The sequence below is a fragment of the Variovorax sp. OK212 genome (assembly GCF_900112425.1).
Taxonomy (GTDB): Bacteria; Pseudomonadota; Gammaproteobacteria; order Burkholderiales; family Burkholderiaceae_C; genus Variovorax.
In genome coordinates this window covers 672,552-728,248 of the sequence record NZ_FOLP01000001.1, presented here as the reverse complement: position 1 = coordinate 728,248, position 55,697 = coordinate 672,552, and the positions used below count along the sequence as shown (strand labels likewise).

The following is a 55,697-nucleotide window of genomic DNA, read 5'->3' as shown; positions in this document are numbered from 1 at the left end:
GTGCGGCCCGTGGGCCGCTCGGCGGCGAAGAAGAGCCCGAAGAAGAAGCCCTGAGCAGGTGCCGAAGGAGAACGCGATGCCGGTCTTCCAATCCGCGTACAGGGGCACGAGCGAGCCGCGGCGCGCACGAGGCGCCACGGGTTCGGTCGCGCGCGCCGCGCAGCCTTCTTCATCTGCCTCGTCGTCTTCTCCATCGTCATGCGCATGCGGCGGCACCTGCCCGCGCTGCGCCGCCAGGCAGCAAAGCGGCGAGCGCCGCAACGGCGTGGTGCACGGCCCCGCGGGCTCGGCCAACACCTTCACCGACTGCCCCGCCAACTGGAGGCCCGCCGCCAACGCGGCGCGCACCCTGGGCGCCAGCTGGCTCGCCAACGTGGTGACGGGACTGGGCATGCTGCCCAGCCCGATACCGGCGCCGGTCGCCACGCTGCTCACGCGGCACTTCCACACCACCTACAGCAAGGACATCGCGACGATCCTGGCGCGCTACCGCAAGCTCGACGGCGCGATCCGCCAGGCCATCGACTTCCAGTGCGAAACCTCGTGTGACAAGGACGTGCTGGCTTACGTGTATACCGTGTGGAGCGACCTGCATGTGTGCCCGTACTGGTTCAACTCGGCACCCGACCTGCAGGCCAGCACGGTGATCCACGAGCTGGCGCACGACGTGGTCGGCGCCGACGACAACGCTTACGAATGGGAGACCGCCAAGTACGCCGGCATGTCCGTCGGCGATGCGATGGACAACGCCGATTCCTACGCGCATTTCGCGTGGGACGCGTCCAAACCCTGAGGCTTTCGCCATGGCAGACCTTCAAGCAGCCACGAAGAAATCCAGCGCCGGCACGCCGCGCCGCACGGCGGCGGCCATGCACGCGCCCACCCGCACGCAGCGCCGCGAGTGGCACATTCCGGGCGCGAGCCGGCCGGCGCCGCAGCGCGCGCCCGCGGCGTGTTCGTGCGGCGGCGGATGCCCGCGCTGCAAGGCCAGGCCGGAGAAGTCTGCGAACACCGCGCACGGCCCGGCGGTGAGCCAGCCCGGCGACTTTCACGAGCGCGAGGCCGACGCCGTCGCCGCGCGCATCGTCGCGGGCGGCCGGGCGCCGGGGGCTTCGTCGCGCGGCGTGGGGCTGCAACGCGCGGCGCGATCCGACGGGCCGGCGCGCGCACCCCACGGGCTCGACAGCGGCGGCCTGCGCTCCACCGCCCGGCCGCTCGACGCGGCCACGCGCAGCTTCATGGAGTCGGGCTTCGGTGCCGACTTCGGCGCGGTGCGCGTGCACACCGGCAGCGAAGCGGCCCGCAGTGCGGCGGGCGTCAGCGCGCGGGCCTACACGGTGGGCCACGACATCGTGTTCGGCCCCGGCGAATATGCGCCCGCCAGCAGCAGCGGCAAGCGCCTGCTCGCGCACGAACTCGCGCACGTGGTGCAGCAATCGCGCGGCGAAGGCCTCTTCTCGCTGCAGCGCGCGCCCACCGTCCAGGTGCTGCCCGCCGACTTCATCGGCCCGCCCTCGCCCACGCAGCGCCGCGCGGCGGTGTCGTGCCCCGTCTCGTGCTGCTTCCAGCACGTGGGCACGCTGCATGCCATGCCGCTGGCGTACACCGACGTGCGCCGCGGCCCGGCGGCGGCCGGCAGCGCGCTGGCCTCGGGCATCGCGGCCGAGCTGCACTTCATGGCCGACGCGCACCAGCCCGCGGCCGGCAACGGCTGCCACTGCGATGCGTTCCACATGATCCAGATCATCAACAGCACGCATCCGTACGACGCGCGCGGCCGCTCCGACTTCGTCGACAACGACCCCAACAGCGCGCAGCCCTTCTACGGCACGCCCTCGGGGCCGTACCTGGCGGGCCAGGGCGAGCACCAGATTCCCACCGGCTTTCCGTTGCCCGACGCGGGCGAGCGCATCACCAGCACCGAGTCGATCTACGACATTCCGTACCGCACCCCCGGCATGCTGGGTGCCACCAGCCTGAGCTGGATGGCCGAGACCTGCGTGTCGTGCGTGAAGAACAACGCGCCCGACCGCGTGCTCGGCTGCGTCACCTACGGCTTCACGCGCAACTACAACGGCACCACGCATGCGTTCGACCCGATGGTGGCGGTGTCGCCCGACTGCCGGTCGTTCCCATCGCAGGCCTTCGCGACAACGCTGCGCACCGACCGCACCACCACCGGCTACGACTTCGAGGCCGGGCCCGACTTTCCCGAGTGCCCGGTGGGCGATTTCCCCACGCCCAGCGGCGACACCCGCGTGGCCTGAGCGAGCACACGCCATGACCGCCGCCACCTTTCCGTTCGAAGCCATCGAGGGCCACGGCTTCGTGCATCCGCCCGCCGCGCACCTGGCGATCGATCTGCTGGCGCTGTTGCGGCCCGCCTCGGGCGCGCACGAGATCCGCGTGCGCGTGGTGCCCGGCGCGCAGCTTGCCGCGACCCTGGCCGGCGGCAGCTTCATCGGGCTCACGCCCTCGGTGCCGGTGTCGGCCGCGTCGCTGCACGGCGGCTGGCTGGTGGGGCGCGTGCCGGGCCGCTTCTTCACCACCGACACGGCCACGCCGGTGCGGCTCGACGCGGGCGGCACGGCCTGGTCGATCGACTTCAACATCTCGCACACCGAAAACCCGAACGGCATCGCGGCCCCTTGCGACCTGTGGGTGCTGCTGGGCCTGCACGCGGGCGAGCCCACGCCGCACACGCTGCGCATGCACTTTCCGCAGCGCTGGGTGGGCCCGGACGGACAGGAGACGGCGCACGGCGATGACGCGCCCGGCTCGATGGCGGCGGAGAGCTTCCAGCTTGAATTCCGCTAGCGGGCGCGCAGGCCGCGCAAGCCGCCACGGCGGCACAGGCCCTTCACCGGCATCGAAGCGGCAGGCCGTGGCGGCACCGCCGCGCCCGCGGGATGCGGGCATGGCCGCCTCGAACACCGCTGCAGATCCGCCACGCACCGCCGGCGCCTGTGCCTGCGGCGGCTCGTGCCCGCGCTGCGCGGCGGCGCGGCAAGGCACGCCCTTGCCGGCTGCGCTTCGCACGCCGCTCGAACGCGGGCTGGGCCTGCCGCTGGACACGGTGCGCGTGCATGCCGGCGACGCAGCGGCGCGGCGCGCGGGCGCTCGCGCGTTCGCCTCGGACGAGGCCGTGATGCTCGGCGGCACCATGCCTTCCGCCGAGCGCATCGGCGGCCGCTTCCTGCTGGCGCATGAACTGGCGCACGTCGCGCAACTTCGCAACAGGGGCCCGCGTGAAAGCAAGGGCACGGCACACGACGCCGGCGCGGAGCGCGAAGCCGATCACGCCGCCGCGCGCTTCGCCTTCGGCCTGAACCCCCAGCCCATCAAGCACCGCCCCGCGGCCGACGCGTTGCTCGCGAGCCCGCTGTCCGACAGCGTCGATGCGATCTGGCTCTCGGCCGCCGACAAGGGCGGCGTGTTCGACGCGCTGCGCGCGCAGTCGCCGGTGGCCGATGCGGACCTCGACCGGCTGCTGGAGCGCATCTTCGCGGCCGGCTCCGACGACCTGTGGCTGGCGCGGGCCATCGTGCGCAACGGCCCCGAGCCGCTGTGGCCCACGGCCGACCTCGACGAGCGCCGGCGGCGCCAGCGCGACCACGGCTGGGCCGAGGAGCGCGGCGGCATCCGCGCGTCGCTGCTCACCACGGCGGGCGGGCGCTCGGTCGATGCCTTCTTCTTTCCGGGCACCAGCGACGAGCGCGCGCTGGTCATCGCGGGCGTGCACGGCTCGGAGCAAGGCGGCATCGAGGTGGCTCGGATGCTGATCCAGACGCTGCACAACGCGCTGCTGCGGCCGTACTACACGGTCATCGTCGTGCCCACGCTCTTCCCCGACAACGCGGCCACGCGCACGCGTGAAGGCAGCACCCCCACCAACCGCAACTTTCCGAGCCCCGGCCAGGGCCTCGACGCGGCCACGCCCGCGAGCGGCACGCCGGTGGACGCGGGCTCGCCGGTGGACGCGGGCACGCCGGTGGACGCGGGCTCGCCGGCACGGGCGATCCTGCCGGAGAACATCGCGCTGATGCGGCTCGTCGAGCGCTTCCGCCCGAGCCGCATCGCGAGCGTGCACGGCTCGAGCACGCGCAGCGCGGCCGGCATCTTCAGCGACGCGCACACGGTGTCGGCCGCGGCGCGCACGCGGGCCGGCAGCACGGCCGGCGTGGCGCTGCTGGAAACGCTGGCGGCCGCGCGCACCGCGAGCGACCAGGCGCTCGCGCTGGCGATGGCGGGCGACATGGCCCGTCGCGGCTTCGGCCGCGGCGTGCGGGGCAACCACCTGGGCGGCACGCCGACCACCGGCTGGAGCGGCGCGACGCCGGGCGGCACCTCGCTGGGCGGCTGGGGACCGCAGGACATCACCGAAGGCCGCGCCACCGACCGGCCGTCGATGAGCGTCATCACGGTCGAGGTGGCGACCAACACGCGCAGCACCGACCTGCGCGGCACCGCGGCCACGGCGCGCGCGGCCGAACTGGCGAGCTACCGCGACGTGATCCAGGACATCTTCCTGGGACCGCCCTGAAGGCAACCGAAGGCAGGCAGCGGCGCTAGCCGGCCTCGGCCACGCCGTGGCGGTCGATGCCGTACTTCTTCAGCAGCTTGCCGAACGCGCGCCGCTCCTTGCCCGCGATGCGCGCGGCCTGCGTGACGTTGCCGCCGGACTGGCGCAGCACGTTGACCACGTAGTCGCGCTCGAACATGCGCACCGCCTCGGCCTTGGCGTCCTGGAAGTTGGCGGGGCCACTGGTGTGCCAGCGCATCGGGTCGTCGCCCAGCGCCGGATGCGCTGGATGCACCGGATGCGACGCGTGCCCCACCGTGTTGCCGTCGGCCATCAGCAGTTCGCGGTGCACCCAGTTCTCGAGCTCGCGCACGTTGCCGGGCCACGGCTGGCGGCGCAGCCACTCGAGCGTGACCTCGTCGAAGCGGCGCCCTGGCAGGCCGTACTTGGCGCAGAAGGCCTCCAGGAAATGGTGTGCGAGCAGCTCCGCGTCGCCGGGCCGTTCGCGCAGCGCGGGCAGGCGCACGTGGAGGATCTTCAGCCGGTACATAAGGTCGGCGCGAAAGCAGCCGCCTTCCACCGCCATGTCGAGCGGCTGGTTGGTGGCGGTGACCAGGCGCACGTCGGTGCGCAGCTCGCGCGCGCTGCCCAGCGGCCGGTAGCGCTGGTCCTGCGCGAAACGCAGCAGCACCACCTGCGCCTTGGCGCTCAGCGCATCGACCTCGTCAAGGAACAGCGTGCCGCCGTTGGCCTCGGCCACGAGGCCGCGGCGCGAGGCCTTGGCATCGGTGAAGGCGCCGCGCTCGTGGCCGAAGAGTTCGGCCTCGAGCAGGTGGTCGGGCAGCGCGCCGCAGTTGACGGGCACGAACGGCCCCTTGCTGCGCTGGCCCCATGCATGCACCGCGCGTGCCGCGAGCTCCTTGCCGCAACCGGTCTCGCCTTCGACGAGCACCGGCGCATCGCTGGCCGCCACGCGGCGCAACTGGCCGAGCATGCCGACGAAGCGGGGCGACGCCCCGACGAGAGGCTGGCCCGACACATCGACGCCATGGCCGGTGTGCAGCTCGCTCGGCAAGGGCGATAGAAAGCAGGCTTGGAACACGCAATGACCCGGGTGGTGGATGACGCGGTGGTAATCGACTGGCGGGCCATCGTGTGCCGAGGGTCCCTCCCCGGTCAATATTCCATTAGTGAAGGCACACCTTCCGTACTACCGATTTCCGTAGGAAGTTAAGCGTAAAGGCCTCTTCCGGGGGCATGAAGATGTTTCACAACGAAACCTGCATCGGCTTGAACACGCGCAGCCACTTGGGCGCGGGCAGGTTCCAGCGCGTCTGTATCGTCTGTGCGCGCTCGGCCAGCAGCTCGCGCTTGGGCCGGCTCGCGGTGCGCTGCGCGAGCACCACGGTGTTGCCTTCACGCGTCGGCTTGAAGGCCCACACGGCATTGGCACCGAAGGCACCGGCAATTTTCTCGAGGCTGCGTTCGTAGCTCGACGAGCGGCCGAAGAGGTTGACGGTCATGCAGCCGTCCTCGGTGAGCAGCGCGCGGCAGTCGGCGTAGAACTCTTCGCTGTCGAGCACGGGTGCGGCGGCCTCGTGGTCGTACAGGTCGACCTGCAGCGCGTCGACCGTGCCGTGCCACTCGGGCTTGCGGATCTCCGCGGCCGCATCGGCGATCACCACGCGCAGCTTCGGGTCGTCGGGCGGCAGCTTGAACCAGCCGCGGCACGCCGACACCACCTGCGGGTTGAGCTCGACCGCGGTGGTGCGCATGCGCAGGATCTTGCGGCTGAACTTGGTGAGCGTGGCCGCGCCCAGGCCGAGCTGCATCGCATGGCGGCTGGCCACGGTCTTGCCGTCGGCGAACAGCAGCCAGGCCATCATGCGTTGCACGTACTCGAGTTCGATCTCGAAGGGCGCGTCGAGCTTCATCGAGCCCTGGACCCATTCGGTGCCCAGGTGGAGGTAGCGGATGTCGCCCCAGTCGGAGAAATTGACTTCGGGGAGGACGGGAGGTTTGGCGGTTGTTTTGCTCGATGCCATCAGAGAAGGTGGTGGGCGACTAGAACCTCGCGCCAGGCCGCGAGCTTGCGCTCGAAGCTCCACGACGCGTTGGCGGGGCTGGTGGATGGCAGCGAATGGACCGGCACCCCGAGGGTGCGCGTGTGGCGTGCGTGCTTGAAGCTCTCGCCACCGTTGTGCGCAATGGCGGCGAGCTTCGGCAGGTGCAGGCCCGCGATGTCGTTCACCACGGGCGAACGGATCGCCGAGTCGAGGCTGCCCTCGCGCTCGCAGGCGCCGTAGACGTCCCACACGCCCAGGCCGCGGTCGAGCAGCCATTGGCAGCGCGCTGCGTAGCTGTCGGCGCCCGAAGGCTGGGGAATGTCGGGCCACACGGCTTGCAGGATCTTCCAGAACTGGTTTTGGGGGTGTGCATAGTACTGCTGCCGTTCGAGCGACTTGACCCCGGGGAAGCTGCCGAGCACGAGCACCGAGGTGTTCGGCGAGACGATGGGTGCGAGGCCGGTGAGCACGGCACCAGGCGCGGCGGAAGAATTCATGGACGGCATCGTGCCACTTTCGCGGCCCATGAAAAAACCCGCCGAAGCGGGTTCTTTCGAGGCACCGGTACAGGCCCAGGAGGCCTGTGCGGGCTTACTTCTTGGCGGCTTCGTTCTCGGCCGTGCCGGGAATCTTCTCGCCGATGGCGGCGCCGGTGCTGCGCATGCCGTCGGCTGCCTTGTGGCCGGTGTTCTCGACCGCTTCACCGGTCTTGCTGGCCGCGTTCTTGGTGGCGTTGGTGGCCTTCTTGGTGGTGCGCTTGGTGGCGTCCCATGCCTTTTCGGTGCCGTTTTCGGTGGCGTTCACGGCCTTCTTGGTCGTGCGCTTGGTGGCGTTCCAGGCCTTCTTGCTGCCGTTTTCGGTGGCGTTGACGGCCTTCTTGGTGGTGCGCTTGGTCGCGTCGACAGCGTCGGAGCCGGCTTCCTTCACCTTCTCGGTGGTGGTGGGCTCGGCGGTGGCGGGGGCAGCGGTCTGAGCCACGGCCGACACGCCGATGGAGGCGAGCGCCAGCGCGAGGACGACGGGCATGGTGCGAATGAAAGACGTGGTCATGTAAAGGCTCCTTGTTGGATGAAGTTTTGAAGTGACTGACTTGCCACTGGTCTAAGCAACGAACTTCCGAACCTCAAGGATGACAGCAAATCCACGGCATCTGCACACTTGGTTGCAGGTCGGGACATTGGCCTACGCCGGGTGCGGCGGGCGTTCCGACAAGCGCATCAGACTTTCGAGCCGTGGCAGCGTTTCGAGCGCATTCCGGGTAGTGGCTTCGGCCAGTTCCTCGATGCCGATGCCCCGCAGCCCGGCCACCACCTGCGCGATGCGCGGCAGCTCGCCGGGGTCGTTGCGGCCCTGCGCCTCGCCCGCGTCGCGCTGGGCCTGCGTGCGGTAGAGCCAGTGCGGCTGGATGTCGGGCGCATCGGTCTCCATGACGATCGACGCGAGCGGCAGGTTCGCGGCCAGCCTGCGCAATTGCAAGGCACGCTCGAAGGTCGCCGCACCGCCGAAACCCAGCCTCAGACCGAGGTCGATGCAGGCCTGCGCCTGCTGCTCGCTGCCGTTGAATGCATGCGCGATGCCCAGCCACGGGCGCCCGCCCGCCGTCTGGCGCAAATGCTTGAGCACCTTGTCGACCGAACGCCGCACATGGATCAGCACGGGTAACCCGTGCTTGCGTGCCAGTTGCAACTGAGTGTGAAAAAAACGCTCCTGTTTCGGGCCGTCGAGGCCTTCGACGAAATAGTCGAGCCCGATCTCGCCGACCGCCACCAGCCGCGGGTCGTCGCGCCGTGCGCTCAGTTCGGCGTCGAGCGTGTCGAGGTCTTCGTCCTTCGCATCGCCGGTGCACAGCGGGTGGATGCCCAGCGCGTAGCTGTCGCCTTGCGCATGCGCCAGCTCGCGCACGGTGGCGAAATTGAAGACCGCCACCGCGGGAATGACGCACATCGCCACCCCCTGTTCGGCGGCGCGCGCGCGGATCTCGGGCATCTCCGCACCGAATTCGGGCGCGTCCAGATGGCAGTGGGTATCGACGAAGGTAGCCATCGCACGATGATGCCCGAAGGGATGCACAGCCGCGGAAAGCGTGCTACTGTGAACTCCTTCACGCGATATTTTTGCCGGAGGTGCCCCGATGCGCAGGCCAGCTTTCTACAGCCGTTCGCCCCGCACGCCGCCACCGGCCGCAGACCAGGCGGCCGATCAGGCGGGCGGGCTCGCATCGTCCGAAGCGGGCGCAACGGCGGTTGCCGCGGCGTCCCGCCAACCGCCCATTTCTCGCATTTCTCCCATCCCCTCCGTTTCGAAGACCGGCTGGCAACCCGGGCGCAAGAGCTTCGCGCTGCTCTTCGTCCTGTCGGCCGCGCTGGTCACCGGCGCCGCGCTGTGGGCGCCTCGCCCGGGCGCCAAGGCCCTCACCCAGAAAGACATCGACGCGGCCGTGCTGCGCACGCTGCAGACCAACACCCTCCCCTCGCCCGCGGCCAAGGCGGCCGACATCATCCGGCCTTCGGTGGTGCGGGTGGTGAGCTACGGCGAAGAGAAGCACACGCCCGAGGCCAGGACGCAGAAGCGCGGGCGCAACGTGGCCAAGGGCAAGCCGCCCGAAGCGCCCAACGACGGCGGGCCGAGCGACGAAGTCGAGCGCGGCGTGGGCACGGGCGTGGTGATCGTCGACAAGGGCGTGATCCTGACCAACCTGCACGTGGTCGCGGGCTCCGACAAGATCAAGGTCACCTTCTACGACGGGCTGGAAGCCGTGGCCACCATCACCGGCGTGCAACCCGAGAACGACCTCGCGGTGCTGCAGGCACAGAAGATTCCCGACGACCTGATTCCCGCCACCATGCGTTCCACCGCCGACCTGCGCCCCGGCGACCAGGTGGCCGCGGTGGGCTTTCCGTTCGGCATCGGGCCTTCGGTGTCGGCCGGCGTGGTGTCGGGCCTGAAGCGTTCGTTCCGCTCGCCCGAGGGCAAGCAGGAACTCGGCAACCTGATCCAGTTCGACGCGGCCGCCAACCCCGGCAACTCGGGCGGCCCGCTCATCAACATGGACGGCGAGGTGCTGGGCATCGTCACCGCCATCCTGAACCCGACGCAGCAGCGCACCTTCATCGGCATCGGCTTCGCGGTGCCCATCGAGAACGCCGCCTCCGCCGCGGGTTCGCCGCCGTTCTGAGCCTTCTTTCTTTCCCTCTACGAAAGCACTTCGCATGAGCACAGAGACCGCCAACCCCACGCCCGCGGGCACCGCCGAACTGATGGAGCAGATCCTCTACGAGGTGAAGCGCGTGGTCGTCGGCCAGGACCGCTTCCTGGAGCGCGTGATGGTCGCCATGCTCGCGGGCGGGCACCTGCTGGTCGAGGGCGTGCCGGGCCTTGCGAAGACGCTCACCATCAAGACGCTGGCCGACACGGTGCGCGGCCACTTCAAGCGCATCCAGTTCACGCCCGACCTGGTGCCGGCCGACCTGGTGGGCACGCGCATCTACAACCAGAAGACGGGCGAGTTCAGCACCTCGCTGGGCCCGGTGTTCGCCAACCTGCTGCTGGCCGACGAAATCAACCGCGCGCCGGCCAAGGTGCAGAGCGCGCTGCTCGAGGTGATGCAGGAACGCCAGGTCACCATTGCCGGCGAAACGCACAAGGTGCCGCGCCCCTTCCTGGTGATGGCCACGCAGAACCCCATCGAGACCGAAGGCACCTACCCGCTGCCCGAGGCGCAGGTCGACCGCTTCATGATGAAGGTGCTGGTCGACTACCCGAGCGACGAGGAAGAGTTCGTGATCGTGCAGCGCGTGATCGGCCCGCCGGTCGAGGCCACGGCCGTGGCCACGACCGAGCAGCTGGCCGCGTTGCAGGCCGAGGCGCGCCGCGTGTATGTGGACCCTTCGCTGATCCAGTACGCGGTGAAGCTGGTGTCGGCCACGCGCACGCCCGAGAAGCACGGCCTGAAGGACCTGCGCCGCTTCATCACCTTCGGCGCCAGCCCGCGCGCCAGCATCAGCCTGACCGAAGGCGCGCGCGCCCTGGCCCTGCTGCGCGGGCGCAGCTATGCGCTGCCCGAAGACATGACCGCGCTGGTGGCCGATGTGCTGCGCCATCGCGTGACGCTTTCCTATGAAGGCTTGTCCGAGGGCCTGACACCCGACGGGCTGGTCGAGAAGATCATGCGTGCAGTGCCCGCTCCCCCCAAGCCGCTCGAACATGAAAAGCTGGTGGCCTGAAATGAGCACACCCCCAGTCTTCGCGCACGCCGTGTCGCTTCGCCACCCCCCTTGCAGGGGGCAACACCCGCGGCCCGGCAAAGCCGGTTCCGCGGTGTGCCCCTTGAAATCGCATGAAAAGCTGGTGGCGTAAGGCCCCCGCGGCCGCCAACGACGAACGGCTGGCCGCCGAAGCGGCCGTGGCCGGCGGGACCGAGCGCGCGCTGCGCCGGCTCGAGTGGACCGTGATCCGCCGCCTCGACGGGCTGCTGCAGGGCGACTACCGCACGCTGATGCGCGGTGCCGGGCTCGACCTGGCCGACCTGCGCGAATACCAGCACCACGACGACGTGCGCCACATTGACTGGAACGTCACCGCGCGGCTGCAGACGCCGCATGTGCGCGTGTTCACCGAAGACCGCGAGATGGCCGCCTGGTTCGTGCTCGACCTGAGCCGCTCGGTGGACTTCGGCTCGGGCCTGAAGGCCAAGCGCGAGATTTCCGCCGGCTTCGTCGGCGTGCTGGCGCGGCTGCTCACGCGGCACGGCAACCGGGTGGGCGCGCTGGTCTACGGCAACGACCTGGAGGCCGTGATTCCGCCGCGCACCGGGCGCCGCCATGTGCTGCACCTGCTGCACGCAATGGAAAAGCGCGCCGACCAGGCCGAAGTGGCGCCCGTGCAAAAAGGCATGACGCGGCTGGACGACCTGCTGAAGTCGGCCGCCGCGCTGATGCCCCGGCGCTCCACCGTGTTCGTGGTGTCCGACTTCCTGAGCGAGCCCGGCTGGGAACGCCCGCTCGGGCAACTGGTGCAACGCCATGAGGTGATTGCCGTGCGCCTGTTCGATCCGCTCGAGCTCGAGCTGCCCGACCTGGGCCTGGTGCCGCTGTGCGATGCCGAGACCGGCGAGCAGCTCTGGGTCGACACGCACGACGCCGGCTTTCGCAAGCGCTTCGCGCGCCTGGCGTCCGAGCGCGAGACCGCACTGCGCGCGGCGCTGGCCAAGGCCGGCGTCGATGCCCTCGAACTCTCGACCAACGACGACCTGGTGGAAGCCATCGTCCGTTTCGCCGACCTGCGCAAGCGCCGCACGCGCAGCGGCTCGGCTGGCATGAAGGCGGTGGCAGCATGACCTTTCTCTGGCCTCAATTCCTCTACCTGCTGGCGGCCTTGCCGCTGCTGATCCTGCTCTACCTGTGGCTGCTGCGGCGCAAGAAGAAGCTGGCGGTGCGCTACGCGAGCCTGTCGATCGTGCGCGAGGCCATGGGCCCGGCGCAGAGCCTGCGCAGGCATCTTCCGCCGCTGCTGTTCCTGCTGGCCATGGCCGCGATGCTGGTGGCCGCGGCGCGGCCGATGGCGGTGGTGGTGCTGCCGTCGAACCAGCAGACCATCATCCTGGCGATGGACGTGTCGGGCAGCATGCGCGCGGCCGACGTGCTGCCCAACCGGCTGGTGGCGGCGCAGGAAGCGGCCAAGAGCTTCATCAAGGACCTGCCGCGCAGCGTGAAGGTGGGCGTGGTGGCCTTCGCGGGCAGCGCGCAGGTGGCGCAGCTGCCCACCACCAACCACGAAGACCTGGTGACCGCCATCGACAGCTTCCAGCTGCAGCGCGCCACCGCCACGGGCAATGCCATCGTGGTGTCGCTGGCCACGCTGTTCCCCGACGCGGGCCTGGACGTGGAGCAGTTCAGCGCGCCGAGCCGCCAGCGCGGCGCGGCCATCGACCAGTCGGAGAAGAAGCTCAAGGACTTCACGCCCGTGGCGCCCGGCTCGTTCACCTCGGCCGCGATCATCATGCTGACCGACGGCCAGCGCACCACCGGCGTCGACCCGCTCGACGCAGCCAAGGCCGCGGCCGACCGCGGCGTGCGCATCTACACGGTGGGCGTGGGCACGGTGGACGGCGAGACCATCGGCTTCGAGGGCTGGTCGATGCGCGTGCGGCTCGACGAGGACACGCTCAAGGCCATCGCCAACAAGACCAATGCCGAGTACTTCTACGCGGGCACCGCCGACGACCTGAAGAAGGTCTACAACACGCTGAGTTCCAAGCTCACCGTGGAGAAGAAGGAAACCGAAATCTCCGCGCTGTTCGCGATGGGCGCCGCCGTGCTCACGCTGTTGTCGGCCGGGCTGTCGCTGCTGTGGTTCAACCGGATTCTCTAGGCTTGCCTACGTGTCGGTAGGCTTCGGCAGGGCCTGAAGGCCCGCCAGCACCTCGCGCAGGATTTCCTCGGACAAGGCCTCGTCGTCCACCGCGCGGGCCAGCACCACGCCGCCGTACATCGCGGCGAGCATGCGAATCGCGTCGCCCCGGGCGTTCTTCTTCGTGCGCCAGGGGAAGTTGCCGGCAAAGCGCCCGATGACCGACTTCAGGTACGTCGTCAGCGAGGTGCTCACGCCTTGCGCGCTGCCCGCCTGCCCCGCGAAGGCCGCCACCAGGCAGCCGTCGGCGCGCGCGTCGCGGTGCTCGTGGCTCAGGTAGTCGCGCACATAGGCGCGCATGCCCTCGGGCGTTTCGCCGGCCGCGTCGAGCTCGACCAGCGCGCCGTCCGCGGAGTGCGCGATGCACTCGGCCATCAGCGCCTCCTTCGACTCGAAGTGGTTGTAGAAGGGCCCGTGCGTAAGGCCGGTGGCTTTCATGATCTCGCTCACGCTGACACCGAAGCCGCGCTCCTTGAACAGGCGCGAGGCTTCCACAAGGATCTTCTGGTGCTTTTCGGCGGTTTCTGCTGCGGGGTATCGCATGTGACCTCTTCCTGCTGCGGGGTACTTCGAACACTGGCTTGACGCTAAGCATGATAGCCATCATGCTTCGGCCGATCAAACATGATGATCATCATGCTTGAGCACCCAACCTACTCCTGAATGGATTCGAAATGAGCGAACAAGCAAGCCTCGGCACCGCCGTCGTCACGGGCGCCTCCGCCGGTCTCGGCAAGATCTACGCAGACCGCCTGGCCCGCCGCGGGTACGACCTGCTGCTGGTGGCCCGGCGCGGCGACCTGCTGGAAGAAGTGGCGAAGACCCTGCGCGCGGCCTACGGCGTGAAGGTGCAGGCGCTGGCGGCCGACCTGGGCGCGGCGGCAGACCTCGAGCGCGTGGCCCAGGCGGTGGCCACCAACCCCGCGATCACGCTGCTGGTGAACAACGCCGGCACCTCGACGCTGGCGCCCGTGGCGCAGACCTCGGCCGGGCAGTTGCAGTCGATGCTCGACGTGAACATCCAGGCGCTGGCCCGCCTGAGCCACGCGGTGCTGCCCGCCTTCAAGGCGCGCAACCGCGGCACGCTGGTCAACATCGGCTCGGTGCTGGGCTTCCACACGCTGCCGATCAGCAGCATCTACAGCGGCACCAAGGCCTTCGTGCTGGCGTTCACGCGCGGCCTGCAGGACGAAGTGGCGGGCACCGGCGTGAAGGTGCAACTGGTGCTGCCGGCGGCCACGGCCACCGACATCTGGGAGCTGTCGGGCGTGCCGGTGTCGAACCTGGCCGAAGGCACGGTGATGGCCGCCGAGCACTGCGTGGACGCCGCGCTGGCCGGGCTCGACCAGGGCGAGGCGATCACGATGCCGTCGGTGAACGAAGCGGCATTGCTTGCCGGCTTCACCGATGCGAGCGCCAAGCTGTTCGGCGCGTCGCAGAGCGGCAAGCCGGCGGCGCGCTACGCGGTTACTCGGTGACCGCCTGGGCGGCCGCTGCAGCCGCTGTGGCCGCTGTGGCCATTGCGGCCTTCGCGGCCTCGATGGCCGCATAGTCCGGCGACTTCACAGCGCCGATGCCGCCCAGGAACAGGTCGGCCACGATCGGCGCAATCGCCGTGTGGTCGAGCCGGCCGTTGGGCTTCATCCAGGTGAACATCCAGTTGATCATGCCGAACAGCAGCATGGTCAGCGGCTTGGCGAGCTCGTCGCTGGGCGCGCCGGGGCGTATCGCCGACACCGCGCGCGCAAAGCCCGCGACCACCTCGCGCTCCTTGTCGAGCACGCGCTCGCGGTCGGCCTCTTCGAGAAAGCGCACGTCGTCGGTCAGCACGCGGTGCGCGTCCTGCGCGCCGGCGTATTCCTCGACGATGCGGTAGATGAAGCGGCGCAGGCGCTGCTCGTCGGTGTGCGTGGAAGCCTCTTCCTCGGCCACCAGCGCGGCCAGCTTGGACACGTGCGTCTCGGCAATGCTGATCAGCAGGCTGCTCTTGTCCTTGTAGTAGTGATAGAGCGTGGCCTTCGACAGGCCGCAGGCCTCGGCCACCTGGTTCATCGAGGTGGCCGGGTAGCCGCTGCGCGCGAACAGCTGGGCGGCCTGCGCAAGGATCAGTTCACGCTGGTCGTCGTAGGTGGCGGATCTTCCACGCGGCATCGGGTCGGGTTCCTGGGTTGATCGGGTGATCGGTTGAAGGCAACGGGCGATCTTGCACGAAGCACCGGCGCGCTCAGCCGCCCTCGCCCCGTTCGCCCCGTTCGCCTCGCTTGGTGGCGATGAGCGAGCGCACGTCGGTCTGCGGCAGCCGCGGCCGGCCGGCCTCCACCTGCGCGAGCGGCGCCACCTCATGCAGGCTCGCGAGGCTGCGCACCGTGAGCGCCTGGTAGGTCTGCGTGCCTTCGAGCTTCCACGCGATCTCGTCGTCGCTCAGCTCGCGCCGCACCTTCGCCGGAATGCCCGCCACCAGCGAGCGCGGCGGCACCTTCATGCCGGCCGGCACGAAGGCGCAGGCGGCCACGATCGACTTCTCGCCGATCTCGGCCTCGTCCATCACCACCGCGTTCATGCCCACCAGCGCGTCGCGCCGCACGATGCAGCTGTGCAGGATCGCGCCGTGGCCGATGTGGCCGTTGACCTCCACCACGGTGTCGTTCTCCGGAAAGCCGTGGATGCAGCAGTGGTCCTGCACGTTGGCGCCCTCCTCCAGCACGATGCGCCCGAAGTCGCCGCGCAGGCTCGCGCACGGGCCCACGTAGCAGCGGGGGCCGACGATCACGTCGCCGATCAGCACGGCCGTGGGGTGCACGTACGCGCTCGGGTCGACGACCGGGATCACGCCGTCGATGGAATAGCTGGGCATTCGGTCTCCTTGTTGTCTCGGGTTGGCACAAGTTTTCGCGGGTCCTAGGGTTTGCCCTGAATAGCCCCCGCTTGTGCCGTTGCCGAGGTCGATCCTAAAATCAACCGAACGGTCGGTCAATAGTGTTTGTGCTTTGAACGGCTCCCACGAAGGATGAAAGAGACACGCCATGACTGAGCCTTTGGTTCTCATCAGCAATGCCGGCGCGGTGCGCACGCTGAGCCTCAACCGCCCCGCGGCGCTCAACAGCTTCACCACCGAGCTGCATGCCGCGCTGATGGCCGCACTGGAATCGGCGGCAACGGATGCCGGCGTGCGCTGCGTGGTGCTCACCGGCGCCGGCCGCGCCTTCTGCGCCGGCCAGGACCTGGCGGACCCCTCGGTCGCGCCCGACCCGGCGCCCGGCGCCGCGCCCAAGGACCTGGGCCACGTCATCTCCACTTACTACGCCCCGCTGGTCGCGCGCCTGCGCTCGATGCCGGTGCCGGTGGTTGCCGCCGTGAACGGCGTGGCCGCCGGCGCGGGCGCCAACCTGGCGCTGTGCTGCGACCTGGTGGTGGCCGGCCGCTCGGCCAGTTTCATCCAGGCCTTCACCAGGATCGGCCTTGTGCCCGACACCGGCGGCACCTGGTTGCTGCCGCGCCTCGTGGGCTCGGCACGCGCGCTGGGCATCGCGATGCTGGGCGACAAGCTGCCCGCCGAGGAAGCGGCGCGCATCGGCCTGATCTGGCAATGCGTGGACGACGCGGCGCTCACCGAAACCACCGCCGCGCTGGCACTGAAGCTGGCCGGCATGCCCACCCGCGCCCTGGTCGCCACGCGCCAGGCCATGGCCGACGCACAAGACATGGACCTGGCGACCGCGCTCGACGAGGAAGCCCGCGTGCAGCGCGCCATGGGCAATGCCGACGACTACCGCGAAGGCGTCGAGGCCTTCCGCGCCAAGCGCGCACCCATCTTCAAGGACCGCTGAGCCGTGACCACATCCCACACTTCCGACACCACCCGCACGCCCCAGCAGACCGCCGAGTACGTGCGCGACGGCATGTTCGCCAACGACAACGCGAGCAAGGGCCTGGGCATGCGCATCGTCGAGGTCGGCCCCGGCCAGGCCACGCTGGAGATGCGCGTGCGCCCCGACATGCTCAACGGCCACGCCATGTGCCACGGCGGCTTCATGGCCACGCTGGCCGACTCGACCTTCGCCTTCGCCTGCAACTCGTACAACGAGCTGACCGTGGCCTCGGGCTTCGCCATCGACTTCATCGCCCCGGCGCGCGAGGGCGACCTGCTCACCGCGCGTTGCCAGGAAGTGTCGAAGGCCGGGCGCACCGGCGTGTACGACACCGAAATCACCAACCAGCGCGGCGAGCGCATCGCGATCTTCCGCGGCCGCTCGTACACGGCCAAGGGCCGCCCCGCTGTCGCAGCCTGAGGAGACAAGCACCATGACCGTCAAACACCCCGCCCCCGGCGAGCTCGACCCCATCGAGACCGCCAGCCGCGACGAGATCGCCGCGCTGCAGCTCACGCGCCTGCGCGCCACGCTGCAGAACGCCTACGACAACGTGGCGCACTACCGCAAGGCCTTCGACGCCAAGGGCGTGCACCCCGACGACCTGAAGTCGCTGGCCGACCTGTCGAAGTTCCCGTTCACGGTGAAGAGCGACCTGCGCGACAACTACCCCTTCGGCATGTTCGCCGTGCCGCGCGAGAAAGTCGCGCGCATCCACGCGTCCTCCGGCACCACCGGCAAGCCGACCGTGGTCGGCTACACGCTGAAGGACATCGACACCTGGGCCGGCCTGGTGGCGCGCTCCATCCGCGCGGCGGGCGGGCGGCCCGGCGACATGATCCATGTGTCCTACGGCTACGGCCTGTTCACCGGCGGCCTGGGCGCGCACTACGGCGCCGAGCGCGCGGGCTGCACCGTCATCCCGATGTCGGGCGGCCAGACCGAGAAGCAGGTGCAGCTCATCCAGGACTTCAAGCCGAACATCATCATGGTCACGCCCAGCTACATGCAGGTGATCATCGAGCAGTTCGAACGCCAGGGCCTGGACGCGAAAGACAGCTCGCTGCAGATCGGCATCTTCGGCGCCGAACCGTGGACCGAGGCCATGCGCCGCGACATCGAGGCCAAGGCCGGCCTGGACGCGGTCGACATCTATGGCCTGTCCGAAGTGATGGGCCCGGGCGTGGCCAGCGAATGCGTGGAGAGCAAGGACGGCCCGGTCATCTGGGAAGACCACTTCTACCCCGAGATCATCGACCCCGAGACCGGCGAGCTGAAGGCCGACGGCGAAGAAGGCGAACTGGTCTTCACCTCGCTGAGCAAGGAGGCCATGCCCATCGTGCGCTACCGCACGCGCGACCTCACGCGCCTGCTGGCGCCCACCTCGCGCTCGTTCCGCCGCATGGGCAAGATCGTCGGTCGCAGCGACGACATGATGATCATCCGCGGCGTGAACGTGTTCCCCACGCAGGTCGAAGAGATCGTGCTCGCGCACCAGGCGCTGTCGGGCCTGTACCAGGTGCACGTGAGCCGCGCCGACAAGCTCGACCAGGTCGAGGTGCACTGCGAGCTCAACCCGGCCGACGCCGCCTCGGCCGACCGCGCCGCCATCGGCGACTGGGTGCAGCACCGCGTGAAGACGCTCATCGGCATCTCCACGCGCGTGGTGGTCCATGCGCCCAACGAGATGGAACGCACCCAGACCGGCAAGGCGCGCCGCGTGATCGACACGCGCCCGCGCTGAAGCCCGTCCCTTCGAACTTCTAGAAGATTTGCCCCCCGATGACATCGAGCCTCCGAAGCATCGCCCTCGCCTGCGTCACCGTGGCGCTGGCCGGCTGCGCCGCCACCTCCACCCCCACCGCACCGGTCGGCAAGGTCACCATCAAGCGTGACGCCTACGGCGTGCCCCACGTGTATGCCAACGACGTGCGCGGCCTGTTCCATGGCTTCGGCTACGCGGTCGCCGAAGACCGCCTGTTCCAGATGGAGATGGCGCGCCGCGCGGTGCTGGGCACGGTGTCGGAAGTGATGGGGCCGAAGTACGTGACGCTCGACCAGGGCAGCCGCGCGAGCTTCACGCCCGACTCGATCCGCGCGCAGATGGCGCGCCTGTCGCCCGACGACAAGGCCATCTTCGACGGCTATGCCGCCGGTTTCAACGCCCGCGTGAAGGAAGTGCTGGCCGCGCCCGCCACCCTGCTGCCCAAGGAATACAACGACGCCGGCTTCATGCCCAAGGCCGACTGGACCGGCTACGACGTGGCCATGATCTGGGTCGGCACCATGGCCAACCGCTACTCCAACGTGAGCAGCGAGGTCGCCAACCTGCGCCTGCTGGAGCAGCTGCGCAAGGCGCGCGGCGACATCGAAGGCCGCAAGCTGTTCGACCAGATCCGCTGGGTCGAAGACCCGCTCGCGCCGACCACCGTGCCGCGCACGGGCACCACCGCCACCGCCGCGGCGCAACTCGCGCCCGCCGGCACCACGGCCGCGCACGCTGCACAGCTCGCCGCGGTGTCGCCGGAGCTGCTGGTCGCACGCAACGAGACCGACGCCGCACGCCGCGGCGTCGCCCAGCCGTGGACGCGCCCCATCGCCAGCAACCTCTGGATCGCCGGCCCGAAGAAGACCACCGACGGCAGCACCGTCTTCATCAACGGCCCGCAGTTCAACTGGTTCAACCCCTCGTATGTGTTCGGCATCGGCCTGCACGGCGCGGGCTTCGACGTGACGGGCAACACGCCGTTCGCGCACCCCGTGGTGCTGTTCGGCACCAACGGCAAGATCGCCTGGGGCGCCACCGCAGGGCCGCTGGACGTGAACGACATGTACCAGGAGAAGCTCAACCCGGCCAACCCGCACGAGTACCTGTTCAACGGCGCCATGCGCCCGATGACCCAACGCACCGAGGTCATCAAGGTCAAGGGCCAGCCCGACCAGAGCGTGGACGTGTACGCCACCGTGCACGGCATCGTCACCAATTTCGACATTCCCAACGGCACCGCCTATTCGATGAAGCGCAGCTGGGACGGCTACGAGCTCGAATCGCTGCTCGGCTGGATCCACTCGATGCAGGCGCAGAACTGGGACCAGTGGCTCAAGCAGGCCTCGCGCGTGGCCATCACCATCAACTGGTACTACGCCGACACCAGCGGCAACATCGGCTACGTGTCGCCCGGCCGCCTGCCGCTGCGCCCCGCCTCGCAGGACATCCGCCTGCCCGCGGTGGGCGACGGCTCGATGGAGTGGCTGGGCATCCGCCCCTTCGGCGAAGACCCCAAGACCTACAACCCGGCGCAGGGCTACGTCGCCAACTGGAACAACCAGTCGGCACCCGGCGCGGTGAGCGACGGCGGCAACTACTCGGTGGTCGACCGCGTGCGTGAATTCACCGCGCGGCTCGAAGCCAAGCCCAAGCTCACGCCCGACGAACTGTGGGGCCTGACCCGCACCACGGCCTATGCCGACACCAACGCGCGCTACATCGTGCCGTTCGCGGTCGAGGCCACGCGCAACCTGCGCCCCGCCGACCCCGCGCGCCGCGCCGCGCAGATGCTGGCCGGCTGGAACGCGCTGAACGAAGACCCGGCCGAGCGCGGCGTCTACGACAGCCCGGCCACCACGCTCATGATGACGTGGCTGCCCATCCTCTACCGCACGGTGCTGGCCGACGACCTGCCGCCCGAGGTGTTCGCCGCCTATGCGGGCAACGGCTATGCCAACGCCACGCAGGTCGCGAGCATCCGCCCCGGCAACGGGCTGAAGCTGGTCTACAACGCACTGCTCGGCCCCAAGGCCGGCGTGCCGCAGACCTACGACTTCTTCAACGGCAAGGACAAGAACGCCGTGCTGCGCGCCACGCTCACCGAAGCCATGGCCGACTTGCAGAAGCGCTACGGCAGCGACACCGCCAAGTGGCGCACCCCCGTGGTGAAGCACGCCTTCCTCACGAGCAACTTCATCGGCGCGCCGCAGGCCAGCGCCGACGAACTGCTCACGCTGCCGAGCTTCATGAACCGCGGCTCGCAGAACGACAAGGTGGTGCTCGGTGCCAACGGCGTCGCGCTGTGCACCGCCGCACCGCCCGGACAGAGCGGCTTCGTCGCACCCGACGGCCGCAAATCGGCGCACTATGCCGACCAGATGACGCTCTTCAAGGACTTCGGCTGCAAGAGCGAAGCGCTGACGCCGGCCGACGTGGACCGCCACGTCGAGTCGACCAAACAGCTGAGCTACTGAACCGACTCGACGACCCTTTCACCTTTCAAGGAGAACCGCGATGTACACACAAGCCATGGACACCATGGGCAAGGACGCAGGCGACGGCAAGCAGAAAGCCGTGCGCTCGGCCGAGGAAATGCAACTCGAGCAGCGCTTCGACGCCCACATCGACGCGGGCGACTTCATCGAGGCCAAAGACTGGATGCCCGAGCACTACCGCAAGACGCTGGTGCGCCAGATCAGCCAGCACGCGCACTCCGAGATCGTCGGCATGCTGCCCGAAGGCAACTGGATCAGCCGCGCGCCCACGTTGAAGCGCAAGGCCATCCTGCTGGCCAAGGTGCAGGACGAAGGCGGCCACGGCCTGTACCTGTACGCCGCGGCAGAGACGCTGGGCACCTCGCGCGACCAGATGTTCGACGCGCTGCACAGCGGCAAGGCCAAGTACAGCTCGATCTTCAACTACCCCACGCTGACCTGGGCCGACATGGGCACCATCGGCTGGCTGGTGGACGGCGCGGCCATCATGAACCAGGTGCCGATCTGCCGCTGCTCGTACGCACCGTATGCGCGCGCCATGATCCGCATCTGCCGCGAGGAGAGCTTTCACCAGCGCCAGGGCTACGAAGCCCTGCTGACCATGATGACCCACGGCACCGACGCGCAGAAGGCGATGGTGCAGGACGCGGTGAACCGCTGGTGGTGGCCCTCGATCATGATGTTCGGCCCGCCGGACGACCAGTCGCCCAACTCCGCGCAGTCGATGCGCTGGGGCATCAAGCGCTTCAGCAACGACGAGCTGCGCCAGAAGTTCATCGACGCCGCCGTGGAGCAGGCCGCCATCCTCGGCGTGACCCTGCCCGACCCCGACCTCAAGTGGAACGAAGAGCGCCAGGCGCACGACTTCGGCGCCATCGACTGGAGCGAGTTCTGGCGCGTGATCGGCGGCGACGGCCCCTGCAACCGCGAGCGCCTGCAGGCCCGCGTCGACGCCTGGGAAGACGGCGCATGGGTGCGCGAAGCCGCGATGGCCCACGCCAACAAACAACCGATGAAGGAAGCAGCATGAGCACCGAAGCAAAACAAGAATGGCCCCTGTGGGAAGTGTTCGTGCGCAGCAAGGCCGGCCTGGACCACAAGCACTGCGGCAGCCTGCACGCCGCCGATTCGAAGATGGCCATCCAGATGGCGCGCGACGTGTACACGCGCCGCCAGGAAGGCAGCAGCATCTGGGTGGTGCGCTCCGAGCAGATCGTGGCCAGCGACCCGGGCGACAAGGACATGTTCTTCGACCCGGCGGAAGACAAGGTCTACCGCCATCCCACCTTCTACGCGTTGCCCAAGTCGGTCGACCACATGTGAGCGGCACGCCATGCAAGCATCGATCGAACTGAACCGCACGCCGGCCGTGCAATACCTGCTGCGCATCGGCGACACCTGCCTGGTGCTGGCGCAGCGCCTGGGCGAATGGTGCGGCCACGCGCCCGCGCTGGAAGAAGACATCGCGATGGCCAACATCGCGCTGGACCTGGTGGGCCAGTCGCGCGCGCTGCTCACGCACGCCGGCAAGCTGGAAGCCGAAGGCGCCGGCGAAGGCCTCGTGCACGACGAAGACCAGCTGGCCTACCTGCGCGAAGAGCGCGACTACTTCAACCTCACCATCGCCGAGCTGCCGCGCGGCGACTTCGCCTTCGCCGTGGTGCGCAACACGATGGTGTCGACGCTGCTCAAGCTGCTGTGGCAGCGCCTGGCCGCATCGAACGACGCCGAGGTGGCCGCCATCGCCGGCAAGGCGCTGAAGGAAGCGCGCTACCACCAGCAGCACTCGGCCGACTGGGTCGTGCGCCTGGGCGACGGCACCGAAGAGTCGCGCCGCCGCACCGAGAAGGCGCTCAAGCAGCTGTGGCTGTACATGCCCGAGCTGTTCGAGAGCGACGACGTCGAGGCGCAAGCCAGCGCCAGCGGCCTCGGCCCCGCATGGAGCGAGCTGCGCGAGCCTTGGCTCGCCGAGATGCAGCACGTGCTCGACGCCGCCGGCCTCGCCATGCCCAAGGAAGCGGCCTTCCGCAGCACCGGCAAGCAGGGCGTGCACAGCGAGCACATGGGCTACATCCTGGCCGAGATGCAGCACCTGCAGCGCAGCTTCCCCGGGGGCGTGTGGTGACCTCCGGCGCCATGACGGCCTCGCGCGTCGATGCGGCCTGGGCGGTCCTGCACACGGTGCTCGACCCCGAGGTGCCGGCCGTGTCGGTCTGCGACCTGGGCATCGTGCGCGACGTGATCGAACACGACGACGGCCTGGAGATCGTGCTCACGCCCACCTACTCCGGCTGCCCCGCGACCGAGGCCATCGAGCACGACGTGCTGGCCGCCATCGCGCAGGCCGGCCTGGGCCAGGCCCGCGCCACGCTGCGCCGCGCGCCGGCCTGGTCGAGCGACTGGATCAGCGACGAAGGCCGCGCCAAGCTCAAGGCCTACGGCATCGCGCCGCCGGCGCACCTCACGCCCGAAGCCGCCGCCAACACCGCCATGCCGATCAAGCTGTTCGGCCGCATCGCCGGCGAGCGCATCGCCTGCCCGCGCTGCGCGAGCGAGCGCACCGAGCGCCTGTCGGCCTTCGGCTCCACCGCCTGCAAGGCGCTGTACCGCTGTATCGCCTGCCGGGAACCTTTCGAACATTTCAAGCCTATCTGAGGCACCCCACACGATGAGCACCCTGTTCCACCCCCTGCGCGTGAAGGCCATCGAGCCCGACACGGCCGAGGCCGTCATCGTCTCCTTCGAAGTGCCCACCGACCTGCAGGAAGTCTTCGGCTTCACGCAGGGCCAGTACCTCACGCTTCGCAAGGACATCGACGGCCAGGACCTGCGCCGCTCCTATTCGATCTGCGCCGGCCTGGACGACGGCGAGCTGCGCGTCGGCGTGCGCAAGGTGCGCGGCGGCGTGTTCTCCAACTGGATCAACGCCAGCCTGCAGCCCGGCGACACCCTGCAGGTGATGGCGCCGCAGGGCCGCTTCTTCGTGCCGATCGAGCCGTCCTCGGCGCGGCACCACGTCGGCATTGCCGGCGGCAGCGGCATCACGCCCATCCTGTCGATCATGAAGACGGTGCTGGCGCGCGAGCCCGCGAGCCGCTTCACGCTGATCTACGGCAACCGCCAGCTGCAGTCCACGATGTTCAAGGAAGAAATCGAGGACCTGAAGAACCGCTACATGACGCGCCTGGTGCTGCAGCACGTGTTCTCCGACGAACACACCGACTCGCCCCTGGGCTTCGGCGTGATGAACCGCGAGAAGATCGGCGAGTTCCTGAAAAGCGTGGTGCCCGCCGCGCGCATCGACCACGTCTACGTGTGCGGCCCGTTCCAGATGAACGACGAGGCCGAGGCCGCGCTGCTGGACGCCGGCGTGCCCGAGGCGCGCATCCACATCGAACGCTTCGGCGTTGCGCTGCCCTCGGCCGCGCAGGTGGGCGCGGTGGTGCACGAGGCGCAGCCGGGCGACGCCAAGCAGGCGCGCGTGACCATCGTGCGCGACGGCCTGCAGCGCGAGATCACCTACACCGAAGGCCAGCCCAGCATCCTGGACGCGGCCTCCGCGGCCGGGCTCGAGGTGCCGTTCTCGTGCACCTCGGGCGTGTGCGGCACCTGCCGCGCGAAATGCGTGGACGGGGAAGTCCGCATGGAAAGAAACTTCGCGCTCGACAAGAATGAAGTGGCTGCGGGTTTCGTACTGACCTGCCAGGCACACCCCCTGACCGAACGCGTCACGCTCTCTTTCGACGAGCGCTGAGATACTTCAGGCCTCAACTTTTATTTCAACCCGGAGACAAGCCAACCATGAAATTCTTCAAGCCCCTGCTGATCACTGCCCTGTGCGCCACGGCCCTCTCGGCCTGGGCCGACGTCAACGTCGGCGTGACCATCTCGGCCACCGGCCCGGCCGCTTCGCTGGGCATTCCCGAGAAGAACACGATCGCCCTGATGCCCAAGACGATCGGCGGGCAGAAGATCAACTACATCGTGCTGGACGACGCGTCCGACACCACGGCCGCCGTGAACAACACGCGCAAGCTCATCGCCGAGAACAAGGTCGACGTGATCCTGGGCTCGACCACCACGCCGGCCTCGCTGGCCATGATCGACGTGGCCAGCGAAGCGCAGACGCCGATGATCTCGGTGGCCGCCTCGGCCCGCATCATCGAGCCGATGGACGCCAAGAAGAAGTGGGTCTTCAAGACGCCGCAGAACGACATCATGATGTCGCTGGCCATCGCCGAGCACATGGCCGCCAACGGCGTGAAGACCGTCGCCTTCATCGGCTTCTCCGACGCCTACGGCGAAGGCTGGTCGCAGGAATTCGCCAAGGCCGCCGAGCTGAAGAAGATCAAGGTCGTGGCCAACGAACGCTATGCGCGCACCGACACCTCGGTGACCGGCCAGGCGCTGAAGATCATGTCCGCCAAGCCCGACGCGGTGCTGGTCGCAGGCTCCGGCACGCCGGCCGCACTGCCGCAGAAGACGCTCAAGGAGCGCGGCTACAACGGCAAGATGTACCAGACGCACGGCGTGGCCAACGCCGACTTCCTGCGCGTGGGAGGCAAGGACGTCGAGGGCACCTTCCTGCCCGCCGGCCCGGTGCTCGTGGCCGACCAGCTGCCGGCCAGCAACCCGGTGAAGAAGTCCGCGCTGGCCTATGTGGCCGCGTACGAAGCCGCCTACGGCAAGGGTTCCGTGTCGACCTTCGGCGGCCACGCCTGGGACGCCGGCCTGCTGATGAGCTCGGCCGTGCCGGCCGCGCTGAAGAAGGCCCAGCCGGGCACGCCCGAGTTCCGTGCCGCGCTGCGCGACGCGCTCGAGCAGACCAAGGAAGTGGCCGGCGCGCACGGCGTGTTCAACATGACCGCGGCCGACCACCTGGGCCTGGACCAGCGCGCCCGCGTGATGGTGAAGATCGAGAACGGCGCCTGGAAATACCAGCCCTGATCTCCAGGGGTCGAACGAAAGGACACCGCGGGCCGGCGCGACCGGTTGCGCGGTGTTCCCGCAAAAAGGGCCGGCGATTCCTGTGCATCGCCGGCCTGCTGAACGCACGCTAGTCGGAAAGTTTTTATGGACATGGAGATTGCCCTGTTGCTGGGGCAGGACGGCATCGTGAACGGCGCGGTCTACGGACTGATGGCGCTCGCGCTGGTGCTGGTGTTTTCGGTCACGCGCGTGATCTTCATCCCGCAGGGCGAGTTCGTCGCCTTCGGTGCGCTCACCATGGCCGCGCTGCAGGCCGGCCGCACGCCGGCCACGCTGTGGCTGCTGCTGGCGCTGGCCGCGGCCGTGCTGGCGGTGGAAGCCTGGCGCTGGAAGCGCGGCACGGTCGTCGACTGGTTCTCGGCCCTCACCTGGTGCGTGGCATTCCCGGCCGTGGCCGCGGTGCTGGTGCTCGGCTTCAAGCCCACCTCGATGGCGTTGCAGGCCGCCACCACGCTGGTGCTGATCGCGCCGCTCGGGCCCCTGCTCTACCGGCTGGCCTACCGTCCGCTGGCCGACGCCAGCGTGCTCATGCTGCTGATCGTGTCGGTCGCGCTGCACGGTGTGCTGGTCGGCCTGGGCCTGTACTTCTTCGGCGCCGAAGGCTCGCGCACCACGCCGTTCTCGGACGCGCGCTTCGACATCGGCGGCATTCCCGTCAGCGGCCAGTCGGTCGTGGTGGTGGGCGTCACGCTGGTGCTGGTGATCGCCATGTTCTGGTTCTTCGGCCGCTCCATGGTCGGCAAGGCGCTGCGCGCCACCGCCATCAACCGCGTGGGCGCACGGCTGTCGGGCATTCCCACCGAACTGTCGGGCGACCTGAGCTTCGCGCTCGCGGCCGTCATCGGCGCGGTGTCGGGCCTGCTCATCGCACCCATCACCACCGTGTACTACGACACCGGCTTCCTCATCGGCCTCAAGGGCTTCGTGGCGGCCATCGTCGGCGGGCTGGCCAGCTACCCGCTGGCGCTCGCGGGCGCGCTGCTGGTGGGCCTGCTGGAGTCGTTCTCGTCGTTCTGGGCCAGCGCCTACAAGGAAGTGCTGGTCTTCACCCTGATCATTCCCGTGCTGTGGTGGCGTTCGCTGCGCAGCCATCATGTGGAGGACGAAGAATGAATCCGTCTTCGTCTACTTCTGCTGCTTCTCCCGCTTCCACCCGAGCCGCCGCGCAGGGCCGCCCGCTGGTCACGCCGCGCACCCTCACGCTGGCCTGCATCGTCGCGCTCGCGCTGGCCTGGGGCTGGCTGCCCGAGTTCACGGTCTCGGTGCTGAGCAACATCGGCCTGTACGCGCTGGTGGCGGTCGGCCTCGTGCTGCTCACCGGCGTGGGCGGCATGACCTCGTTCGGCCAGGCCGCCTTCGTGGGCATGGGCGCCTACGCCACCGCGTGGATCTGCACCTCGCCCACCGCGGCCGGCTGGCTCGGCGGCTTCGCCGGCTCGGCGCTGGTGCCCTGGGCCGGGCTGCTGCTCGGGCTGGTGGCCACTTTCCTGCTGGCCTGGGCGCTCGGCGCGGTCACGCTCAAGCTGTCGGGCCACTACCTGCCGCTGTGCACCATCGCCTGGGGCCTGAGCCTGTACTTCCTGCTGGGCAACATGGAGTTCCTGGGCGGGCAGACCGGCATCACCGGCGTTCCGCCGCTGGTGGTGGCGGGCTTCTCGCTGGCCACGCCGCGCAAGCTGGGCGTGGTGATCTGGGCGGTGCTGCTGCTCGCGCTGTGGGCCATGCACAACCTGCTCGACTCGCGCGAAGGCCGCGCCATCCGCGCGCTCAAGGGCGGCCGGCTCATGGCCGAGTCGATGGGTGTCGACACCGCCCGCCACCGCATCAAGCTGTTCGTGCTGGCCGCGCTGCTGGCGGCCGTGTCGGGCTGGCTCTACGCGCACATGCAGCGCTTCGTGAACCCCACGCCCTTCAACCTGAACATCGGCATCGAGATGCTGTTCATGGCGGTGGTCGGCGGCGCGGGCCACCTGTGGGGCGCGGTGCTCGGCGCCACGCTGATCACGCTGCTGAAGGAAAAGCTGCAGGACGTGCTGCCCGCGCTGCTGGGCACCAGCGGCAACTTCGAGGTGGTGGTGTTCGGCCTGCTGATGCTGTTCGTGCTGCAGCGCTTCGCCGACGGCCTGTGGCCCACGCTCGCGCGGCTGCTGAGCCGCTGGGTGCGGCCGGTGGCCAAGGCGGTGCCTGAAGCAACCGCCGCGACTGGTGCGCCTGCTCAACTCGCTCAACTCACTCAACTCGCCCAGCGCACCCTGCCCGCCTCCGGCACGCTGGTGCTGCAGGCCGACGACGTCAGCAAGCGCTTCGGCGGGCTGGTGGCCAACAACGCCATCTCGATGACGCTCAAGGCCGGCGAGATCCATGCGCTGATCGGGCCGAACGGCGCAGGCAAGAGCACCTTCTTCAACATGATCTCGGGCGTCGACGACCCCAGCTCGGGCGAGGTTCGCCTGGTGGGCGAGACGATGTCGGGCAAGCCTTCGCGCGCCTTCGCGGCGCGCGGCCTGGGCCGCACCTTCCAGCACGTGCGGCTGCTGGGCCAGCGCAGCGTGGTGGAGAACGTCGCGCTCGGCGCTCACCTGCGCGCCAGGCGCGGCTGGCTCGCGGCCGCGCTGCGGCTCGACCGCGCCGAAGAAGCCGCGCTGATGGCCGAGGCCCGCCGCCAGATCGAACGCTGCGGCCTCGGCGCGCATGCCGACACGCCCGCCGCCTCGCTCTCGCTGGGCCAGCAGCGCGTGGTGGAAATCGCGCGTGCATTGGCCGGACAGCCGTCGGTGCTGCTGCTGGACGAGCCCGCCGCCGGCCTGCGCCACCTGGAAAAGCGCGCCCTCTCCGTGCTGCTGAGCCAGCTGCGCGCCGAAGGCCTGGGCATCCTCGTGGTGGAGCACGACATGGAGTTCGTGATGAACCTGGCCGACCGCATCACGGTGCTCGAATTCGGCACCGTCATCGCCACCGGCACCCCGGCCGAAGTGCAGGCCAACCCGCGCGTGCTCGAGGCCTACCTCGGCGGCGCCGACGACGAACTGCTGGAAGACGCACGATGAGCCATCCCATCCTTCAACTCGAAGACTTCTGCGTCGCCTACCGCACGGTCGAGGCCGTGCACGGCGTGCGCGTGCATGTGAACGAGGGCGAGATCGTCACCGTCATCGGCCCCAACGGCGCCGGCAAGACCACGCTGCTGTGCGCGGCCATGGGCCTGCTGCCGTCCACCGGCAAGCTGGCGCTGGACGGCGAACGCATCGCGCGCCCCAGCGTGGAGACCATGGTGTCGCGTGGCGTGGCGCTGGTCCCCGAGCGGCGCGAGCTGTTCGGCGAGATGTCGGTCGAGGACAACCTGCTGCTCGGCGGCTTCTACCAGTGGCGCAAGGGCCAGCGCGACCAGCGCGCGCGCATGGACGAGGTGTTCGGCATCTTCCCGCGCCTGAAGGAGCGGCGCCCGCAGATGGCCTCGACGCTGTCGGGCGGCGAGCGCCAGATGCTGGCCATCGGCCGCGCGCTCATGGCGCGCCCGCGCCTGCTGATGCTGGACGAACCCTCGCTCGGCCTCGCACCGCTGGTGGTGCGCGAAGTGCTGCGCGTGGTCTCGCAACTGCGCAGCCATGGCGTCTCGGTGCTGCTGGTGGAGCAGAACGCGCGCGCCGCGCTGCAGGTGGCCGACCGCGCCTACGTGCTCGAGATGGGCGCGATCGCGCTCGAAGGCCAGGCGCGCGACCTGCTGCACGACCAGCGGATCATCGATACGTACCTGGGTATCGGAAAGAAGGAATGACCCTCGTGCCACCCTGCCTTGCGCCCTCCCCTTGCGGGCAAGGGTCGGGGCGGGGGCACGACGGCCTCGAACGAAGCGCAGCGCCCGTTGGGCGCAGCCCCCATCCCCACCTTCCCCCGCAAGGGGAAGGAGCCATACAAGGACATCGCACATGACCGCCACCCTCCAAAGCTACATCGCCGGCCGCTGGATCGGCCAGCAGGCCTCCCAGCAGCTGCACAGCGCCGTCAACGGCAAGCCCGTGGCCGCCACGCACGCCGAGGCCATCGACTTCGCCGAGGCGCTCGCCTACGCGCGCCGCACCGGCATCCCCGCGCTCATGAAGCTCGACTTCCAGCAGCGCGCCGAACGCCTGAAGGCGCTGGCCAAGTACCTGGCCGCGAACAAGGAGCAGCTGTACGCCGTCTCGGCCCACACCGGCGCCACGCGCGCCGACAGCTGGATCGACATCGAGGGCGGCGCGGGCACGCTCAGCGCCTATGCCGGCATCGGCACCAACGAGCTGCCCTCGGGCAACCTGGTGCACGAAGGCCCGGCCTTCCCGCTGGGCAAGAAGGGCGGCTTCGCGGGCACGCACATCCTGGTGCCGCGCGGCGGCGTGGCGGTGCACATCGACGCGTTCAACTTCCCGGTGTGGGGCCTGCTCGAGAAGTTCGCGCCCAGCTTCCTGGCAGGCATGCCGTGCATCGGCAAGCCGGCCACGGCCACCAGCTACCTCACCGAGGCCATGATGCGGCTGGTGGTGCAGTCGGGCATCCTGCCCGAAGGCAGCCTGCAGCTGGTGATCGGCAGCACCGGCGACCTGCTCGACCGGCTCGAGGGGCCCGACGTGGTCACCTTCACCGGTTCGGCCGACACCGCCGCCAAGCTGCGCGTGCACCCGAACCTGGTGCGCCAGTCGATCCCGTTCAACGCCGAGGCCGACTCGCTCAACTGCGCGATCCTCGCGCCCGACGTCACGCCCGACGACGAGGAGTTCGACCTCTTCGTGAAGGAAGTGGCGCGCGAGATGACCACCAAGGCTGGCCAGAAATGCACGGCCATCCGCCGCGCCATCGTGCCGCGCCAGCACCTGGACGCGGTGGCCGAGCGCCTGCGCGCGCGGCTGGCCAAGACCGTGGTGGGCGACCCCTCGCTCGACAACGTGCGCATGGGCGCCCTCGCCTCGCACGCGCAGCAGGCCGACGTGGCCGAACGCGTGGCCACGCTGCTGCAGGGCGCCGAGCTGGTGTACGGCGAGCGCGACGGCTTCTCGCCCGTGGGCGACGGCGTGGCCCAGGGCGCGTTCTTCGCGCCCACGCTGCTGCTGAGCCGCAAGCCGCTCGAACACGACGCGGCGCACGACGTCGAGGCCTTCGGCCCCGTCAGCACGCTCATGCCCTATGACGGAATCGACGAAGCGCTGGCCCTGGCCGCGCGCGGCCGCGGCAGCCTCGTGGGCACGCTGGTCACGCGCGACCCGGCCATCGCGGCCAAGGCCATTCCAGTGGCCGCCGCCTGGCACGGCCGCCTGCTGGTGCTCGACCGCGAAGCCGCCGCCGAATCGACCGGCCACGGCTCGCCGCTGCCGCAGCTCAAGCACGGCGGCCCCGGCCGCGCGGGCGGCGGCGAAGAGCTCGGCGGCCTGCGCGCCGTGAAGCACTACCTGCAGCGCGCCGCCGTGCAGGGCTCGCCCACCATGCTGGCCGCCGTCACCGGCGAACACGTGCGCGGCGCGGCCGTGCGCGAGAGCGCGGTGCACCCGTTTCGCAGCTACTTCGAAGACCTGCGCATCGGCGACTCGCTGCTCACGCACCGCCGCACGGTGGGCGAGGCCGACATCGTGGCCTTCGGCGGCATCTCGGGCGACTACTTCTACATGCACTTCGACGAAGTGGCGGCCAAGGAGTCGCCGTTCGGCAAGCGCATCGCGCACGGCTACTTCGTGCTGTCGGCCGCGGCCGGCCTGTTCGTATCGCCGGCGCCGGGCCCGGTGCTGGCCAACTACGGCCTGGACACGCTGCGCTTCGTCAAGCCGGTGGGCATCGGCGACACCATCCGCGCGCGCCTGACCTGCAAGCGCAAGATCGACCGCAACAAGAAGGACGCCGCCGGCCAGGGCCAGGGCGTGGTGGCCTGGGACGTCGAGGTGACCAACCAGGACGGCGAGCTGGTGGCCAGCTACGACATCCTGACGCTGGTCTCCAAGAAACCCGAAGCAACGACGGCCTGATGCCCCCGGGCATGTGCAAGGCCGTGTAAATTCGGCCGCCATGCTCTTCTGGTTCCAGATCGTCCTTCTTGCCGCCGGCACCGCCGCCTTGCTGTACGTGTCGCGCGGGCCGCTGAGCCGGCCCGGGTCGCACGGTTTCTACCGTTTCTTCGCGTGGGAATGCATGCTGGTGCTGATCGTGCTGAACCTGCCGATGTGGCACGACGATCCGTTCTCGCCGAAGCAGGTCGTCTCCACGCTGTTCTTCGCGCTGTCGATCTGGCTGCCGCTGCACGCGGTGCGCCTGCTCAAGGCGCAGGGCAAGCCGACCGAAGCGCGCAGCGACGACCCCGCGCTGTACGGCTTCGAGAAGACCTCGTCGATCGTGCGCAGCGGCGCCTTCCGCTACATCCGCCATCCGATGTACACGGCGCTGATGCTGCTCGCATGGGGCGCCTTCCTCAAGCAGTTCACGTGGTTCACGCTGGCCTTGGTGGTGGCGGCCACGGTGCTGCTGTTCCTGACGGCGGTGCGCGACGAACAGGAGTGCATCGCGCATTTCGGCGACGACTACCGCGACTACATGCGCGGCACGCGGCGTTTCATCCCCTTCGTGCTGTAACACTGGCGTCATCCGCCACCTTGCGGGATGCTGACCCGCACGATCAGGTTCTGTTCACACGAGTCTCCTAGCATCCGGGCATGCTGCTCGCACGCGTCCGCCTTTTCGCCGAAGCACACCACAGGCTGTGGTGCGTGGCGGGCATCCTGCTGATCTTCCTGCAGCCCTTCATCGCGGTGCACTTCCGCTGCGACGGCCTGGAGGACGAGCCGATGCTGCGCGTGCGCAGCGCCAGCGACGCCTCGCAGTTCGAGGCCGACGACCGCGCCGACCACCCCGCCGACCGCGAGACCACGGTGTTCGCGCAGGCCCCGGCCAGCATCGACCACCCCGACGCCTTCGACTTCGCACTGAGCGGCCTGATGGCCATGGTGCTCGCGATGCTGCCGCTGGTGCTCGCAGCCGGGCGGCTGGTGGTGCCGGTCGTGCGCGAAGCCCCCGAGCATGTGCCGCCGCACGGCGGCGCGCCGCCCCCCGCGGTGCCCTGGCGGCGCTTGCCGCCACCCGCCGCTCCGCCTTTCCTCGCCTGAGAAACGAACGACGCCCCGCGCGTCGCGCCGCCTCGCTGCATGACGTCGTGTGACGTCAGGACGTGCCACGCCACGTCCGCGGCGCGGCCTTCCTTCCTCGTCGAAAGGTCCTGACCATGTCCAGCTTCTCCAGGTGCGCACGGCGCACCGGGCGCCGCCCTGCGCCCCTGTTTTCCCGCGGCCTGCCCGTGGTGGCGCCATGAACGCGCTGAACCTCGCGCTGTTCCAGTGGCTCGCGGCCGGCAGCCAGCCCACGCCGTGGGTGCTTTCGGTGGCGTCGGCCTTCGCGCTGTGGGGCGCATGGCTGAGCGCGGCCATTCTCGTGGTGGCGCTGTGGCGCCACCGTGCCGACCGCGCCTACCTGTGCGTCGTCGCGGCGGCGGCGGGCCTGGCCTCGCTGCTGTCGCATGCCATCGCGATGCAGCTCGACGTGCCCCGCCCCTTCGTGCTGGGGCTGGCGCCCGCGTACATCGCGCACGCCGGGCGTGGCTCGCTGCCGAGCACGCACGCCGCCGTGATGTTCATGGTGGCGCTGGCCTTCCTGCTGCGCCCCAGCCTGCGCCGGCTGGGCCTGCCGCTGCTGGCGGTGGCCGCCGCCACCGGGTGGGCGCGCGTGTACGTGGGCGTTCATTTTCCGCTCGACATCGTCGCGGGGCTGCTGCTCGGCGCGGTGATCGCGGGTGCGCTCGCCATCGGGCACTGGGCCTTTCATTTTTTCGCAATGCGAACGGGACGCGGCGCCGGCCTTCGGCGCGCGGAACGTTCGCCGTGGAGGCATTCATGATTTCACCGATCGTCGCCAGGCATTCGCGCGCCGGCCTGGGCGCAGGCATTCCGCTCACCCACCCGGCGCCCGCGACACCGGCGACACCCGCGGTGCCCCAGGCGCTCAGTGCGGCCGCTGACACATCCACGCCCGCTTCGGCCCCGCCGCAAGCGCAGCCGCGCAGCATCTCCTGCGTCATTCCGTGCTTCAACGAAGGCGCCAATCTGCGGCACCTGCTGCCCCGGCTGGAGGACATCCTGTGGGCCACCGGGCTGCGCTGGGAGATCATCGTGGTGGACGACGGCAGCACCGACGACACCGCCGAAGTGGCCCGCGCATGGTGCGAGCTCACGGGCTTTCGCTGCATCTCGCTGTCGCGCAACTTCGGCAAGGAGGCCGCGCTCACCGCGGGCCTGGCCGCCGCCGGCGGCGACGCCGTGGTGCTGCTCGACGGCGACCTGCAACACTCGCCCGACCTCATCCACCGGATGGTCGCCCAGTGGGCCGCCGGCGCCGAGGTGGTCTACGCGGTGCGCGAGGAGCGCCGCGACGAGAGCCGCTTCAAGCAGCTCGGCAGCCGGCTCTTCTACCGCCTGGTGAACGCCTCCGACCGATTCGTGGTGCCCAAGGACGCGGGCGACTTCCGCCTGATGGACCGCAAGGTGGTGGACGCGCTCATGAGCCTGCCCGAGCGCAGCCGCTTCATGAAGGGCCTGTACGCGTGGGTGGGTTTTCGCGCGGTGGCCATGCCCTACACGCCCGCGCCGCGCGCGCAGGGCAAGAGCAGCTTCAACGCGCGCCGCCTGGTGCGCCTGGCCATCGACGGCCTCGCCGCCTTCACCACCTGGCCGCTGCGCATGGTCAGCGTGGTCGGCCTGCTGTTCGCGGTGCCGGCCTTCGGCTACGGCACCTACGTGACCCTCGACTACCTGATGTTCGGCAACCCGGCCTCCGGCTGGACCACCATCGTGGTGAGCCTGATGTTCTTCATCGGCATCCAGATGATCTCCACCGGCATCGTGGGCGAGTACATCGCGCGCATCTACGAGGAGGTCAAGGGCCGTCCGCTGTACGTGGTGAGCCGCGAGCACGGCACCGGCCTGGAGAACGGCAAGCCATGAAGCGCAGCGACTCCGGGGGGTGGACCGCGCCCCAGCCGGTCTGGCTCATCGTGGCGCTGCTTGCATGGCTTCTGGCCACGGCATGGGCACGCCCGCTGATGGCACCCGACGAAGGCCGCTACGGCGGCGTGGCGCTCGCCATGCTGCGCTCCGGCGACTGGCTGGTGCCGCGGCTCGACGGCCTGCCCTTCTTCCACAAGCCGCCGCTGTTCTACTGGATCGGGGCGGCCGCGATGTCGGTCGCCGGGCCGGTCGAATGGGCGGCGCGGCTGCCCTCGGTGCTGGGCGCGGCCGCGGCGGCGTCGGCGCTGTTCCTGTTCCTGCGCCGCTGGTCGAACGCCCGCGTGGCGCTGCTGTCGACCGTGGTGCTGGTGACCACGCCCTTCTTCTTCATCGGCGCGCAGTTCGCCAACCTCGACATGCTGGTGGCGGGCTGCATCTCGTGCACGGTGCTGCTGGCGGCCGGCGCGGTACTGGCCAGGGAGCAGGAAGAACCGTGGCGCGCCCTGCTCGCGGGCACCTACCTGTTCGCCGCGGCCGGGCTGCTGGCCAAGGGGCTGATCGGCCTGCTGCTGCCCGCGATGGTGATCGTGGGCTGGTGCGCCGCCACGCAGCGGCTCGCGGCGCTGCGGCTCGCGCTGTGGCTGCCGGGCTGGGCCGTGCTGCTGGCGGTGGCGGGGCCATGGTTCGTCGCGATGCAGATGAAGTACCCGGAGTTCTTCGACTACTTCGTCATCACGCAGCACTTCAGGCGCTTCGCTTCGTCGGGCTTCAACAACGAGCACGGCTTCTGGTTCTACCTGCCGGTGCTCGCGGGCCTCACGCTGCCGTGGTTCGCGTGGGTGCTGGTGCCCCGGGGCCAGGACGAGGACAAGCGCTCGCGCCGCACCGGCATCGACCGGCTCATGTGGATCTGGCTCGCGGTCATCGTGGTGTTCTTCTCGCTGCCGCGCTCCAAGCTGGTGGGCTACGTGCTGCCGGCGCTGCCGCCGCTGGCGTACCTGATCGCGCAGCGCGTGTTCGCGGGCCGCTCGTCCGACGCACTGCTCGGCAAGGTCCGCAACAAGGTGCGCCTCACCGCGCTGGCATCGGCCGCGGTGTGCGTGGCCTGCGTGGCGGCCATCGCGACCCATTCCACGCCGCCGGGCACGCGGCTGCGGCTGCCGCCGGGGCAGTCGGTGGCGCCGGGCGAACGCGTGCTGATGCTCGACAGCTACTACTACGAGATTCCGTTCTACTGGAACCTGCGCGAGCCGGTGCTGGTGTCGGACGACTGGCAGGCTGCCGCGCGCGACCCGCGCGACAACTGGCGCAAGGAGATCTCCGACGCCGGCCGCTTCGACCCCGAGCGCGCCGCGGCCACGCTGCTGGACCGCACGCGGCTAGCGTCCACGCTCTGCGTGCCGCGCGCCACCTGGATCGTGGGCGCGAACACCGCGCACCTGGCCAACCCGTGGTTGATGAAGGCGCGGCTGGTGGCGGTCAACGACGGCGCCGCGGCATGGCGCTTCGCTGGCAGCGCGACGGGCGACGCGCATTGCCTCGACGTGGCCGCACCGGCCGCACCGGTCCGAACCCCGGCCCCCGCGGCGGAGACGAGCGGCAATGGCTGAAACGCGCCATATCTGCATCTGCGCCGACGACTTCGGCATGGGCGCCGGCATCAACGCGGCGGTGATCGACCTGGCCGGGCAGGGCAAGCTCTCGGCCACCAGCGCCATGGTGCGGCGCGGCGCGTGGCTGGCGGGCGCGCGGGCGCTGCGGCGCATTGCGCCCGCGCAGCTCGACGTCGGCCTGCACCTGGACCTCACGCCGCCGGCGCGCCCGGACGGGCCCGAGCCCGGGCTGGCCGGCCTGCTGGCGCGCACGTACACGCGAACGGCCAGCGTGCCGGCGCTGCGGGCCGACATCCGCGACCAGTTCACGCGCTTCGAGGACGCCATGGGCCGCGGCCCCGCCTTCGTCGACGGCCACCGGCACGTGCACCAGTTCCCGGTGGTGCGCGAGCTGGTGCTGGAGGAAATCGCGCAGCGCTACCCCACGGCACCGCCATGGGTGCGCGGCACCGCGCCGGGCTGGCGCCATGGGCCGGGGCACTGGAAGGCCGCGCTCGTGCATGCGCTGGGCGGACCCGGAATGGAGGCCCTTGCGGCACAGCGGGGCATTCCGATGAGCCGGCGCCTGCTGGGCGTGTACGACTTCTCGGGCGACGCCTGCGGCTACGCGCAGCGCGTGGCCGACTGGCTCGCGGCCTGCCGCAACGGCGACGTGCTCATGTGCCACCCCGCCGCCGGCACGCACGCGGGCGACCCGCACGGGGCCGCGCGGCTGCGCGAATACAGCGTGCTGCATGCGCTGGTGCTGCCGCCACCCGGGCGCGACGGCGGCATTGCCTTGTCGCCGCTCTCGCGGCTGCTGCAGCGCGAGGCGCAGGCCTCCCCGAACGACGCGCGGCCGGTCGCGTAACATCCGCGCCACCGTCCGCCATCGTCCGCCAGCGCCCGTTCCGGGGGCGCCCCGCCCCATGCCTTCCCCCCAAAGCGCGCCCTTCCCCTCGGCCGCGCAAGCCGCCCTGCTCTTCGTCGCGCTGTTCCTGTGCGAGTTCGTCGTGGGTGCCGCGCTGCGCGATGCCAACGGCTGGCTCGGCCTCAACATCATGCAGATCGGCGTGCTGTCGTCGGTGCTGGGCAACGGCTGCGTGTTCGCGGTGGTGATGCACCTGCAGAAGCTCACCTACCGCGAGCTGTTCCACCAGTCGGCCTCTTCGGCGCGCGCCACGCTGATGCTGGTGGTGCCGCCGGTGCTGCTGCTGGTGCCGGCGCTGCTGCTCGCGCTCACCTCGGTGCTGCAGCTGCTCACGCTCCTGGTGCCGCCCTCGGCCTGGGAGGAGTCGTACTTCAGCCGCATGGCCGACGGCAGCGTGGCGGCCGTGCTCGCGGTGTGCGTGATGGCGCCGCTGCTGGAGGAGATGCTGTTCCGCGGCATCGTGCTGCGCGGCTTCCTGCGGCGCTATTCGCGCTGGCAGGCCATCTTCATGTCGGCGCTGCTGTTCGGCGCGGCGCACATGAACATCTACCAGTTCGTGGTCGGCTTCGTGATGGGCTCGGTGCTCGCGTGGCTCTACGAGCGCACGCGCTCGCTCATTCCCTGCATCGCGCTGCACGCGGCCTACAACACCACCACGCTGCTGCTGGCCGACCGGCTCGACGCCATCACGCCGTCGCGCCTGCTGTTGGCGGTGGCCGTGGCGTTGCTGGCGGCCCTGTGCGGCGTGCTGGCGCTGCGGGCGATGCTGGTGCCGCGCGCGGCGCGCGGCACGCCGTCCTGATCTTTTCGCCCGGCTAGTCCCAGCAGACGGTCAGCACGGCGTACCCGGGCAACGGCTCGGGCGCGGCGGGATGCCGGCCGCAGGGCCAGCCCTGGACGACACCGTCGGCCTCCAGCCCTTCGATCCACTGCTCGGCGTCCTGCGCGGATGCGCGGGTGTAGATGTGCACGTTCTCGGCCGGCGGCCAATCGAGAGAATCTTCGGCCAGTTCCTGCCATTCGTCGTGGATGCCGACGAGCAGCACCTGCACGTCGGGCCGCTGCGCGATGGTGCGCAGGCGCTCCCACAGCTGCGCGAGCGGCGGACGGCCGTAGCCCCACTGGTTCGGCGCGATCGACTCTTCATCGGAATTGCCGTCGAAGTAGGCATCGAGCGGCACCACCGGCGGCGCCTTGTCGCTCTGCGCGTGCTGCGCGCGAATGAGCGCCATCAGCTGCCCGTGCTGGCGCAGGAACTCGTCGCTGGCGGCCAGGCGCATGGCGCGCTGCCGCTCTTCGTCGTACAGCCGGCCGTGGCCGCGATGAAAACGCAGCCGGTCTTTCTCTTCGGGCTTGCGGATCGCCTTGAGCGACTTGCGCTGCCGGTCGAAGGCCGCCACGAGCAGGTCGCCCGGCGCGAGCCAGCCCACCGCCTGCGGCACCTCGGCGATGCGCAGCAGGGCGCCCTTCTCGTCTTCGTCGAGCAGTTCGTAGCCCGCCTTCACTGTGATGGACGCGCCGCCGATGCGGGCACTGTCCAGCGGGATCGCCAGGGGACGCATCGCGCCGGCCCTAGAGTGACTTGGGCGGCAACGCCCGCGCATCGACCGCGTCGCCGTCGACGATGAAGTGCCCGCCCGCCACGTGGTGCAGCGTGCGCAGCTCGTCGTGCCCGCTGAAGTTCCAGCGGCCGTTGGCGAACACGCGCGCGTCGGCCTGCGCGGCGATCACCTCGCCCAGGAACAGGTCGTAGCGCTCCTGGATGTGCGCCTCGGGCAGCAGCCGGCATTCGAGCCAGGCCGCGCAGCCCTCGAGCAGCGGCGCATCGGTGGCCACGCCCGCGAAGGTCTCCAGGCCGTAGGCCGCGAACTTGTCGTGGCCCGACTTCTCGAGGATCTCGCGGCCCGAACTGTTGCCCAGCGCCTCCGTCAGGTCGAGCTGCGCGCGCGTGGGCACCTGCAGCGCGAAGGTGCCCGCGCCTTCGAGCAGCGCGCGCGTCCAGGTGCTCTTGTCGAGCACCACCGCCACCTTGGGCGGCGCGAAGTCCAGCGGCATGGCCCAGGCCGCCGCCATGATGTTGCGCTGGCCGCTGTGCGCCGCGCTCACGAGCACGGTCGGGCCGTGGTTCATCAGGCGGTAGGCCTTGTCGAGCGCAACGGGTTGGCGGTGCAGGGCATTGTTCATGGGGGCCACCATCGAGGTCTTTCAGGTTTCGGGGTCGTCCACCGGCAGGCGGCGGACTTCGACCGTGCGGATGCGCTGCGCGTCGACATCGGTCACGACGAAATCGTACCCGTCGTGCACCCAGCTCGCATGCGCGGGCGGCAGGCCGCGAAAGCGCGCCAGCAGGAAGCCCGCCACCGAGGTGTAGCTGTCGTCGTCGCTCACCAGCCCGTGCGTCTGCAGCGCCTGCTCCAGCAGGTGCAGGTCGGCGCTGCCGGAAACGGTCCAGGCGTCGGGCGCGGTCTGCAGGATCTCCAGCGTCTCGTCCTCGTCGGGAAACTCGCCTGCAATGGCCTCCAGCACGTCGATGGGCGTGACCACGCCGGTGAGCGTGCCGTGCTCGTCGTTCACCAGCGCGAGCTGCCCGCGCGCGCCGCGCAGCGTGTCGATGAGGCGGATGGCCGTGGTCGACTCGGGCACGTAGATCGGCGCGCGCAGGCCGCCGTTCTCGTCGATGCGGCCGTGGCGCAGCAGCTGGCCCAGCAGGTCCTTGGCGCGCGCCACGCCGACCACCTCGTCGAGCGAGCCGCGGCACACCGGGAAGATGCCGTGCGGCGTGTCGAGCAGCTGCTCGCGCACGGCCTCGGGGTCGTCGTTCAGGTCGACCCACGAGATGTCGGCGCGCGGCGTCATCACCGAGCGCACGTTGCGCTCGGCCAGCGACAGCACGCCGCTCACCATGTTGCGTTCTTCCACGGCAAAGGTGGGCTCGGGCGCGGAGCCTGCGTCTGGCGCGGCACCGGCCAGCGCCGGCTCGCCGGGCGCGCGGCCGCCGAGCAGGCGAATGATCGACTCTGCCGTGCGGTCGCGCAGCGGCCGGCGGGCCTCGTGCTTCATGGCATTGCGCTTGGCCCACTGGTTCAGCGTCTCGATCATCACGGAGAAGCCGATCGCGCCGTACAGGTAGCCCTTGGGAATGTGGAAGCCCAGGCCTTCCGCCACCAGGCTCAGGCCGATCATCAGCAGGAAGCTCAGGCACAGCACCACCACCGTCGGGTGCGCGTTGACGAAGCGCGTGAGCGGCTTGGACGCCCACAGCATGATGCCGATGGAGATCACCACCGCGGCCATCATCACGGGCAGGTGCTCGACCATGCCCACGGCGGTGATCACCGCGTCGAGCGAGAACACCGCGTCGAGCACCACGACCTGCGTGACCACCAGCGTGAAGCTGGCGTAGGCCGCCGAGCTTGCCGTGGTGTGCGTCACGCCCTCCAGGCGTTCGTGCAGCTCGGAGGTGGCCTTGAACAGCAGGAACAGCCCGCCCACCAGCAGGATCAGGTCTCGCCCCGAGAAGCCCTGCCCGAACACCGTGAAGAGCGGCGTGGTCAGCGTGACCAGCCACGAGACCACCGACAGCAGCGCCAGGCGCATGAACAGCGCCAGGCTCAGCCCGATGAGGCGCGCCCTGTCGCGCTGGTGCGGCGGCAGCTTCTCGGCCAGGATGGCGATGAAGATCAGGTTGTCGATGCCCAGGACGATCTCCAGGACGACCAGCGTCAGGAGACCGATCCAGGCGGCCGGGTCGGTGAGAAGTTCAATCATGGGGAGTCAGGCGCAAGGCACGAAGGGCACGAGCGGGTGCGGCCCGGCATGGCGCGGGCCATGTCGGGCGACGGAAGGGGGAAGGTGGGGAGGAGGCGTTGCGCAAGCGTTGCGGCGCAACGTTGCAGGCGGAAGCTGGCGGGGCCAGCGGCCTACTGGGAGGCTCGGAAGAAGATTTCACCCGGCCAGTCTATCGAACGCCTCCGAACAGCCCCGCCGTGCAAGGGCTCTTTCCGCCGCAAGCCGACCGTGCGTCAGCGATAGGAATCGCACAGCGCGAGGTACTCGTCGCCCGAGATCTCGAGCGCCGTGGCGCGGCGCAACACGCGCGCCTTGGGCTTGGGCAGGTCGGTCCTGATCTGGATCTGCTTGCTGATCGGGATGCCCATGTAGCTCTGGTTCACCCAGATGTTCTCCACGATGTTGTTCCAAGGCAGCAGCATGCCGTTCTCGAAGGTCAGGCCCTGGTGGCCGACCACGAGCGCCGGCTGCGCGATGTTGCGCAGCGTGTTGAAGCACTTGAAGGTCAGCCACGCCGTGAGCAGCGCGAAACACGCCGCCAGGAGGATGCCGATGTTCTTGTCCTGTGCGCGGATGCACAGCACCGCCAGCACCACGGTCACCACCGACCACAGCACGATGCCGCCGATGATGCGCGAGCGCGAATAGAACACGGGGCGGTCCTGGCGGGTCTTCTCTTGTTGGGCGGCGGAGCTGTAGATTTCCATTTGTCGGTTTCGCTGTGTGCGTCTGTTGGAGTGGTTGGGAAAGAAACGAAAAACAAATTCAGTTCGCCGGCAGACGTTGCATCAGGCAGGCCAGCAGCACGGGCTCGTTGTCGATCTTCGAGCGGTCGATCTTTCGGGTCTTGCCGTTGGCAACGATGACCAGGTGCTCGTCGGCCTCCATGCCGTCCTCGTCGGACTGCGTGCGGATGGTGTCGATGCTCGACCACGCAATGAGCTGGCCCTTGTGCATCAGCCCTTCGGCCTGCAAGCCGAGCGCGCCGAACTTCACGGTCTCGCCGGCATGCAGGCGGCGCTCCACGTCGTGCGCCATGACCTCGCCCACGGCCTCTTCCACTTCGCAGAGCAAGTCGCCCGCGTTGTCCCACAGGTCCAGCCGCAGGCGCAGCGTCTTGCCGTCGCGGCCGGTGAGCAGCACATGGTTGCGGTTGTGGCGATGGCGAATGCGCGTGACCTCCGCGAAGGCCAGCGTGCGCTCGCCAAGCTGCAGGCCCCTGTCGCCCACGGTGAGTTGCTGCGGCGTGCGCAACCACGCGAAGAAGTCGCTGCCCTTCCAGCAGATCAGGTAGATCGCGCAGGGAATGGCCAGGAAGAGAACGACGATCGCGCCCTTGTAGCGAATGAAGTCCGGCGTGATGAGGTACGGGAGGATGTAGACCTTCACCGGCACCAGCATCATGGCGCAGAAGACGTAGATGGCGGCGAGCCCGCCGAGGACGCAATAGAACGAATAACGCGGAAAGATGCGGGCGTGACGAATGGGCATGTGGCAAGCCCAATGCAACGACAGCGGGCGATAAGAAACTACCCGCGGACCATACCAGCGCGATGCGTCCTGAATGAGGCGCGGCGTGTCAGCCAACGCCTCTTTTTCAAGGTGCGAAGTGGCCTTTGTACGAAGGGCTTAGCCTGGAAGATTTAACTTATTCAGCGCGGGTGCCCGACCTCTTCTAAAGCATTCATCGCGCCTTCGAAACCAGCGCGCGATGCGCGGCCATGGCACGCCCGTGCATCGGCTGCGAAGGGTCGCGCTTTGCCAGCGGGCCGAAGCGCGTCTCTCGCGACACCACCGCCACGCAATCGCGAAGACAACGGTGCGCGGGGTCCACCGCATCGCGCGGATGCCATGCCTGCAGCACCTGTTCGACGGGTACCGCCACCGGCAGCTTGAAGATCGCGAGGTCGAGGCTCGCCGCCACCGTGCGCGCCAGGGGCTCCGGCACGCAGGCCACCAGCGCCGAGCGCGCGGCGGCCATCAGCGCACCGTAGGCACTCGGCACCGTCAATGCAATCTGCCGCGCGCAGCCGTGTTCGGCCAGCAGGGTGTCCACCGGCTCCCTGGACTTTCCGCGGCGCGTGAGCGCCACGTGCTGCTGCGCCGCGAAGCGCTTCGGCGTGACGCGCGCCTGCAGCAGTTCATGCCCCGCTTTCACGACGCCCACGATGTGCTGCTCGTACAGCAGCGAGGTCTGTATCTCCGGCCCCTTGTCGAACAGCGTGCCCACGTCGAGGTCGATGCGGCCTTCGCGCAAGGCCATGGCGTCGCTGTCGCTCTCGGGCACGAAGCGCAGGCGGGCGCGTGGAATGTCGCGGCGCACGGCCGCGAGCAGGGTCGCGCCGTAGACGATGCCCATGCCCTCGGGCGCGCGCACCGTGAACTCGCGCTCCAGCTGTGCCAGCGGCACCCCGCCGTCGGGCTACATCAGCAACAGGGCATCGGCCATCAGCCGGCGCAGCGGCTCGCGCATGGCCTGCGCGCGCGGCGTGGGAATGAGCTTGCGGCCGGCACGCACCAGCACCGAGTCTCCCAGCGCCTCGCGGATGCGCGCGAGCGTGTGGCTCATGGCCGGTGCGCTCAGGTGCATGCGCTCGGCGGCCGCGCTCACGCTGCCGGTGCTCAGCAGCGCGTCGAGCGCCGCCAGCAGATTCATGTCCATCGAATTCATCTGGTGCATGTATTTGCTTGAAAGAATGCACTGTACAGAGCCAATGCACCGGCGGACACTGCGCATCCTTTCCCTGTTGGAGACCATGCAGTGACCCCTTCGCAAGCCAGCCGCACCGCCCTCGCCACCTCGCTGATGCGCGCGCTCCATTCGCGCGGCGACCCTGCGCCGCTGCTGGACGACCCGTGGGGCGACCGCCTGGTGCCGGCGACCGTGCGTGCCGCCTTTGCCGAGCGGGCGATGGCACAGCGCAACGCGGCGGGCGGCGCGGGCGGCGCGCCCGACGACGCCCTGGACGCGGCGCTGCGCGCGAACGCCGCCTATGCCGATGTGGTGCTGCGCTCGCGCTACACGGAAGATGCTCTGCAGGCCGCCGTGACACAGGGCGTCGCGCAGTACGTGATCGTCGGCGCGGGCTTCGACAGCTTCGTGTGCCGCCGGCCGGCCTGGGCCCATGCGCTGAACGTGTACGAAGTCGATCACCCCGACACACAGCGGCTGAAGCGCCAGCAGTTGCAGGCGTGCGGCGTGGCCGGGTCGGCCTCGATGCACTTCATCGAGGCGGACCTGTCGGTGGAAGACCTCGGCAGTGCCTTGGCACGCTCGACCTTCGACGCGACGCAGCCCGCCTTCTTCTCATGGCTCGGCGTCACGGTGTACCTCACCAGGGAGGCCAACCTGGCCGCCCTGCGCTCCATTGCCGCGTGCACGAGCGCGCAGAGCGAACTGGTCTTCACCTACATCGACGAGGCCGCGCTCGCGCCCGGCCATGCCGGCGCGGAAGACTTCCGCAAGCTGCGCGGCGAAGTGCAAGCCGCCGGCGAAGCCTTCCTCAGCGGCTTCGACCCCGCAACGCTGAAGGCGCTGCTGCTCGACACCGGCCTGCTGCTGAAGGAAGATCTCGACGGGCACCAGGGCATTGCGCGCTACGACCCCGCGGGCATCAACGGCCTGCGGTCCGCGGGCGCCGCGCACATGGCGCATGCTGTCAGCTTCCGGTCCGCCAGCACCTGATAGCTTGCGGCGACAACAACGACAGGCCTTGTCATGACCGCCGCCAACCCACCGCCTCCCCAGCCCCTGCCGATCCCGCCTCCTCCCGCTGCGGGCACGGCCTCCCGCCGCCCCGGCCTCGCCGACCTCGTGGCAGGCGTCTCCATCGCGGGCCTGTTGCTGCCCGAGGCGGTCGCCTATTCGGGCATCGCGGGCCTGCCGCCGCAGGCCGGCGTGATCGCGCTGTTCGCGGGCCTGCTGGTCTACGGCCTCTTCGGCAGCAGCCGCTTCGCGATCGTCTCGGCCACCTCGTCGTCGGCGGCGGTGCTGTTCGCCGCGACGATGTCGGTGACGGGCGCCGACACCGCGACGCGGCTTGCGATGGGCGCGGGCATCGTGCTGCTGGCCGGCGTGTTCTTCGTCATCGCGGGCGTGGCCAAGCTCGGTGCGGTGTCCAGCCTCATCGCCAAGCCGGTGCTGCGCGGCTTCGCGCTCGGGCTGGCATTGACCATCGTGGTCAAGCAGTTGCCCAAGGTGCTGGCGGTGCAGCCGGCGCACAGCGACTTCTTCCGGCTGCTTGCGGGCCTGGTCGGCGACTGGCGGCACTGGAACCTGGCCGGCGCGGCCATGGCGCTGGTGGCGCTCGTGCTGCTGCGCGGCCTCGCGCGCTGGCGCGCGGTGCCGGCCGCGCTGCTGGTGATCGTGGGCGGCATCGTGCTCGACGTGCAGGGCCTGTGCCATGCGTGGGGCGTCGCGGCGGTGGGGCCGATCTCGCTCGACTTCTCGCACCCGGGCGTGCCGCAGATGGACCGCGCGCAGTGGCAGAACCTGGGCGGGCTGGCGTTCGCGATGGCGCTCATCCTGTACGCCGAGTCGTACGGCTCGATCCGCACCTTCGCGCTGCGCCACGGCGACAACGTGTCGGCCAACCGCGACCTGCTGGCGCTGGGCGGCGCGAACCTGCTCTCGGCCCTGTTCCAGGGCATGCCGGTGGGCGCGGGCTACTCGGCCACCTCGGCCAACGAATCGGCCGGGGCGCGCAGCCGCGCGGCGGGCATCGTCGCGGGCCTGGTGGTGCTGGTGGCGGTGCTCACGCTGCTGCCGTGGATCGCGCACACGCCCGAGCCGCTGCTGGCCGCCATCGTGATCCACGCGGTGAGCCACACGCTGAACCCCGCCGCGCTGCGCCCCTACTTCCAGTGGCGGCGCGACCGGCTCGTGACCGTCGTGGCGGTGGCCGCGGTGCTGGTGCTGGGCGTGCTCAACGGCCTGCTGGCAGCCATCGGCGTGAGCCTGCTGTTGCTGCTGCGCGGCTTCTCGCGCACCACGGTCAGCTGGCTCGGGCGCCTGGGCCAGAGCCACGACTACGTCGACACCGCGCGCCACCCCGAGGCGGTGGTGCCTCCACGCACGCTGATCGCGCGGCCCGACGTGCCGCTGTTCTTCGGCAATGCCGACGCGGTGTTCGCGTCGATCCGCGCGCGCGTCGATGCAATGCCGGGCCTGGAGCGCATGGTGCTGAGCCTGGAGGAATCGCCCGACCTCGACGCGACCAGCATCGAGGCGCTGTGCGACTTCGCGGCCTATGTGCGTGCGCGCGGCGCGCGGCTGTCGCTGGCGCGCGTGAAGGACGACGTGCGCGACCTGCTGGCGAAGGTGAACTCGCCGGACCTGCACGCGGAGGTGTATGCGCCGTGGAGCGTGGATGACGCGGTGCAGTGAACGAGAAACCCTGGCTTGGCCTCTACCAGATCTTCCACCATGGCTTCGGCTCGGCTTCGCCCTTCTTCTCATGCGAATCCCGTGGGGCGCAAGCGCGACGCGCAGAAGCCATCGCTGCGGCCGCATCGAACGAAATGGATGACGGCGCACGCTCCACCGTGATCGACGGCACGGACCTGTGCGTGAAATCAGGTGACACCGGAGCCGGAGCCGGGGCCGGAAGTGGCGCAGCATCGACAGCTACCGCCCGCGGCACGACGAAGCCTCCAAGAAGCGCCGCGGAGTTGCGCCGTCGACCGCGATGGTCCAGCGCTGCGCCCGACATGAACTCCTTGTACGCATACGGCGGCTGGTGCTGTTCATAAAACGACAGCTGCCTGATGGCCTCGAATGCCGCTTCGCCTCCCTGCAAGGCAGTCACGAAAGTGCGCGCATCTTCCTCCGGATCGTTGAGCAGAAAAACCTCGGTCGGGTCCATGACGAGCAATGGCAGGGCGAGCCCTTGCAACGATTCGACCGCAGCCTGCCAATAGTCCTCGACGAGTGCACTGTCTCCAACGAAAGCCTCGAACCACGCGCGGGCCTCCACCAGATTGCGCACCGCTTTCTCGACAGGAACACACGGCAACAAGACCTTCTGCTGCACGACGCTGCCGTTCTGCCTGAAGCTGAAGGCTGCGGGAATCAAGTCTTCCCTGCGGAAGCAGAAAAACCAGATCACGGGAATCTGATTGGCGCCTTCAGCCACCTCTGCATAGAGCGACCCGTCGCGCACCAACGCCTCGTCGAGCTGGGCTCGGTTGCAAACGGGGATGGATGTGTTGAACAGGTATGCGCGGTTGGCCATGGCCAAGAATGCCACACCCCCCGCAACCGGGAACTGCGCTCGCAGTCCTAGCGCGGCGCCGCCTGCCGCCTGAACTCGCTCGGGCTGCCGCCGGTGTGCTCGCGGAACACGCGGCTGAAGTGCGAGAGGTTGCCGAAGCCTGCGGCCAGTGCGATGTCGGTGATGGAGCGCGACGCGTTCGCCGGGTCGATCAGGTCGCGGATGCTCGCGGCCAGGCGCTGGTGCTGGATGTAGCCGTTCAGCGTTTCGTCGTCGTCCGAGAAGGCGCTGTGCAGCAGCCGCTTGCTGCAGCGCAAGGCCAGCGCCATGCTGTCGATCGACAGCGCCGGGTCGCGCAGGTTCTGCGCCACGTGGCGGCGGATGCGGTCTTTCAGGGCCTCGCGCTGCGTCTGCGGCGTCTCCTGCCCGGCCAGCTCCATCAGCGACAGGCGCACCAGCTGGATCAGCAGCTCGCCCGCGCCGCGCGCCGCGGCCTCGCTCATGAAGGGCAGCTCGAGGTAGGTGCTGCGCATGGTCTCCAGCGCCACGCGCGAGATGCCGCTGGCGCCGCCGATGCGCCGCGCCACCAGGTCGTTCAGGGGCAACGCGGGCGAGGCGAGCTGGTCCTTCGGCAGCATCACGATGAGGTGGTCGCTGCGCTCGGGGTTGGCCACGGTGTAGTCGGCGGTGGTGTCGTAGAGCGTCCACCCGCCCGAGCGCACGGCGGCGGCACGGCCGCGCTGCGTGACCTCGGCCGAGCCCTGCCAGGGCGCGACGATCTTCAGGTACGGCGCTTCGCTCAGGCGCGCCATCTGGGTCGTCCTGAGCACGCGATGCCGGTTGGCCTCGAGCCGCGTGAGGATCACGTCGCCGGCATGCGAGGCCGCGAGGTGGCCGTCGAACTCGGTGTCGTCGTACAGGTCGGAGCCCAGCCCGCCGAAGTGGCGCCACACCCATTCGCACCACAGCGGCCCGCGCTCTTTCGGCGGGATCTCGTCGGTGGAAAGAAGCAGGGACGTGGTCATGCGGTGCAGCGAGGCAGAAAACGAAAGGTTGCAGGCCGCGGCCCGAATGCTGGGCATTGTGAATGGCATCGAAGCCCTCCGGCTTTGCGGGTTAACCACTAGGCGCGTGCACGCTGCGTCAAGTGCTTTGTGCACGGCGGGCACAGCAGCGCAGGCCCCGGATTTCTACGATTCCGGGAAGCGGGCGCACCCCGACGCCCCGTAGGAGACCTCATGCAACACCACCCCAATCGCCGCCGCTGGATCCAGGGCACCGCCACCGCGCTGGGCGCCGCCGCCGTCGCGCCGCAGCTGTTCGCGCAGACCGGCGCCAGCGGCCCCGTGAAGATCGGCTACGCCATTGCGCGCACCGGCCCGTGGGCCGCCGGCGCGCAGGTGAGCCAGGAACCCAACTACCTGCTGTGGGCCGAGCAGGTCAACGCGGCGGGCGGGTTGTCGGTGAAGGGGGCGAAGCGCCCCATCGAACTCATCGGCTACGACGACCGCAGCGAGACCGAGACCTGCGTGCGCACCTTCGAGAAGCTCATGGGCAGCGACAAGGTCGACCTGGTGCTGCCGCCGTGGGGGTCGGGCGCCAACTTCGCGGTGGCCCCGCTGGCCAACCGCTTCGGCTACCCGCTGCTGGCGCCCACGGCGCTGTCGCGCAAGCTGATCGACATGCGCCTGCCCTTCTTCTTCTCGCTGCTGCAGCAGCCCGACAAGATGATGGGCGCGCTGGTCGACATGCTGGTGGCGCAGAACGTGAAGACCCTCACCATCGTCTACATGGACGACCTGTTCGGGCTGGAGAACTTCGCGGCGCTGAACAACGCGCTGAAGAAGACCGGCATCCAGGTGCTCGACCGCAAGAGCTACCCGCTGGGCGTGAAAGACCTGGCGCCGGTGCTGCGCACCATGAAGGACCTGAACCCCGACGCCTTCATCGGCATCACCTACCCGCCGGACACCATTCTTGCGAGCCGGCAGGCGCGCGAGGTGGGCTTCAACCCGAAGTACTTCTACGCGTCGGTGGGCACGGCCTTCCAGCTCTACAAGAACGTGATGGCGGCCAACACCGAAGGCGTGATCGGCATGGGCTCGTGGAACAGCAAGACCAGCCCCGAGGCCAAGGCCTACTTCGACGCGCACACGAAGAAGTTCGGCAAGGAACCCGACCGCTGGGCCAGCGGCCACGCATGGGCGGGCCTGCAGATCCTGCAGCAGGCCGTGGAGAAGGTGGGCCTGGACCGCAAGGCGCTGCGCGAGCAGATCGCGAAGAACGAGTTCAAGACCATCCTCGGGCCGATCCGCTTCGAAGGCAGCGAGAACGCGTCCATTCCGGGCACGGTGTCGCAGTGGCAGGGCAACGACTTCGAGGTGGTCTGGCCGAAGGACCGCGCCACCGCGCAGCTCAGCCCCAAGCCGGCCTGGAAGTAAGAACGTGTCCCTTTCCGGATGGGCCGAGCTTCTTGCCGGCGGACTGATCACGGGCGGCATCTACGCGCTGGTGGCCATCGGGCTGAACCTGCAGTACGGGCTGATGCGCATCATGAACATCTCGCACGGCGAGTTCCTGATGCTGGGCGCCTTCGCGACCTGGTGGGCGCACAGCACCTGGGGCATCTCGCCGCTGCTGTTCATGCCGGTGGCCTTCGCGCTGCTGATGGCGCTGGGCATGGCGGTGCACTGGCTGTGCTTCCGGCAGGTGGCGGCGCGCGCGCCGAACGTGGATGTGTTCGAGGCGCGCAGCCTGATGGTCGGCTTCGGCCTGATGTTCCTGGTGCAGAACACCGCCCTGCTCGTGTGGGGCGGCGACCTGCGCGGCTACGACTACCTGGCCGACCCGGTGCAGCTGGGCGAGATGCGCTTCACGGCCAACAAGCTGGTGCTGTTCGGCGTGGCGCTGGCGCTGAGCATCGCGCTCATCGCGCTCCTGAAGCTCACGCTGCTGGGCAAGGCGGTGCGCGCGCTCATGCAGTCGCCCACCGGCGCGCAGCTCGTGGGCATCAACACCAGGCGGCTGCACCCGCTGATGTTCGGCATCGGCCTGGGCCTGTCTGGCGTGGCCGGCGCGCTGCTGTCGATGACCTACGAGATCTCTCCCTCCATGGGCGAGCCCTACACCGTGACCGCGCTCATCGTCATCACCCTGGGCGGCTTCGGCAGCATCGCGGGCAGCCTGGTCGGCGGCCTGCTGCTGGGCGTGGTGGAAGCGCTGGGCATGTACTACACGAGCCCCTCGCTCAAGATGCTGCTGTCGTATGCCGTGTTCATCGGCGTGCTGATCTGGCGGCCCAACGGACTGTTCTCCAGAAAATGATCTCTCTCTTTCAAAACAAGCCGTGGTGGGTGCTGTGCATCGGCCTCGCGCTGGCGGCCGCCGTGCCGTGGGTGGCCAGCGAGTTCGCGGCCTCGGTCGCGCTCGGCTGCCTCATGTACATCGCACTGGCCACGAGCTGGTCGCTGTTCTGCGGCGCCACGCGCTACCTGTCGCTGGCCACCTCGGCCTTCTTCGGCCTGGGTGCCTACGCGAGCGCCACGCTGCTCGACGTGCTGCCGTGGCCGCTGGTCATATTGAGCGGCGCGGCCATCGCCAGTGCGGTCGCGGTGGTGATGGGCGCGGCGGTGCTGCACCTGCGCGGCACCTACTTCGCGGTGCTCACCTTCGGCATGACCGAGCTCATTCGCCATGCCGTGACCTTCGTCGAGAAACAGGTCTCCGGTACGGTGGGCCGCGTGCTGGCCGTGGTGCCGTCGAACGAGACGGTGTACCTCACGGTGCTGGCGATCGCGGGCGCGGCCATTGCCACGGCGCTGCTGGTCAAGCGCAGCCGCTTCGGCCTGGCGCTGGCGGGCATCGGCGCCGACGAGCAGCGCGCGCAGACGCTGGGCGTCGACACACGCCGCGTGAAGGTGATGGGCTTCGCGCTCACCGCGGCCTTTGCCGGCGCGGTCGGCGCGGCCATGGCGGTGCGCTGGACCTACATCGACCCGCCGGCGGTGTTCAGCCCCTTCATCGGCTTCCAGACGGTGCTGATCGCGATGATCGGCGGCGCGGCCAGCATCGGCGGGCCGGTGGCCGCGGCCATCGTCTTCAGCCTGCTGTCGGAAACGCTGCGGCTGCAGCTGCCCTACGGCTACATGATGGTGCTCGGGCTGCTGCTGATCCTGTGCGTGATGTACCTGCCCAACGGCCTCGCGTCGCTGTGGCAGCGCAAGGCGGCGGTGCTGCGCGGGCACGGCCATGAATGAACCGCAGATCCTGCTGGAGGCCCATGAACTCACGGTGCGCTTCGGCGGCCTCACCGCGGTCGATGCGGTCAGCGCCACGCTGCGCGCGGGCGAGATCGTCGGCATCATCGGGCCGAACGGCGCGGGCAAGACGACCTTCTTCAACGCCATCTCGGGCGTGGTGATGCCGACCTCGGGCACGCTGCGGGTCGAAGGCGGCGTGGACCTCACGCGCCGCGGCCCGCACCTGTACGCCGCGCACGGCATCGCGCGCACCTTCCAGACGCCGCGCGTGATGGCCGGCATGACGCTGGAGGACAACGTGCGCTTCGGCATGCAGTTCGCAGGCAGGCATCGCGCGCCCATCGCGGGTCTGGGCAGCACGGGCGAGATCCTGGACATGCTGGGCCTGGGTGGCCTGGCGCGGAACATCGCGGGCGATGTCACGCCGTCGCAGCAGCGGCTGCTGGAGATCGGCATGGCGCTGGGCACCCGGCCGCGCGTGCTGCTGCTCGACGAAGTGGCGGCCGGGCTCACCGAGATCGAGGTCGACGCGATGGCGCGGCGCATTCGAAAGCTGCGCGACGAGCACGGCCTCACGGTCGTGTGGATCGAGCATGCGGTGGCCACGCTGCTGAAGTACGTCGAGCGCGTGCTGGTGCTGCACCAGGGCCGCAAGATCGCCGACGGCACACCGGCCGAGGTGGTGCGCAACGCCGAGGTGGTCGAGGCCTACCTGGGCGATGAAATGGAGGCCACGGCATGAGCGCCGCGCCGGGCCGCTCCCAAGCAAGCTCGCGCCGCAGTGCGAAGCACGGAGGTATTCCCATGAGCGCCGCGCCGGGCCGCCCCCAAGCAAGCTCGCACCGCAGTGCGAAGCACGGAGGTATTCCCATGAGCGCCGCGCCGGGCCGCCCCAAGCAAGCTCGCACCGCAGTGCGAAGCACGGAGGTATTCCCATGAGCAGTGCAAGCCAACTCACCGTGCGCGGCCTCTCGGCCGGCTACCACGGCTTCCAGGTCATCCAGGACATGAGCCTGGACGTGACACCCGGCGTTACCGTGGTGCTCGGCCCCAACGGCGCGGGCAAGACCACGCTGCTGAAAGCGCTGGCCGGCCTGCTGCCGCGCTCGGGCGAGGCTTTGCTCGACGGCGCTGCGTTGCCCTGCGGCGATGCAACGTCCTGCGTGCGCCGCGGCCTCGCGCTGGTGGCCGAGGGCCGCCAGCTGTTTCCACAGATGACCGTCACCGAAAACCTCGAACTCGGCGGCTGGCTCGTTCCGGCCCGCCTGCGCACCGAGCGCCTCGCGCGCGCCTTCGACGACTTCCCGCGCCTGAAGGAACGCGCCACGCAGCTCGCCGGCACCATGAGCGGCGGCGAGCAGCAGATGGTGGCGGTGGCGCGCGCCATGATGAGCGGCCCGCGCCTGCTGATGCTCGACGAGCCTTCGCTCGGCCTCGCGCCGCGCATGGTCGACGAGCTGCTGGCCATCGTGCGGCGCATCGCGTCACAGGGCGTGACGGTGCTCATGGTCGAGCAGAACGTGCGCAAGGCGCTGCAGGCCGCCGACCGCGGCTACGTGCTCGAGCGCGGCCGCGTCGTCGCCGCGGGCGAGGCGCAGGCGCTGCTGCATTCCGACGCGGTGCGCCAGGCTTACCTGGGCGTGGCCTGACCCGCCCTCGCCCCCTCGTTCCCTCACCCCCTCCTCTTTTCTTGCAAGGACACCTCATGACCGACATTTCCATGTTCATCGACGGCGAATACCGCAACGCGAAAAGCGGCGCGCGCTTCGAGCGCCGCAACCCGCTGGACGGCAGCGTCGCCACCAGCGCCCCGGCCGCCACGCCGGCCGACGCCGTGCTGGCGGTGGAGGCCGCGCACCGCGCCTTTGCCGGCTGGTCGCAGACCGGCCCCAACGAACGCCGCCGCCTGCTGCTGAAGGCCGCGCACGCGCTCGAGGCGCGCGCCGGCGCCTTCGTGCAGGCCATGGCGCGCGAGACCGGCGCCTCGGCGCTGTGGGCCGGCTTCAACGTGCACCTGGCGGCCGGCATCCTGACCGAGGCCGCGTCGCTCACCACGCAGATCGCAGGCGAGGTGATCCCGTCCGACGTGCCGGGCAGCCTCGCCATGGGCGTGCGGCAGGCCGCGGGCGTGGTGGTCGGCATCGCGCCGTGGAACGCGCCGGTGATCCTGGCCACGCGCGCCATCGCCACGCCGCTGGCCTGCGGCAACACGGTGGTGCTGAAGGGCTCGGAGCTGTGCCCCGAGACGCACGCGCTCATCGTCGAGGCGCTGAGCGAGGCCGGCCTGCCGCAGGGCACGGTCAACTTCGTGACCAACGCGCCCGCCGACGCCGGCGCCGTGGTCGAGGCCATGGTGGCGCACCCGGCGGTGCGGCGCGTCAACTTCACCGGCTCCACGCGCGTGGGCCGGCTCATCGCCCAGACCTGCGCCACGCACCTGAAGCCGGCCGTGCTCGAGCTCGGCGGCAAGGCGCCCTTCGTGGTGCTGGACGACGCCGACATCGGCGCGGCGGTGGACGCGGCCATCTTCGGCTCGTTCGCCAACTCGGGGCAGATCTGCATGTCGACCGAACGCATCGTGGTCGACAACGCGGTGGCCGACGAGTTCGTGGCGCGTTTCGCGGCGCGCGCGCAGGCGCTGCCGCTGGGCGACCCGCGCGAAGGCCCGGTGGTGCTGGGCTCGGTGGTCGACATGAGCACGGTGAAGCGCTGCAACGCACTCATCGACGACGCGCTCGCCAAGGGCGCCAAGCTGGTGTGCGGCGGCAAGGCACAGAACACGCTGATGCCCGCCACCGTGCTCGACCACGTGACGCCGGCCATGGACATCTACCGCGAGGAGTCCTTCGCGCCCGTGAAGGCCGTGGTGCGCGTGAACGGTGTCGAAGAAGCCGTGGCCATTGCCAACGACAACGAGTTCGGCCTGTCGTCCGCCGTGTTCGGCCGCGACGTGGCGCGCGCGTGGAACGTGGCGCAGCGCATCGAGGCCGGCATCTGCCACGTGAATGGCCCCACCGTGCACGACGAGGCGCAGATGCCGTTCGGCGGCGTGAAGGCCTCGGGCTACGGACGCTTCGGCGGCCGCGCGGGCGTGGAGGCTTTCACGGAGCTGCGCTGGATCACGGTGCAGACCACGCCGCGCCACTACCCGTTCTGAGCGGGCAGGTTCAGCCCGCGAGGAAGTCGGGCTGGCGGAACTTCTTCTCGAGGAACTGCCCGTTGGCCACCAGCGCGGCCGCGTCGCTGGAGGCCACGTTGGCAACGATCTCGCGCAGCTTGCCGTCGAGCAGGCCCAGCTGCTCGCCGAGCAGCTGGCGCGCGGTCTTGCCGTCCTTCACCGCGTGCGTGATGCGAAAGGCCGGCGGCAGCGCGACGTAGTTGGCCAGCGTCTCGGGCAGGTAGCGCAGCACGGTCTCGCGCACGGTGAACAGGTCGTCGCCGTTGGAGGCCGCGCCCACCAGACGCGGCAGCACCTCGCCCACCGAGCCGCGCACGTTGTCCAGGCTCTTGCGCATGTCCTCGGTGAGGTGCGGCTGCGCCTGCGCGACCACGCGGTCCAGCCGTTCCAGCGTCTGCTCCACGCTCAGGCTGTCCTCGATGCGGCGTTCGAGCGCGGGTGCCCTGCGCCCCATGAGCCAGCCCGCCACGTACAGGCCCGCGGTGATCAGCAGCCACCCGCGGTCGATGACGTTGGCGAACAGCAGCGCCGGCCCCAGCAGCGCCAGCGCGCAGCCCAGGATGTTGCCGTTGCCGTAGAGGAACAGCAGCGCGCGCAGCTTCAGCGAACGC

Annotated in this window: 57 protein-coding genes (2 of these 57 cut by a window edge); 39 read left to right on the top strand and 18 right to left on the bottom strand. The window is 69.7% G+C overall.

From position 1 onward, the window contains the following. From BM004_RS40560 to BM004_RS03255, 5 genes are all read left to right on the top strand, one after another. Positions 1-54: the final stretch of a hypothetical protein gene (locus tag BM004_RS40560; protein WP_143072400.1), read on the top strand. 4,803 nt of this gene lie to the left of the window's left edge; 54 of the gene's 4,857 nt are visible here — the last part of the coding sequence; the start codon falls outside the window, past its left edge; its stop codon occupies positions 52-54. Positions 55-76: 22 nt separating this feature from the next. Continuing rightward, positions 77-793, top strand: a complete 717-nt coding sequence (locus BM004_RS03270; RefSeq protein WP_093211248.1) for a M35 family metallo-endopeptidase — start codon at positions 77-79, stop codon at positions 791-793. A gap of 10 nt (positions 794-803) precedes the next feature. Beyond that, positions 804-2,267 carry an eCIS core domain-containing protein gene (locus BM004_RS03265; protein WP_256219771.1) on the top strand — a complete coding sequence of 488 codons (1,464 nt, stop codon included), beginning with the start codon at positions 804-806 and terminating at the stop codon, positions 2,265-2,267. 13 nt (positions 2,268-2,280) lie between these two features. Next, complete coding sequence (locus BM004_RS03260) at positions 2,281-2,817, top strand: hypothetical protein (RefSeq protein ID WP_093123579.1); 537 nt, start codon at positions 2,281-2,283, stop codon at positions 2,815-2,817. A 100-nt stretch (positions 2,818-2,917) separates the two neighbouring features. Continuing rightward, the gene (locus tag BM004_RS03255) at positions 2,918-4,543 is read left to right on the top strand and encodes an eCIS core domain-containing protein (protein ID WP_177206335.1); all 1,626 of its coding nucleotides are present in this window, start codon (positions 2,918-2,920) and stop codon (positions 4,541-4,543) included. 25 nt (positions 4,544-4,568) lie between these two features. On the opposite strand, the gene BM004_RS03250 is transcribed toward BM004_RS03255, so the two are convergent. The 5 genes from BM004_RS03250 to BM004_RS03230 all read right to left on the bottom strand — a co-directional run bounded on the left by BM004_RS03250 (position 4,569) and on the right by BM004_RS03230 (position 8,631). Next, on the bottom strand, positions 4,569-5,624 hold the full coding sequence (locus tag BM004_RS03250) for a sigma-54 interaction domain-containing protein (protein WP_256219770.1): 1,056 nt from the start codon (positions 5,622-5,624) through the stop codon (positions 4,569-4,571). Between the two features lie 166 nt (positions 5,625-5,790). Beyond that, positions 5,791-6,567 carry a class I SAM-dependent methyltransferase gene (locus BM004_RS03245; RefSeq protein ID WP_093211244.1) on the bottom strand — a complete coding sequence of 259 codons (777 nt, stop codon included), beginning with the start codon at positions 6,565-6,567 and terminating at the stop codon, positions 5,791-5,793. Beyond that, positions 6,567-7,085 carry a DNA-deoxyinosine glycosylase gene (locus tag BM004_RS03240; RefSeq protein ID WP_093125130.1) on the bottom strand — a complete coding sequence of 173 codons (519 nt, stop codon included), beginning with the start codon at positions 7,083-7,085 and terminating at the stop codon, positions 6,567-6,569. Before BM004_RS03240 ends, BM004_RS03245 begins: the two co-directional genes overlap by 1 nt. Positions 7,086-7,179: 94 nt before the next feature. Further along, positions 7,180-7,638, bottom strand: coding sequence for a hypothetical protein (locus BM004_RS03235; protein ID WP_093123570.1), 459 nt, complete (start codon positions 7,636-7,638; stop codon positions 7,180-7,182). 132 nt (positions 7,639-7,770) lie between these two features. Beyond that, on the bottom strand, positions 7,771-8,631 hold the full coding sequence (locus tag BM004_RS03230; protein ID WP_093211242.1) for a TatD family hydrolase: 861 nt from the start codon (positions 8,629-8,631) through the stop codon (positions 7,771-7,773). A gap of 88 nt (positions 8,632-8,719) precedes the next feature. On the opposite strand from BM004_RS03230, the gene BM004_RS03225 reads away from it, so the two are divergent. From BM004_RS03225 to BM004_RS03210, 4 genes are all read left to right on the top strand, one after another. Continuing rightward, on the top strand, positions 8,720-9,763 hold the full coding sequence (locus BM004_RS03225; protein WP_093211240.1) for a S1C family serine protease: 1,044 nt from the start codon (positions 8,720-8,722) through the stop codon (positions 9,761-9,763). Between the two features lie 34 nt (positions 9,764-9,797). Further along, positions 9,798-10,811: an AAA family ATPase gene (locus BM004_RS03220; protein WP_093123562.1), complete on the top strand. Its 1,014-nt coding sequence runs from the start codon at positions 9,798-9,800 to the stop codon at positions 10,809-10,811. Positions 10,812-10,924: 113 nt separating this feature from the next. Continuing rightward, positions 10,925-11,923: a DUF58 domain-containing protein gene (locus tag BM004_RS03215; protein ID WP_093211238.1), complete on the top strand. Its 999-nt coding sequence runs from the start codon at positions 10,925-10,927 to the stop codon at positions 11,921-11,923. Further along, the gene (locus BM004_RS03210) at positions 11,920-12,957 is read left to right on the top strand and encodes a VWA domain-containing protein (protein WP_093123556.1); all 1,038 of its coding nucleotides are present in this window, start codon (positions 11,920-11,922) and stop codon (positions 12,955-12,957) included. The genes BM004_RS03215 and BM004_RS03210 overlap by 4 nt, the downstream gene beginning before the upstream one ends. A gap of 6 nt (positions 12,958-12,963) precedes the next feature. On the opposite strand, the gene BM004_RS03205 is transcribed toward BM004_RS03210, so the two are convergent. Beyond that, entirely contained in the window at positions 12,964-13,539 is a 576-nt protein-coding gene (locus tag BM004_RS03205) for a TetR/AcrR family transcriptional regulator (protein ID WP_093211236.1), read from the bottom strand. A 131-nt stretch (positions 13,540-13,670) separates the two neighbouring features. On the opposite strand from BM004_RS03205, the gene BM004_RS03200 reads away from it, so the two are divergent. Then, the gene (locus BM004_RS03200) at positions 13,671-14,474 is read left to right on the top strand and encodes an SDR family NAD(P)-dependent oxidoreductase (protein ID WP_093211234.1); all 804 of its coding nucleotides are present in this window, start codon (positions 13,671-13,673) and stop codon (positions 14,472-14,474) included. On the opposite strand, the gene BM004_RS03195 is transcribed toward BM004_RS03200, so the two are convergent. Beyond that, complete coding sequence (locus tag BM004_RS03195) at positions 14,464-15,147, bottom strand: TetR/AcrR family transcriptional regulator (RefSeq protein ID WP_093123548.1); 684 nt, start codon at positions 15,145-15,147, stop codon at positions 14,464-14,466. The genes BM004_RS03200 and BM004_RS03195 overlap by 11 nt on opposite strands. Before the next feature lie 73 nt (positions 15,148-15,220). After that, positions 15,221-15,850 (bottom strand): phenylacetic acid degradation protein PaaY, encoded by a 630-nt coding sequence (gene paaY, locus BM004_RS03190; protein ID WP_093123545.1) that lies wholly within the window; start codon positions 15,848-15,850, stop codon positions 15,221-15,223. Between the two features lie 169 nt (positions 15,851-16,019). Between paaY and BM004_RS03185 the strand changes: the two genes are divergently transcribed. The 21 genes from BM004_RS03185 (at position 16,020) to BM004_RS03085 (ending at position 38,450) form a co-directional block, all read left to right on the top strand. Continuing rightward, positions 16,020-16,823: an enoyl-CoA hydratase-related protein gene (locus tag BM004_RS03185; protein ID WP_093123542.1), complete on the top strand. Its 804-nt coding sequence runs from the start codon at positions 16,020-16,022 to the stop codon at positions 16,821-16,823. A 72-nt stretch (positions 16,824-16,895) separates the two neighbouring features. Further along, positions 16,896-17,285, top strand: a complete 390-nt coding sequence (gene paaI / locus BM004_RS03180) for a hydroxyphenylacetyl-CoA thioesterase PaaI (protein WP_093125127.1) — start codon at positions 16,896-16,898, stop codon at positions 17,283-17,285. A 13-nt stretch (positions 17,286-17,298) separates the two neighbouring features. Further along, positions 17,299-18,609: a phenylacetate--CoA ligase PaaK gene (gene paaK / locus BM004_RS03175; protein WP_093123540.1), complete on the top strand. Its 1,311-nt coding sequence runs from the start codon at positions 17,299-17,301 to the stop codon at positions 18,607-18,609. A 38-nt stretch (positions 18,610-18,647) separates the two neighbouring features. Continuing rightward, positions 18,648-21,107, top strand: coding sequence for a penicillin acylase family protein (locus BM004_RS03170; protein WP_093211232.1), 2,460 nt, complete (start codon positions 18,648-18,650; stop codon positions 21,105-21,107). A gap of 40 nt (positions 21,108-21,147) precedes the next feature. Beyond that, entirely contained in the window at positions 21,148-22,158 is a 1,011-nt protein-coding gene (gene paaA, locus BM004_RS03165) for a 1,2-phenylacetyl-CoA epoxidase subunit PaaA (RefSeq protein WP_093123534.1), read from the top strand. Next, entirely contained in the window at positions 22,155-22,451 is a 297-nt protein-coding gene (gene paaB / locus BM004_RS03160) for a 1,2-phenylacetyl-CoA epoxidase subunit PaaB (protein WP_093123531.1), read from the top strand. Before paaA ends, paaB begins: the two co-directional genes overlap by 4 nt. Before the next feature lie 10 nt (positions 22,452-22,461). Then, a complete protein-coding gene (paaC, locus tag BM004_RS03155) occupies positions 22,462-23,253 on the top strand; it encodes a 1,2-phenylacetyl-CoA epoxidase subunit PaaC (RefSeq protein WP_093123529.1) in 792 nt (263 codons plus the stop codon). A gap of 11 nt (positions 23,254-23,264) precedes the next feature. Then, a complete protein-coding gene (paaD, locus tag BM004_RS03150; protein WP_093125124.1) occupies positions 23,265-23,783 on the top strand; it encodes a 1,2-phenylacetyl-CoA epoxidase subunit PaaD in 519 nt (172 codons plus the stop codon). A gap of 13 nt (positions 23,784-23,796) precedes the next feature. Continuing rightward, a complete protein-coding gene (paaE, locus tag BM004_RS03145; RefSeq protein WP_093123526.1) occupies positions 23,797-24,882 on the top strand; it encodes a 1,2-phenylacetyl-CoA epoxidase subunit PaaE in 1,086 nt (361 codons plus the stop codon). A gap of 47 nt (positions 24,883-24,929) precedes the next feature. After that, on the top strand, positions 24,930-26,075 hold the full coding sequence (locus BM004_RS03140; RefSeq protein ID WP_093211230.1) for an ABC transporter substrate-binding protein: 1,146 nt from the start codon (positions 24,930-24,932) through the stop codon (positions 26,073-26,075). 126 nt (positions 26,076-26,201) lie between these two features. Next, positions 26,202-27,230 (top strand): branched-chain amino acid ABC transporter permease, encoded by a 1,029-nt coding sequence (locus BM004_RS03135; RefSeq protein WP_093211228.1) that lies wholly within the window; start codon positions 26,202-26,204, stop codon positions 27,228-27,230. Then, complete coding sequence (locus BM004_RS03130) at positions 27,227-29,164, top strand: branched-chain amino acid ABC transporter ATP-binding protein/permease (RefSeq protein ID WP_093211226.1); 1,938 nt, start codon at positions 27,227-27,229, stop codon at positions 29,162-29,164. The genes BM004_RS03135 and BM004_RS03130 overlap by 4 nt, the downstream gene beginning before the upstream one ends. Next, positions 29,161-29,892, top strand: a complete 732-nt coding sequence (locus BM004_RS03125) for an ABC transporter ATP-binding protein (RefSeq protein ID WP_093123515.1) — start codon at positions 29,161-29,163, stop codon at positions 29,890-29,892. The genes BM004_RS03130 and BM004_RS03125 overlap by 4 nt, the downstream gene beginning before the upstream one ends. 151 nt (positions 29,893-30,043) lie before the next feature. Beyond that, positions 30,044-32,104: a phenylacetic acid degradation bifunctional protein PaaZ gene (paaZ, locus tag BM004_RS03120; protein WP_093123512.1), complete on the top strand. Its 2,061-nt coding sequence runs from the start codon at positions 30,044-30,046 to the stop codon at positions 32,102-32,104. Between the two features lie 40 nt (positions 32,105-32,144). Continuing rightward, positions 32,145-32,705, top strand: a complete 561-nt coding sequence (locus tag BM004_RS03115) for a methyltransferase family protein (RefSeq protein WP_093123510.1) — start codon at positions 32,145-32,147, stop codon at positions 32,703-32,705. A gap of 80 nt (positions 32,706-32,785) precedes the next feature. Further along, the gene (locus tag BM004_RS03110; RefSeq protein ID WP_093211224.1) at positions 32,786-33,235 is read left to right on the top strand and encodes a hypothetical protein; all 450 of its coding nucleotides are present in this window, start codon (positions 32,786-32,788) and stop codon (positions 33,233-33,235) included. 199 nt (positions 33,236-33,434) lie between these two features. Continuing rightward, positions 33,435-34,019: a phosphatase PAP2 family protein gene (locus BM004_RS03105; protein ID WP_093211222.1), complete on the top strand. Its 585-nt coding sequence runs from the start codon at positions 33,435-33,437 to the stop codon at positions 34,017-34,019. Further along, positions 34,016-35,122, top strand: coding sequence for a glycosyltransferase family 2 protein (locus tag BM004_RS03100; protein ID WP_093211220.1), 1,107 nt, complete (start codon positions 34,016-34,018; stop codon positions 35,120-35,122). The genes BM004_RS03105 and BM004_RS03100 overlap by 4 nt, the downstream gene beginning before the upstream one ends. Continuing rightward, positions 35,119-36,735: an ArnT family glycosyltransferase gene (locus tag BM004_RS03095; protein ID WP_093211218.1), complete on the top strand. Its 1,617-nt coding sequence runs from the start codon at positions 35,119-35,121 to the stop codon at positions 36,733-36,735. The genes BM004_RS03100 and BM004_RS03095 overlap by 4 nt, the downstream gene beginning before the upstream one ends. Further along, positions 36,728-37,588 carry a ChbG/HpnK family deacetylase gene (locus BM004_RS03090; protein WP_093211216.1) on the top strand — a complete coding sequence of 287 codons (861 nt, stop codon included), beginning with the start codon at positions 36,728-36,730 and terminating at the stop codon, positions 37,586-37,588. Before BM004_RS03095 ends, BM004_RS03090 begins: the two co-directional genes overlap by 8 nt. 58 nt (positions 37,589-37,646) lie before the next feature. Further along, entirely contained in the window at positions 37,647-38,450 is an 804-nt protein-coding gene (locus BM004_RS03085) for a CPBP family intramembrane glutamic endopeptidase (protein ID WP_093211214.1), read from the top strand. A 13-nt stretch (positions 38,451-38,463) separates the two neighbouring features. On the opposite strand, the gene BM004_RS41760 is transcribed toward BM004_RS03085, so the two are convergent. The 7 genes from BM004_RS41760 to BM004_RS41335 form a co-directional block, all read right to left on the bottom strand. Next, entirely contained in the window at positions 38,464-39,210 is a 747-nt protein-coding gene (locus BM004_RS41760) for a hypothetical protein (RefSeq protein WP_218152668.1), read from the bottom strand. Positions 39,211-39,220: 10 nt separating this feature from the next. After that, positions 39,221-39,832 (bottom strand): flavin reductase family protein, encoded by a 612-nt coding sequence (locus BM004_RS03075; RefSeq protein ID WP_093211995.1) that lies wholly within the window; start codon positions 39,830-39,832, stop codon positions 39,221-39,223. Positions 39,833-39,853: 21 nt separating this feature from the next. After that, a complete protein-coding gene (locus BM004_RS03070) occupies positions 39,854-41,413 on the bottom strand; it encodes a TerC family protein (RefSeq protein WP_093211993.1) in 1,560 nt (519 codons plus the stop codon). A 257-nt stretch (positions 41,414-41,670) separates the two neighbouring features. Further along, the gene (locus tag BM004_RS03065; protein ID WP_093123492.1) at positions 41,671-42,144 is read right to left on the bottom strand and encodes a hypothetical protein; all 474 of its coding nucleotides are present in this window, start codon (positions 42,142-42,144) and stop codon (positions 41,671-41,673) included. A 58-nt stretch (positions 42,145-42,202) separates the two neighbouring features. Beyond that, entirely contained in the window at positions 42,203-42,928 is a 726-nt protein-coding gene (locus tag BM004_RS03060) for a hypothetical protein (RefSeq protein WP_256219768.1), read from the bottom strand. Between the two features lie 193 nt (positions 42,929-43,121). Beyond that, entirely contained in the window at positions 43,122-43,847 is a 726-nt protein-coding gene (locus tag BM004_RS03055; protein ID WP_093211212.1) for a LysR substrate-binding domain-containing protein, read from the bottom strand. A 12-nt stretch (positions 43,848-43,859) separates the two neighbouring features. Next, complete coding sequence (locus BM004_RS41335) at positions 43,860-44,099, bottom strand: helix-turn-helix domain-containing protein (protein ID WP_177206333.1); 240 nt, start codon at positions 44,097-44,099, stop codon at positions 43,860-43,862. Positions 44,100-44,198: 99 nt separating this feature from the next. Here BM004_RS41335 and BM004_RS03045 point away from each other — a divergent pair, with 99 nt between their 5' ends. Continuing rightward, on the top strand, positions 44,199-45,122 hold the full coding sequence (locus tag BM004_RS03045) for a class I SAM-dependent methyltransferase (RefSeq protein ID WP_177206331.1): 924 nt from the start codon (positions 44,199-44,201) through the stop codon (positions 45,120-45,122). Positions 45,123-45,155: 33 nt separating this feature from the next. Beyond that, entirely contained in the window at positions 45,156-46,823 is a 1,668-nt protein-coding gene (locus tag BM004_RS03040; RefSeq protein ID WP_256219766.1) for a SulP family inorganic anion transporter, read from the top strand. A 22-nt stretch (positions 46,824-46,845) separates the two neighbouring features. Here the strand turns inward: BM004_RS03040 and BM004_RS03035 are convergent, their stop codons facing one another. Next, positions 46,846-47,670 carry a hypothetical protein gene (locus BM004_RS03035; protein ID WP_093211206.1) on the bottom strand — a complete coding sequence of 275 codons (825 nt, stop codon included), beginning with the start codon at positions 47,668-47,670 and terminating at the stop codon, positions 46,846-46,848. Between the two features lie 47 nt (positions 47,671-47,717). Continuing rightward, entirely contained in the window at positions 47,718-48,674 is a 957-nt protein-coding gene (locus BM004_RS03030) for an AraC-like ligand-binding domain-containing protein (protein ID WP_093211987.1), read from the bottom strand. A gap of 213 nt (positions 48,675-48,887) precedes the next feature. Between BM004_RS03030 and BM004_RS03025 the strand changes: the two genes are divergently transcribed. From BM004_RS03025 to BM004_RS03000, 6 genes are all read left to right on the top strand, one after another. Further along, complete coding sequence (locus BM004_RS03025; RefSeq protein ID WP_093211204.1) at positions 48,888-50,090, top strand: amino acid ABC transporter substrate-binding protein; 1,203 nt, start codon at positions 48,888-48,890, stop codon at positions 50,088-50,090. Positions 50,091-50,094: 4 nt separating this feature from the next. After that, positions 50,095-50,973 carry a branched-chain amino acid ABC transporter permease gene (locus BM004_RS03020; RefSeq protein ID WP_093123480.1) on the top strand — a complete coding sequence of 293 codons (879 nt, stop codon included), beginning with the start codon at positions 50,095-50,097 and terminating at the stop codon, positions 50,971-50,973. After that, positions 50,970-51,905 (top strand): branched-chain amino acid ABC transporter permease, encoded by a 936-nt coding sequence (locus BM004_RS03015; RefSeq protein ID WP_093211202.1) that lies wholly within the window; start codon positions 50,970-50,972, stop codon positions 51,903-51,905. Before BM004_RS03020 ends, BM004_RS03015 begins: the two co-directional genes overlap by 4 nt. Then, a complete protein-coding gene (locus tag BM004_RS03010) occupies positions 51,898-52,650 on the top strand; it encodes an ABC transporter ATP-binding protein (protein WP_093211200.1) in 753 nt (250 codons plus the stop codon). The genes BM004_RS03015 and BM004_RS03010 overlap by 8 nt, the downstream gene beginning before the upstream one ends. Before the next feature lie 193 nt (positions 52,651-52,843). Further along, positions 52,844-53,557: an ABC transporter ATP-binding protein gene (locus BM004_RS03005; RefSeq protein ID WP_093211198.1), complete on the top strand. Its 714-nt coding sequence runs from the start codon at positions 52,844-52,846 to the stop codon at positions 53,555-53,557. A 56-nt stretch (positions 53,558-53,613) separates the two neighbouring features. Beyond that, positions 53,614-55,065, top strand: a complete 1,452-nt coding sequence (locus BM004_RS03000) for an aldehyde dehydrogenase (RefSeq protein WP_093211196.1) — start codon at positions 53,614-53,616, stop codon at positions 55,063-55,065. A 10-nt stretch (positions 55,066-55,075) separates the two neighbouring features. Here the strand turns inward: BM004_RS03000 and BM004_RS02995 are convergent, their stop codons facing one another. Continuing rightward, on the bottom strand, positions 55,076-55,697 hold the 3' portion of the coding sequence (locus BM004_RS02995; protein WP_256219765.1) for a hypothetical protein. It continues 11 nt past the right edge of the window; 622 of the gene's 633 nt are visible here — the last part of the coding sequence; its start codon lies beyond the right edge, outside the window — the gene reads right to left on this strand; its stop codon occupies positions 55,076-55,078.

Bases quoted from the DNA above. Each gene is read 5' to 3' on its own strand.
- BM004_RS03245 (WP_093211244.1), bottom strand. From the start codon at position 6,567: ATGGCATCGAGCAAAACAACCGCCAAACCTCCCGTCCTCCCCGAAGTC.
- BM004_RS03110 (WP_093211224.1), top strand. From the start codon at position 32,786: ATGCTGCTCGCACGCGTCCGCCTTTTCGCCGAAGCACACCACAGGCTG.
- BM004_RS03195 (WP_093123548.1), bottom strand. From the start codon at position 15,147: ATGCCGCGTGGAAGATCCGCCACCTACGACGACCAGCGTGAACTGATC.
- BM004_RS03230 (WP_093211242.1), bottom strand. From the start codon at position 8,631: ATGGCTACCTTCGTCGATACCCACTGCCATCTGGACGCGCCCGAATTC.
- BM004_RS03130 (WP_093211226.1), top strand. From the start codon at position 27,227: ATGAATCCGTCTTCGTCTACTTCTGCTGCTTCTCCCGCTTCCACCCGA.
- BM004_RS03115 (WP_093123510.1), top strand. From the start codon at position 32,145: ATGCTCTTCTGGTTCCAGATCGTCCTTCTTGCCGCCGGCACCGCCGCC.
- BM004_RS03240 (WP_093125130.1), bottom strand. From the start codon at position 7,085: ATGAATTCTTCCGCCGCGCCTGGTGCCGTGCTCACCGGCCTCGCACCC.
- paaK (WP_093123540.1), top strand. From the start codon at position 17,299: ATGACCGTCAAACACCCCGCCCCCGGCGAGCTCGACCCCATCGAGACC.
- BM004_RS03095 (WP_093211218.1), top strand. From the start codon at position 35,119: ATGAAGCGCAGCGACTCCGGGGGGTGGACCGCGCCCCAGCCGGTCTGG.
- BM004_RS03270 (WP_093211248.1), top strand. From the start codon at position 77: ATGCCGGTCTTCCAATCCGCGTACAGGGGCACGAGCGAGCCGCGGCGC.
- BM004_RS03085 (WP_093211214.1), top strand. From the start codon at position 37,647: ATGCCTTCCCCCCAAAGCGCGCCCTTCCCCTCGGCCGCGCAAGCCGCC.
- paaI (WP_093125127.1), top strand. From the start codon at position 16,896: ATGTTCGCCAACGACAACGCGAGCAAGGGCCTGGGCATGCGCATCGTC.
- BM004_RS03005 (WP_093211198.1), top strand. From the start codon at position 52,844: ATGAGCAGTGCAAGCCAACTCACCGTGCGCGGCCTCTCGGCCGGCTAC.
- BM004_RS03000 (WP_093211196.1), top strand. From the start codon at position 53,614: ATGACCGACATTTCCATGTTCATCGACGGCGAATACCGCAACGCGAAA.
- BM004_RS03125 (WP_093123515.1), top strand. From the start codon at position 29,161: ATGAGCCATCCCATCCTTCAACTCGAAGACTTCTGCGTCGCCTACCGC.
- BM004_RS03090 (WP_093211216.1), top strand. From the start codon at position 36,728: ATGGCTGAAACGCGCCATATCTGCATCTGCGCCGACGACTTCGGCATG.
- BM004_RS03065 (WP_093123492.1), bottom strand. From the start codon at position 42,144: ATGGAAATCTACAGCTCCGCCGCCCAACAAGAGAAGACCCGCCAGGAC.
- BM004_RS03100 (WP_093211220.1), top strand. From the start codon at position 34,016: ATGATTTCACCGATCGTCGCCAGGCATTCGCGCGCCGGCCTGGGCGCA.
- BM004_RS03215 (WP_093211238.1), top strand. From the start codon at position 10,925: ATGAAAAGCTGGTGGCGTAAGGCCCCCGCGGCCGCCAACGACGAACGG.
- BM004_RS03210 (WP_093123556.1), top strand. From the start codon at position 11,920: ATGACCTTTCTCTGGCCTCAATTCCTCTACCTGCTGGCGGCCTTGCCG.
- BM004_RS03060 (WP_256219768.1), bottom strand. From the start codon at position 42,928: ATGCCCATTCGTCACGCCCGCATCTTTCCGCGTTATTCGTTCTATTGC.
- BM004_RS03075 (WP_093211995.1), bottom strand. From the start codon at position 39,832: ATGAACAATGCCCTGCACCGCCAACCCGTTGCGCTCGACAAGGCCTAC.
- paaD (WP_093125124.1), top strand. From the start codon at position 23,265: ATGACGGCCTCGCGCGTCGATGCGGCCTGGGCGGTCCTGCACACGGTG.
- BM004_RS03200 (WP_093211234.1), top strand. From the start codon at position 13,671: ATGAGCGAACAAGCAAGCCTCGGCACCGCCGTCGTCACGGGCGCCTCC.
- BM004_RS03235 (WP_093123570.1), bottom strand. From the start codon at position 7,638: ATGACCACGTCTTTCATTCGCACCATGCCCGTCGTCCTCGCGCTGGCG.
- BM004_RS03140 (WP_093211230.1), top strand. From the start codon at position 24,930: ATGAAATTCTTCAAGCCCCTGCTGATCACTGCCCTGTGCGCCACGGCC.
- BM004_RS03040 (WP_256219766.1), top strand. From the start codon at position 45,156: ATGACCGCCGCCAACCCACCGCCTCCCCAGCCCCTGCCGATCCCGCCT.
- BM004_RS03030 (WP_093211987.1), bottom strand. From the start codon at position 48,674: ATGACCACGTCCCTGCTTCTTTCCACCGACGAGATCCCGCCGAAAGAG.
- BM004_RS03105 (WP_093211222.1), top strand. From the start codon at position 33,435: ATGAACGCGCTGAACCTCGCGCTGTTCCAGTGGCTCGCGGCCGGCAGC.
- BM004_RS03225 (WP_093211240.1), top strand. From the start codon at position 8,720: ATGCGCAGGCCAGCTTTCTACAGCCGTTCGCCCCGCACGCCGCCACCG.
- BM004_RS03035 (WP_093211206.1), bottom strand. From the start codon at position 47,670: ATGGCCAACCGCGCATACCTGTTCAACACATCCATCCCCGTTTGCAAC.
- BM004_RS03135 (WP_093211228.1), top strand. From the start codon at position 26,202: ATGGACATGGAGATTGCCCTGTTGCTGGGGCAGGACGGCATCGTGAAC.
- BM004_RS03265 (WP_256219771.1), top strand. From the start codon at position 804: ATGGCAGACCTTCAAGCAGCCACGAAGAAATCCAGCGCCGGCACGCCG.
- BM004_RS41335 (WP_177206333.1), bottom strand. From the start codon at position 44,099: ATGGACATGAATCTGCTGGCGGCGCTCGACGCGCTGCTGAGCACCGGC.
- paaB (WP_093123531.1), top strand. From the start codon at position 22,155: ATGAGCACCGAAGCAAAACAAGAATGGCCCCTGTGGGAAGTGTTCGTG.
- paaY (WP_093123545.1), bottom strand. From the start codon at position 15,850: ATGCCCAGCTATTCCATCGACGGCGTGATCCCGGTCGTCGACCCGAGC.
- BM004_RS03260 (WP_093123579.1), top strand. From the start codon at position 2,281: ATGACCGCCGCCACCTTTCCGTTCGAAGCCATCGAGGGCCACGGCTTC.
- BM004_RS03185 (WP_093123542.1), top strand. From the start codon at position 16,020: ATGACTGAGCCTTTGGTTCTCATCAGCAATGCCGGCGCGGTGCGCACG.
- BM004_RS03205 (WP_093211236.1), bottom strand. From the start codon at position 13,539: ATGCGATACCCCGCAGCAGAAACCGCCGAAAAGCACCAGAAGATCCTT.
- BM004_RS41760 (WP_218152668.1), bottom strand. From the start codon at position 39,210: ATGCGTCCCCTGGCGATCCCGCTGGACAGTGCCCGCATCGGCGGCGCG.
- paaA (WP_093123534.1), top strand. From the start codon at position 21,148: ATGTACACACAAGCCATGGACACCATGGGCAAGGACGCAGGCGACGGC.
- BM004_RS03015 (WP_093211202.1), top strand. From the start codon at position 50,970: ATGATCTCTCTCTTTCAAAACAAGCCGTGGTGGGTGCTGTGCATCGGC.
- BM004_RS03010 (WP_093211200.1), top strand. From the start codon at position 51,898: ATGAATGAACCGCAGATCCTGCTGGAGGCCCATGAACTCACGGTGCGC.
- BM004_RS03025 (WP_093211204.1), top strand. From the start codon at position 48,888: ATGCAACACCACCCCAATCGCCGCCGCTGGATCCAGGGCACCGCCACC.
- BM004_RS03255 (WP_177206335.1), top strand. From the start codon at position 2,918: ATGGCCGCCTCGAACACCGCTGCAGATCCGCCACGCACCGCCGGCGCC.
- paaE (WP_093123526.1), top strand. From the start codon at position 23,797: ATGAGCACCCTGTTCCACCCCCTGCGCGTGAAGGCCATCGAGCCCGAC.
- BM004_RS03220 (WP_093123562.1), top strand. From the start codon at position 9,798: ATGAGCACAGAGACCGCCAACCCCACGCCCGCGGGCACCGCCGAACTG.
- BM004_RS03170 (WP_093211232.1), top strand. From the start codon at position 18,648: ATGACATCGAGCCTCCGAAGCATCGCCCTCGCCTGCGTCACCGTGGCG.
- paaC (WP_093123529.1), top strand. From the start codon at position 22,462: ATGCAAGCATCGATCGAACTGAACCGCACGCCGGCCGTGCAATACCTG.
- paaZ (WP_093123512.1), top strand. From the start codon at position 30,044: ATGACCGCCACCCTCCAAAGCTACATCGCCGGCCGCTGGATCGGCCAG.